Origin of the sequence: Paenibacillus sp. R14(2021) (genome assembly GCF_019431355.1) — a bacterium.
Taxonomy (GTDB): Bacteria; Bacillota; Bacilli; order Paenibacillales; family Paenibacillaceae; genus Paenibacillus_Z.
Genome location: NZ_CP080269.1, coordinates 2,972,501 through 3,030,171, shown reverse-complemented (window position 1 = coordinate 3,030,171; position 57,671 = coordinate 2,972,501). Strand labels below are relative to the sequence as shown.

The following is a 57,671-nucleotide window of genomic DNA, read 5'->3' as shown; positions in this document are numbered from 1 at the left end:
TGTGTCGTTTCGGGGCAAAGCCTTCTGGTTCGCGGTCTTCATCTCCTCGATGATGATTCCGTGGGAGGTCACGATGATTCCGAACTACCTGACCGTCAAAACATGGGGCTGGCTCGATTCCTATCAAGGTTTGACCGTCCCGTTCTTGGCCTCGGCCTTCGGCGTGTTCCTGCTGCGGCAGTTTTTCCTCCAGCTTCCGCGGGAGCTGTTCGAAGCGGCACGGATGGACGGCTGCGGACATGTGCGGCATTTCACGGTTATCGTTCTTCCGTTGTCCCGTCCTGCGCTCGCCTCACTTGCGGTCTACGCGTTCTTAAGCGCCTGGAATATGTATTTGTGGCCGCTGCTCATTACGAACAGCGATGCCATGCGTACGGTGCAGATCGGCATCAGCATGCTCCAGTTCCAAGAGGTTACCGTGTGGAATCTCGTGCTTGCGGGCGTTGCGCTCGTGATGCTTCCCTCTCTGCTCTTGCTCGTCGTAGGGCTGAAACAGCTGGTCCGCGGGCTAACCGCGGGCGCCGTCAAGGGCTGATCCGCTGCCGGCTTCGTTAGCGGCTGCCTGGTGCTCTTTTAACCTTCGTGGGCAGCGTCCTCGGACGTTCATCCAATAAAAAAACAAATAACGGGAGTGAGAAACGACAATGAAAGCAATGAAGCTTCGCGCGGGCTTGCCCCTCGCAACGGCGGGACTGATGGTGCTGCTGGCCGCATGCGGCAACAATACGGCCAATGAGGGAAACAAGGCAGGCGATAAGGGGAACGCAGCAGCGGTAACGACGGCAAACGCGAACACGGCGGCGACGGACACCAAAGCAAACGATACGGCGCAGACCGAGTCTGCGAAAGAGCCGGTTAAAGTGGTATGGTGGCATTCCATGAGCGGCGAGCTGGGCAAAGCGGTCACGCAGCTGGTATCGGATTTCAACGCGGCTCACCCCGATATTCAGGTGGAAGAAGTGTACCAAGGCGCCTACGACGACAGCTTGAATAAATTGAAAGCGTCGATGGACTCCAAGTCCGGTCCGTCGCTGATCCAGGTGTACGAGATCGGCTCCAAGTTCATGATCGACTCCAAAGCGATCACGCCGGTGCAGGATTTTATCGATGCCGACAGCTATGATGTTTCCAATCTGGAAGGAAACATTCTCGGTTACTATACGTTCGACAACAAGCTCTATTCGATGCCGTTCAATACATCCAACCCGATCCTCTATTACAACAAGGATATGTTCAAAGCGGCCGGCCTTGATCCCGAGAAGCCGCCGGCTACCTATGAGGAAGTGAAGAAGGCCGCTGAGGCGCTCACGAAGAACGGCAAATCCGGTGCTTCCTTCGCGATTTACGGTTGGTTCATGGAGCAGTTCTTCGCGAATCAAGGCGCGGAATACGACAATAACGGCAACGGCCGCACGGCGGCGGCGACGCAATCGCTCCTTAACAGCGATGCCGGCGTTAAAACCTTGACATGGTGGAAGGATCTCGTGGACAGCAAGGTCGCGCTTAATCTGGGCCGCAAAACCGACGATACGAAGAAGGCATTCCTGGCCGGCCAAATCGGCATGACGCTGGACTCGACCGCATCGCTTCGCGGCATCGTCGACGGGGCGAAAGGCAAATTCGAGGTCGGCACGGCATTCCTGCCGAAGCCGGACGGCGTGTCGGACGGCGGCGTTGTCGTCGGCGGCGCGAGCCTGTGGATCATGAACAACAAGTCGGCCGACGAGCAGAAGGCCGCTTGGGCATTCATCAAATATTTGGCCGAACCGGCGACGCAGGCGAAGTGGCACATCAACACCGGCTACTTCCCGATCACGAAGAAAGCCTACGACGAGCAGATCGTCAAGGACAACATGGCGAGCTATCCGCAGTTCAAGACCGCCGTTGACCAGCTGCATGCGACCAAGCTGAGTCCGGCGACGCAAGGGGCCGTGATGGGCGTGTTCCCGGAAGCACGCCAAATCGTGGAAGGCGCGATCGAGGAAGCCTTCAACGGACAGAAGGATACGAAGCAAGCACTCGACGATGCGGCTAAAGCGATCACGGAAAAAATCGAAACGTACAATAAGACGGTGAAATAAGTAATATAGGGCTACTCCACCCCGTATGCGTTCCTTAGCGCATACGGGATTTTGACGAGTTGAGGTGATTTGCGGCGAGGACGGGTCGCGAGACGGCATGAGTCTCCTATTTGCGAGAGCCGACAGGAGTTTATCTTGCGGTCGCGAATTGGATAGGGGTACCATTTATGAATCATCCCTGGGAGGAATCGCTCATGTGGCAGCCGGATGACTATTTGAAACAATTGTATGCGCGGACGAAACCATCCGCGGGCTTCGAAGCGCAGACGCCGGAGGAATGGCAGCTGTGGCGGGACGGGCTGCGGGAGCGTTTCGTAGAGCTGCTCGGCGGGTTTCCTGGCGGTCGAATGAAGGAGCCGCTTACGCCGGTTCGGCTGGAATCCGTCGACTGCGGCACGTATATCCGCGAGCGGATCAGCATGGAAACGTACGAGGGTCTCTTCATGCCGGTGTACGTCTTGATTCCGAAGGCGTACAAGCCGGAGCAAGGAGCAGTTATCGCCCTGCACGGGCATGGTTATGGCAGCCGGGACATCGTAGGCTTGCATCCGGACGGCACGGAGAAGAGCGGCTCGGATCGCGGCTACCAGAAGGACTTTGCCGTGGAGCTTGCTCAGCGCGGCTATCTTACCGTAGCCCCCGAGTTATTCGGCTTCGGTGACCGCAAGCTGGCCGAAGATGCCGAGCAGAGCAATTCCTGCCACCGGTTGTCTACGTTCCTGCTGGCTATGGGGCAGACGATGGCGGGCTATCGCGTCTTCGAAACGCTGCGATGCGTCGATTATTTGCTTGCGCGCGGCGACGTGGACGCGGAGCGGATTGGTGTCATGGGGATTTCGGGCGGCGGTCTTGTTGCCTCCTTTGCTGCAGCCATCGATGACCGCATCTCTGCTGCTGTCGTCAGTGGATTCACGAATACGTTTGAGGCCAGCATTTTATCCATCCCGCACTGCATCGACAATTTCGTACCGGGGCTCTCGCTGCTCGCCGAAATGCCGGACTTGCTGGGACTGATCGCGCCGAAGCCGCTGCTTATCGAAGCGGGATCGCAAGATCCTATTTTTCCGGAGAAAGCAACCATTGCGGCCTATGAAGGGATCAAGTCCGTATACGCATGCATCGGCAGCGAGTCGAGGCTGGCCTTCGACCATTTCGAGGGCGGACATGTGATTTCGGGCAAATTGGCTTATTCATGGTTTCAGGGGATGTGGATATCGAAGGAGGCTGTGTAATGAAAGCAATCAAGCTAAGACCGTTTGTGCCTTCCGGTGCGGACTACGCGCTCGCGGTGCGTTTCTTCGAGGCGCTCGGGTTTGAGAAAGGATACTCGGACAGCGCAATCAGCGTCTTCCGGATCGGAGAACAGGAGTTTTACCTGCAGAATTTCCACGATCAGGCGATGCAGGAGCAGTTCATGGTCGAGCTGGAAGTAGCGGATCTGGACGCATGGTGGACGCTCATCTCATCCATTCAGGAATCCGGCGATTTCGGAATCAGGGCGAAGGAACCGGTCGCCTATCCTTGGGGCAAACGAGAGGTGCATCTGATCGACCCGGCAGGCGTATGCTGGCATTTCTCGCAGACCGTTTCGGGATAGCGCTGTACGTGAGACACTCTGCGCGGCGTAAATCTCTGCTCGTCTCCAGGGGACCGTGACCTCTGTCCGCAATTGCCCTATAATGGAAGCATAGAAGCTTACTTTGGCGCAGAGAGGTTACGGACGAGATGGAGAATGAAGCAATACGGGAAGATCAGCTCGTGGAAGCAGCAATGATAGAGAAGGAACGCACGGACAAGAAAACGCTCATGCTCCTGTGCATCAGCGGCGGCGCGGCGCTTCTGCTTATGGTGGCCTCGGCGCTGTTCCTGCTTACGACGCCGTTCGGCGGGGGACAGCCGAAGGATGAGGAGGTCGATATGCCGCATGCATATACTTATGGCGATGCTGCAGCCTCGAACGGCATGGAGCTTCATTACTTGCTGACCCGTCCGAGCAACGTCAGTCTGGCATCGATACATACGAATGTTGCCGCAGGACCTTATTACGGCGTGAACGGCGGCTTCTTCTACGAGGAAGGGCTGCTTAGTATAGCGGAGGTCAACGGGAAGCCGGTCAATGCAGCGCCGGGCGTCTACGGGGCGGGCGACCACAATGCGAAATACACGAGGGGGACACTCGTATGGGACGGCGCGGCGGACAAGCTCAGCGTGCAGACGGTCGGGCAGGCTGATGAGCTGAAGGTAGCGGACCGCGCGCACTTCTGGGCGCAGGGCGGCATCAGCATGAGCCTTGACCGAGACGATCTCTGGCAGCAGCGGGTCACTGAAGAGCATGCGCCAAATGCCGATGACAGCCGGCTTCGCAGCGGTGCCGTCTACGATGCCGACGGCAGCCTGTATTTAATCGTCAGCACGACGAAAGGAACGCTGGCGGAGTTCCGTTCGGCGGTAAAGGAGAAGATCGGAGCGGGCAGGCTCGTGAACGGTATTTTCCTCGACGGCGACGGTTCTTCCCAGCTGCGCAGCCGGGAGGTTCGGCTGAGCGGTGACGGCCGGCCGGTCGTGCAGATGATGCGGCTGCTGGAATAAGCGGGAACACCCGTAATGCCCGGTCTTATGGAATGACAAACAAGCAGCCTTCATTCGCGAAGGCTGCTTGTTTGTCTGTCGATAACAATTGCCGATTCCTGCGCCGCGGCCGCTTACTTCTTCGGCTGCTTCAGCGCGCGCTGTTTCTTGATGCCGCTTGCCATCATCGCGATGCCGATGATGAGCAGGGCGATGCCAAGGATGTAGTTGACGAACAAGATGTCGATAATGCCGTAACCGATAAAGAAGATGCTGACGATTTGCAGCAAACGGGGACTCATAGCTTCATGCACCTCACCTTATCGCGTAGTTTATTGCAAGAATTATAGCGTAACCTGCCGAAAATAACTAGTATTCGCGGTGCACAGCAGGCGGGGGATCATGTAATTATCAGCTGGAGAATGATGCCTACAACCGGTTCATCCTGCGGAACAGCAAGGGCGTCGTGCCTGTCAGCTTCTTGAAGATGCGGTCAAAATGCCCCGTGCTCTCGAAGCCCGTCCGCTCCGCGATTAGGATAATTTTCAGATCCGTGGAGCGAAGAAGCCGCTGCGCTTCGCGGACCCGGGTCAGGTGAACATATTCGATAAGCGTAAACCCGGTGACGGTTCTGAACGAACGGCTTAAATAGTACGGACTGACGAAGAATCGTTTGGCGATATCCGGCAGCGACAGGCGCGTCTCGTAATGATCGCCGATGAACTGCATGACCTCGGCTATTTTCCGATGCAGCGGGCTGTGCGGATCCTGCGATTCCTGCTGCTCCTGCACGGGCAATCGCGCGGCGAAGAGCAGCAGCTCCGTAAGGAGTACGCGCAGGTAGGTCTCGAAGCCGGGACGCCGATGGGCGGCCTCCGCGATCATTTTGCCAAGCAGCTGCTCCATGAATACCTGTTCCTGCGAATGAAGCTTGAGCAGGCAGGTCTGGCGTTCGAACGGTTTCAGCAGCAGCGGATCATGAAGGGGGTGGCCCGTGCCGAGATAGGCGTCGCTGAAATTGATGACGATGCGTTCATGCTCCGGCGGTCCGAGATCCGACGCATTGTGGACGACCTGCTTGTTCACGAGCACGAGAGCGCCTGCGGTCAGCCGTACCGTGCGCCCATCGATAAAATGGACGCGTTCCCCCGAGACTAAATAATAGATTTCATACGTGCCATGATAATGGTTCGTGCGGCCGAAGGGCTTCGTCCGGTGGACCCGCTGAATATAGAAATCGCCTTCCTCGTCGCCATAAGTAATGGGCATGTCCGGTATGAGCTTCATGTGGTCCTCCGATCTGCTGCGAGCGGGATCACCACATTGCGGCAGCAGCGTTCTAATCCTCTTAGTGTAGCGCAAAATAAGCGAATCAAGAAGCGCTTATGGCAAGATACAGCAAGATAACCTGCAGATTTTGCGGTATGCTGATAAGGAAGAATTCGGATAAAGGAAGGTGTTCGCGCACGATGAAAGCGTTCATGGGCAAAAACTTTCTGCTTCAAAACGAGACAGCCAAGCGGCTTTACCACGACTATGCGGCAGGCATGCCGATTATTGACTATCACTGCCATCTAAGCCAGCAAGATATTTACGAGAACCGGACCTACAACAATCTTACGGAGGTATGGCTGTACGGCGACCATTACAAATGGCGGGCCATGCGCGCGAACGGCGTCGAGGAGAAATACATAACGGGCGGCGAAGGCGTCGGGGATTATGAGCGTTTCCTGGCTTTTGCCCGCACCGTGCCGATGACGCTCGGCAATCCGCTCTATCATTGGTCGCATCTGGAGCTGCGGCGGTTGTTCGGCATCGAGGAACTCATTAATGAAGCGAACGCGCCGGTTATCTGGGCCAAAGCGAATGCCAAGCTCCAGGGCGGCGGCTATGCTGTGCGGGACTTCATCCGGAATGCCGGCGTCGAAGTCGTGTGCACGACCGACGACCCCGCGGATTCGCTGGAGCATCATGCGCTGCTTGCGCAGGAACCGGATCTTGGCTTTCGCGTACTGCCGTCTTTCCGACCGGACAAGGCGCTGGAAATCAACCGTCCGACGTTCCTCGAATACCTTGGGAAGCTTGGCGAGTCGGCGCAGCTGGAGCTTAATAGCTACGATGATCTGCTGCATGCGCTTGAAGCGCGGGCGAGATTCTTCCATGCCGTCGGCGGGCGCGTATCCGATCATGCGCTCGACTACGTGCCGTGGGCGGAGACGACACGCGAGGAAGCGGCAAGCATCTTCGCGAAGGCGCTGGAGGGCGGCGGTGTGACGCTGGAGGAAGAACGCAAGTACAAGACCTATACGCTGCTCTTCCTGGGACGGCTGTATGCGGAATTGGGCTGGTCGATGCAATATCATATCAACGCGCACCGCAGCAACAATACCCGCCGGTTCGCCGAGCTCGGTCCCGATACGGGCTTCGACTCCATCGGCGACAGCCCGGTCGCCGTCCCGCTTGTTCGGCTGCTGGATCGGCTCGATCAAGACGACCAGCTGCCGCGCACGATCGTCTATTCGCTCAACCAGACCGACAACAACGTGCTCGCAGCGCTCATCGGCAGTTTCCAAGGCGGCGGCATTCCGGGCAAAATTCAGCTCGGCGCGGCTTGGTGGTTCAACGATACGAAGGACGGCATGCTGGAGCAGCTGAAGGCGCTCGGCAACATGGGCCTGCTTGGCCGTTTCATCGGTATGCTGACGGACTCCCGCAGCTTCCTCTCGTATACGCGGCATGAATATTTCCGCCGGATTTTCTGCAGCCTGCTCGGCGAGTGGGTGGAGAACGGCGAAGCGCCGGACGATGCGGAGCTGCTCCGCGAATTGGTGCAGGGCGTCAGCTACGGTAACGCGAAGGCGTATTTCAGATTTGAGGAGTAGTTCGGAGCTGCCGCTGCCATCATGTGATGGGGCGGCAGTTTTTTTGTGCGCTGCACTTGCCCAAATTATGGTATGATACCGAACGTGAAATCATCCGAAGGAGGGGATCTACTTGAAAATCGGCATCGTCGGCGACTATCATCCGGGCTATCCGTCGCAGCAAGCAACGCAGGAGGCGCTGGAGCATTCCGCGCGCAAATTGGACGCTGATCTCGATTACGCATGGCTGCCGACGACTGAGATACCGGAGCACCCGGCGTCTGCCGCGGCGGCGTACGACGGTTTCTGGATTGCTCCTGGTAGCCCGGAATCGCCGGAGGGCGTCATGCGAATGATCCGGTACGCGCGAGAGAACGGGGTACCCCTGCTCGGAACATGCGGCGGCTTTCAGCAGATGATCCTGGAGTACGCTCGGCATGAACTGCTGCTCGCGGATGCACGTCACGAAGAGCTGGATCCGGCTGCCGACGTGCCGCTGATCAGCAAGCTGGCCTGCTCCTTGGTCGGCCAGGAAGGCGAGATCGTCATGGCGCCTTCGTCGCGAATCGCGGCCATCTTTGGAATCCTTCGAACAGTAGAGCCGTTCCGATGCAATTACGGGCTTAACCCGGCCTATCAAGCGCTGATCGAAGCGTCGGATTTACGGATCGCCGGCACCGACGCACAAGGAAATCCGAGGGTCGTCGAGCTGCCCGGGCATCCGTTCTATATCGGTACGCTGTTCGTGCCGCAATTGCGCTCGACGCCGGAGCAGCCGCATGGCTTGGTGGATGCATTCGTGGCGAGTGCTGGCAGGCAGCGGGGTTTTGCGCGAGAATATGAAATTTCAGGGTAAAGGGAGAGGAAACAATTGAAGACAGCTAAGAAATGGCTGGTCGGCCTGCTGGCATTTGGAGCGGTTAATCTATTGGGGGTATCCGTTTCGGCGAAAGGAGATGCGCAGCGTTTTGTCATGGGAACTTTCTCGGTTCCCGATCTGCTCGATCCTTCTGAAGCGGCTGACAGCACCTCGATTTCCGTCATGAATGGACTTTACGAGGGTTTAGTCCGCATGAATGAATCTGGACAGGTCGTGCCGGGCATGGCGAAGTCGTGGAAGGTATCGAGCGACGGGACAACCTATACCTTCGTGCTTCGATCGAATGCGAGATGGAGCAACAAGCAGCCGGTAAAGGCATCGGATTTTGAATATGCATGGAAAAACAGCCTCGCGCCGTCAGCGAGCAAAGGTTTGGACTACGACCTCTTCGTGATCGCGAACGCAGAGGCCTATCACGCGGGCAAAGTGAAAGACGCGGCTAAGGTTGGCGTGAAGGCACTCAACGACTACACGCTGCAAGTGAAGCTGAAGGAGCCTGCCGCTTATTTCCCGCGCATGCTTACGCTGCCGATTTTCGATCCGATCTACGCGCCGACTGCGAAAGCGAACGCACACTGGGCGGAAAAGCTCGAAACGATGGTCACAAACGGTCCATTCAAGCTGAAAGCGTGGAATGGTCAAGGGATTTTACTTGCTAAAAATAACGATTATTACGATGCGGGCAGCATTCGTTTTTCGGAGGTGCAGTTTCTGCCGAGTGCAGGCCTATCGCTGGAAAGCCGTTATCTGAAGGGACAAACGGACTGGATCAACGGATCGGCGTGGAACGTATCTAATGCATCCGATATGCAGATCTTGGAGAAGGACAGCTATCACTTGCCTTCCCGTTCGACGTATTACTATCAAGTGAATATGAAGAAGAAGCCGTTTACGAACGTCAACATCCGTAAAGCGCTGGCCATGGCGATCAGCCGCAAGGATCTCGGACACGGAAAGCCTGCCACGGGATTCATCCCTTACGGATTGCCGGGTGCCAAGAAGGATTATCGCGACGAGGTAGCCGATGGTTATTTTGCCGAAGATCGCGAAGCAGCCAAGAAGTTATTGGCGAAAGGCCTTCAGGAAGAAGGATTGAAGAAGCTCCCAGAGATAACAATCATCTCGATTGCAGGGGTGCACGAGGAGATTGGACAGCGAATTATCGAGCAATGGAAGACGAATTTAGGTATTCAAGCTAAGATCGAAGTCCAGGAATGGGGAGTGCTTCTTAAGAATCGCGAGCACCTCAACTTTGATATCGCGAGAGCGGGATGGGGAGCAGACTATGCGGATCCGGCAACGTTCTTGGAATACTTCGCTTCTTGGAGCCCGAATAATGATTCCGGCTGGAAAAGTATTGCATATGATGCAATCCTCAAACAAGCGAAGAAGACCAATGACATCGCGGCTAGAACGAAGCTCTATGCGAAGGCAGAGAAGCTGTTGATGGACAATATGGTTATTATTCCGCTTTATTACTACGTGACTGATATCATTCATAAGACGAATCTGAAACACGTCTACTTGGACAACTTCGACAGCGTTTCGTTTACAAGAGGATATTTTGAATAAAAGCTTAAAGCCCGGCGGATTCCGCCGGGCTTTGCTATGTCGCTCGATATAGGTTCATGGCGGGAGGAATCGCTTATTGCCGCGCCGTAAGCCTCTTCCATTCCAACTGCATCTGGCTTTCGTCCAAATCGATGCCGATCATGACGAAATACGGCTCGCCGTCATAGCTGCTCGGCGACCATTCCAGCCGTTTGCCGGCCAGCTGGAAGAGCGCCATGCTGCCGTCCCGGCCATAGGGCATATAGCCTTTGGCCCGAAGACACACGCTGCCTCTGCTGCCGATGAAGGCTTCGAACTGCTTGCGGGAGATGCCTGCGGCATCCGCACCGGGATAGATGGCGGCCGTGCGAATGCGGGAGTAGGAGTTCGAAGAAGCGGCTGGCCTGGCGTGCGAAACGGCACTTGCGTCAGCGACGGCACGGACTGCTTCGCTGCTTCCCGCGGACTGCGAGGCGCTGCCGCGCGCTGCCGGCGAAGCCTGCACTGCCGCCGCGCGGGTGTTTGCAGCACTATGCGCAGCCGCGGGTCGTACGGCTGCTGCCGCCGGCCGGGCGCCCGAGATGACGGGCTGCCGCCGCACCGCGGAAGGCGCAATGCCGCCGAGCACGATGGCGGCATCCACCTCGCAGCGGATCGCGCTGACGAATGCGGCGGCTGCGTTACGATCGCGGACGAGTGCCTTGATTTTGTCCGCGGTGCGATTGGACACGAGATCGAACTTGTTCGCGATGATAATATCGGCGGCTTCCAGCTGCCGCCGAAGCGTGCGAATCAGCTCCCGATCCGAGGAGAAGATGCTGTTATAATCCAGCGCATGCTCCGCATCCAGCACGGTTACGATCCGGTGCAGCGCCACTTTGCCGATGATGGACGGCTCCGTCATGGCTTCCACGATTTCCTCCGGATTCGCCACGCCGGTCAGCTCCATGACGATGACATCCGGCTGCATCAGGGCAAGCCGTTCGATGCACTGCGCGAGCTCGCTTTTCTTGCTGCAGCAGAGGCAGCCTTCCGTAATGCGTTCCATCGTTTGATAGGCGGATTCGCTGCTCACCTGCGTGCCGTCGACGTCGACGGCGCCGATCTCGTTCATCAGCACGGATGCGCGGAGTCCGCTCGATTTGGCCTGCTGCAGCAGCTTCAGCAGCAGCGTGGTTTTGCCGCTGCCCAGAAAGCCGCTTAATACGATCACCGGTATTGCGCGTTGCTCCATGATTGGACACGCCCTCCTTCCAAGCTTCACATTCATGAAGAATATGCGTCTCGCTTCGGAAATAACACCACTTCCTGCGCGGCTGTTAAAATCGTAATCTTAACGGTATAATGGTTCCAACTTACGCTGGAGAGGAAGAGGCAGATGATACAAGCTGACGTGAAGGGGAACGAATCTAATCAGGAGCCAGGCGAGCAGAAGGCGGTTCCGGTCCATCTGCTGTCCGGTTTCTTGGGAAGCGGCAAAACAACACTTCTAAACCATGTTGTCGATTACTATAAAGCACAGGATCTGAAAGTCGCGATTCTGATGAACGAGCTGGGCGATGTCAATTTGGACGGTCAATTCGTGGACGGCGACGTACCGATGGCCGAAATGCTGGGCGGCTGCATCTGCTGCACGATTCGCGGCGATCTCAGCATCGAGCTGAAGGAGCTCATTGAGGAACACCGCCCGGATGTGGTGCTGATCGAATCCACAGGCGCGGCAAACCCGATGGAAATTCTCGACGCGATTACCGAAGCCGCGCTTCTCATGCGCATCGATTTGCGAACGATCGCGACCGTTGTCGACGGCCCGGAGCTGCTGGAGCGGAGCAAACGCGGCGGACGTACGTTCAAGCTGATGCAGGATCAGATCCGCTGCGCGACGGACCTTGTGGTGAACAAGGCAGACAAGCTTGCGCCGGAAGAGCTCGTCGAGGTGCAGCAGCTCGTGCGTGAACTGAATGCGTTCGCGCCGCTCACGGTGACGGTGCGCTGCATGATCGATATGTCCGCCTTCGATTTGGCGGCGGAGCTCCCGCCTCGAACGGATGCGGGAGCCGGCACGGTGGGTTTGAACGAAGGCCGCCATATTTGCGGTGCTAACTGCAGCCACGACCATGCGCATGAGGAGGATCACGCCAACCGTCATGACCACAATCATTCCGGCGGCGATGAGGTTTACAGCTCGCATGCGCATGTCATGACGCTTACGCATTATTTTGCCGGCGCGGTCAACAGTCATGCGTTCGAGGAGCTGCTGAACGGACTCCCGCAGAACGTGTATCGCGCGAAGGGCATTGTGACGTTCACCGACACGAACAGCCGTTTTCTGTTTCAGTTCGCCTACCGTGAGACGGAGTTCATTCGCATCACGCCGCAGGGAAACGTGAACGACGTGGCGGTGTTTATTGGGGAGCATTTCAACAAGCAATCGCTGCTCGCCGACTTGGCGAAGCTCGAAAATAATAATTTGGATATTGTTGGATAAATGATGCGGCGGATGGACAAGCTACCTCAGAATGGGTCGAAGTATGGCCCGCGAAGGGAGCTGATTTGAGATGAGAACACACATTTTGCGCAAACAATTGGCTGTGCTCGGAACTGCCGCGGCGCTGCTGCTGGCAGGCATGCCGGTCCATGCAATGGCAACTGCACCTTCCACGGAGCAGCAGCTGCCATCCTCGGAGCAAATGCAGGCACAGCATGAGCAGGAGCGCGACCATTGGCGCTGGAGCGGCCATGGCCACGGTCATAACCGGGAGGAACGCCAAGCCCGCAAGCTGGAGCATATGAAGGAAGCAGCGCAGTATTTCGGCATCGCATCGGAGGGCAAGTCCGCCGAACAGCTGCACAAGGAGCTGAAAGAAGCGCGCAAGGCCAACCCGGCCAAGTGGGAGAAGTTCAAGGCGGAGAAACAAGCGCAGCGCCTCGCCCGCCTGCAGGAAACGGCCAAACGGCTCGGCATCGCGACGGAAGGCAAGTCGGCCAGACAGCTGCACAAGGAAATTCAAGACGCCTGCAAGAACCGCATGATCAAGCAGCGAGAAGGCAATCCTTCTTCAGGAGCGGAATCCAAGACGTATGACGGAAAGCGATAGCGGGACCGCTTCGCCATAGCGAACAATAAAAAGCAGTTGCGGGCACCCGGCGGTTTATTCACCGATGGGTGCCTGCTGCTGCTTTTTGGGCTGTCATTGCACGGATGATGCCTGCAGCTTGCGGAATACGTTATAGCTGCGGCGCGCGCATTCCGTGATGGCAATGGGGTGGAAGCCGTGTACTTCGGCGTAGAGTTTGTTATTCAGCGGCGCAATCCATGAAGCGGGCAGCGCGCTGCCGCCGAGCATGGCGCCAAGGATGGAGCCGACGGTCGCGCCGTTGCAATCCGTATCCCAGCCGCCTAGTACGGCTGTGGTGATGCCCTTCTCGTAATCTCCGCCGGAGTAGATGAGCGCCGCAGCGCAAAGCGCGGCATTATTGTTCGTGTGCACGGGATCGTAGTGGCTGAATGCATCCCATATTTGCTTGACCATGCTTACTTGATCGTTCGTCGACGAGGCGATGATAATGGCAAGCTTGATGTCATCCGCCAAGCGGCAGTTGGCGGGAATGACGCTGAGTCCGATGTCGACGATCCTGCGGACGTCGCTCTCGACGAAGGCGGCGGCGATCATCGCCGCGCAGAACATGGCACCGTAGATGCCGTTCTTCACATGCGAGAACGAGGCGTCCTTCCATGCCAGCTCGGCGGCAAGTTCGGGATTACCTGCGGCACCGTAAGCGTATCCGTCGACGCGGATCTGCGCGCCGATCCATTCCCGATACGGATTGAGGTACGTGCGCACCCAATCCTTCGGATACTGCGACAGCTCCTCCCGCGATTGGCCGTGAAGATGCGAGGTCACCTGCGCGAAATTCAAATACGCCTGTGTTTCCGCCGTACAGACTTGTTTGTAGCTGAGTCGCCGATGCCACATTTTGCCGATATCCCAGGATTCGAAATCTGTTCCGTACTCTTCCAGCATGAGAAGTCCCAACACGGTGTAGCGTATATCGTCGTCGGTTTCCATATAAGCGATATTCTCGCGTCTGCTCGCCTTGCACCATGGAACAAGATACAGATCCGGATACGCGATGGTACTTTCGGATTCCGTAGGCGTATAGCCTTGAATCGGCCATGCATCCGCACCTTCGAACCACAGCTTCACGTTCTCCCATCCGGCTCTGCCGCCCGAGCCGTTCATGAACGGCCAAGATTCTAGCGGTTTGCCAAGCGCACAGCCAGCCGAGCGGCCAAGCCAGGCGCCGTTGAATTTATCGAGCCATTCGGCATCCGACCAAGTCCGAGGGGAGACGGCTACCGCTTGCGGACGCTGTGCCCTGATTTCATCAAGCTCCGACGGCTCGTTATACTTGAAGTGCTCCGCGATCGGAAGTGCCATCAGCTCATTATAAATCGCCGTCAGTTCCGCTTCGTCAGTCTTTGAAGCTTGTACCCGTTCCGCAAACCCGCTTACATCGCAGCCTTCTTCTCCGCGCTGCTTTACTTCTTCCTTGACCAAGTGATATAACGTATCCCATCCTGCCATTGCTGCAACATTCCTCTCCTGAAGGTAGTGACTTTATTGTATCGGACAACGGGAGAGCGATCTTCTCAGGAATGGGGAGCTGAATTCTCATTATTTGCGATAGTGGTAGCGTTAGTGTTTTTCCGGTATATCCAAGCCGAGCGTTTGGCGAAAATGAACAGGCGAAACGCCCGTCTCCTCTTTGAACACGCGGTAAAAGGTCGCGAGACTCTGAAAGCCGCATTCGAACCCGATATGCGCCACTTGTTTATCGCTTCCGGCGAGCAGCCGCCGGGCTTCCTGCACGCGGAGCAATGCGACGTAATCGGCGAATTTCCGTCCCGTCGTTTCGTGAAATACGCGGCTGGCACGGGAAACGCTGATGCCAAGCTCTTGCGCGATATCCTGCAGGCTGATCGGCTCGCGGTAGCGCTGCTCCACCAGCTGCGCGAGCGCTTTGGTTTGCAGCATGGATTGAGCCATGGACAGTTGCCGCGAAGCGGACAAGCTGTTATGGGAATGACGCAGCAGCTGGGCGCAGAGCTGTATAAGCGCGCTTTTGGCTAACGCCATATACCCAGGGGCTTGTTCGCGCAGCTCCCGTTCGATCGTCGTCATCCACGGAATAATCGCCTCCGCAAGCGGCGATCCTGCCGGGATCAGATTGCTGAAATTTGCGGAATGGTAGGAGAAGGGAAGCAGCAAGCAGGGATCCTCCATCATGAGCAGCGAACTGTCGAAATTCAAGAAGAGATAATGACTGGGATCGTCTGGATCCGACTGCGCAATGTGCAGCTCTTCGTTGTTGACGAGAAATACATCCCCTTGTTTTACGTGGTACTGCTTGCTGCCGAAATAAAACGTCCCCGTTCCCGACAGGCACAACCCCATTTCCAAACTGGAATGAGCATGGAGCGGCTGCCGGTAGGTTTTCGGCGTCCAATGAAAAGCGTTTATCGACACATCATGCTCGTAAGTAACGGTTATTTTCAAGGTTACCATGCTCCTTGCGACGAATGAATGCATGTCCGGAGAAATATTAAACTGCAATCAGAATACTACAGGACGGAGATTCCAACAATTAGAATGGCATGTTTGGATTTTGGGTCTTGGCGATGTAGATTGGGAGAAAAGCAGCTTCGGATACCGCGGAGGCGGATGAGGCTGAAGGATTCGGACCCCGTATATGCACATTGCTGCAGCGAAACAGCCTGCTCGTTCTCGAGGCAGGCTGTTTCGCTTTCACCGTCTTTATTCTCCGCAGGTTTCCCGAATAAGCGTCACGATCCGGCCCACGGGATCGCCGAGTTCGTTTTGGCGCATGCGGGCACGGATGGCGTCTCGCTCCGCATGCACCTTGCCGAGCGCGGTCAAGAATGCTTCATCCGTCAGCTCTTCCTCCTGTATAACCTCGCAGTAACCGGATTTGCGGAAGGATTCCGCGTTCAAAATCTGATCCCCGCGGCTGGCTTCCTTGGACAGCGGAATGAGCAGCATCGGCTTGCGCAGCGCCAGAAATTCGAAGATGGAGTTTGAGCCCGCACGCGAAATCACGACATCCGTGCAAGCAACGATATCTGGCAGCTCGTCGTGGATGTATTCGTACTGCCGGTAGCCTTTGACATGGCTGCAGCTCTCATCAAGCTCGCCTTTGCCGCACAGATGGACGACCTGATAGGTCCGCGTCAGCTCCGGCAGGCTGCGCCGCACCATTTCGTTGATCCGCTTCGATCCGAGACTTCCGCCCATGATCAGGAGCACCGGCTTGCCGGGAAGCAGCTTGCTCCACTGCAAACCTTTCAGCACGCTGCCTCTCAGTAACTCGCTCCGTACGATCGGCCCGACATGAAGCGCCTTGCCGCCGCTGATATGCGCAGCTGTTTCTTCGAAGGTTATGCACACTCGTTTGGCGAATGGATTCGCGATCCGGTTCGCGAGTCCAGGCGTTAGATCCGATTCATGGATGATAACGGGCACACGGTTCAGCCACGCGCCAAGCACGACGGGTACCGAGACGAATCCGCCTTTGGAGAAGACGACGTCGGGGCGGAGCCTGCGGATATGCCGATATGCCTGAAAGACGCCCTTCACCACGTGAAACGGATCTTTCATATTTTGCAGATCGACATACCGTCTCAGCTTCCCGGTTGAAATGCCATAATACGCGACATCGGCCAGCCTGCCTACGAGCTGCTTCTCGATGCCGCCGCTGGAGCCCATATAGGAAATATCCCAGCCCTGCGCCTGCAGAACGGGAATGAGCGCTAGGTTGACGGTCACATGGCCCGCCGATCCCCCGCCCGTAAACAGAATGCGCTTTGGTTTCTCGCCCTTCGGGAGGGGAGGAGATACAGTTGGCATATGCGGCTCTCCTTGTTAAAATCAGTACTGACAGCGTATCACAAAACAATTCGTTCAAGGGAGTGGGAAATCAATGCCTGCTGACGTTGACTATATTCTACATCATTATGCGGCACGGCTCGCCGCACATGACTCTTTCTTGCAGGAGGATGAAATTGCGGTCGTTCGACTCTATCAGCAGCTGCTTGCCGGCTGGAACAACAGAAATGCGGAAGAGATGGCCGCTCCTTTTGCGAAAGAGAGCGAGATGATCGGGTTCGATGGCAGCGAAGCCTCGGGAAGTGCGGAAGTCCATGCGCATTTGGCGCCGATTTTTGCCCATCACAAGACGCCGATTTATTATGCAAGCATCAAATCCGTGCAGCTGCTGACCGCTGATGCAGCCATTCTCCGTGCATATGCCGGTCTCGTCCCGGAGGGGGCCGCTGATCTGGATCCCAAGCTGAATGCCCAGCATGCGCTCACCGCCGTGAAACGGGACGGAAGCTGGTCCATCGCTTTATTTCAAAATACGCCGGCGCAGTTCCATATGGAGCCGGAGCGAAGAGAGCAGATGACCGAAGAACTGCGGAAGCTGATCCACTAGCTGCAAGCACGACTGCCTTGGCTCGAATCCATTACTGCGCCCAGGTGACGAACCCCATTGCTTGCTTCGCTTGGAGCAGCGTTCGGTTTGCGGTTTCAGCTGCTTTGACCGCACCGTCCTTCAAAATCCGAATCAACTCATCCGATTCCACGATTTCGCTGTAGCGACGCTGAATGGGCTGCAGTTTGGCCGCAATGACATCGGCGAGATCCCGCTTGAAGGCTCCGTACCCTACGCCTTTATAACGCGATTCGATCGTCTCGACGGACTCATCGGCAAAGACGGCATAGATCTCGATCAAATTGCTGACTGCAGGCTTATGAGCCCAGTCGCAGCGGACAACGCCCTCGGAATCGGTTACTGCTTTGGCTATTTTTTTGTGAATGACCTCTGGCGAATCCTGGAACAGAATATAACTGTTTGCATTTGGATTACTCTTGCTCATTTTCTTCGCGGGATCATCCAAGCTCATAATGCGGGAGCCAAGCTGCTGAATGATCGGCTCAGGGACGGTAAAGACAGGACGGAATCGTTGGTTAAACCGGGCAGCCAAGTCTCTCGTCATTTCCAGATGCTGCTTCTGATCATCGCCGACAGGAACGTGGGTAGCCTGATAGAGCAGAATATCGGCCGCCATCAGGACGGGATACGTGAACAGCGCGGAGCTGACCGTATCTTTGCCGTTTGATTTTTCTTTGAACTGGGTCATCCGGCTTAACTCCCCGAAATGCGCCTGCGTCTCCATCAACCAGCCGAGCTCGGCATGCGCGGAGACATGGGATTGGATGAAAATCGTCGCTTTCTTGGGGTCGATGCCAGCAGCGATGTAATACGCGGCAATGTCCATCGTGCGCTTGCGCAAGACATTTGGGTCCTGTGCCACGGTGACGGCATGAAGATCGGGCACGAAGAACAAGCACTCGAATTGCTGCTGCTGCAGGGCTAGAAACTGATGGAGTGCACCTCCATAGCCGCCGATATTGAGCTCGCCGCTTGGTTTGATGCCGGATAAAACGATTTTCATGACTTAAAACCTCCCTCGAATGTTGGGCAAAATAAAAACACTCCATCCCTATAAAGGGACGAAGTGTCAGAACTCCGCGGTACCACCCGAATTCGGCCGACCGGCCGCTCTCATTCATGTCAAGACCACTAACATGATTCCCCAAGATAACGGAGGGACATGCCGTCAACGCCTACTTGCCGGCGAGCGTCGGCGTTCGGATTGAAGCGAACGGAGCCATTCGCTTGAACGGGTGTGCCGGACCTCTCACCAATCGCCGGCTCGCTTGGACAACCGTTTCAAGCTACTCTTTCCATTCCTGGCTTTCACATATGGAAGTATTTAGGTAATCATTAGAATCACTATAGCCATGACTGCCGCAATTGTCAATCTACAGATGCGCGGATGATTCCGCCGCTGCCGCTGGGGCAGCAGTGTCTTCCTCCCGTTTTTGCAGCACTTCCTTCTTCAAGAACCAGCAGGCAACGAAAGCCGCGATAACGAAGACGAACGAGATGTTGAATATATGTTGGAACGATTCCGCGAACACGGTCTGCACCTTAACCAACAGCTCGTGCGGAAGGCCATCCGGAATGCCGCCGGTCGCGATATTCTTCGCCGTTCCTTCAGGCAGCTGGTCTGCCAGTCCGGATACACCCGTATTAATGTGCCGCGCCAGCAGGCTGCCGAAGATACTTAGGCCGATCGTGGCGCCGAGCGCTTGGAACAGCTGCACCGTCCCGAGCGCAGAGCCGCTGTCGGCTTTGTCGACGGATTCCTGCACGATCAGATTGTCGCTGCCGAACAGTACGCCGATGCCTAGACCGAGGATGAAGAACGTCACCACGATGTAGACGATGGTCGTGCTGATATCGATTTGCGTCAGCAGATAGAAGCCCACGATCGGCAGCAGGAAGCAGGCGATGAACAAATTGCGGTAAGGCACCTTCGTGATGAGAAAGCCGTTCACGATACTCGACGGAATCGCGCCGGCCATGAAGGCAAGCATGAGATAACCGGCTGCCGTCGGGGTCAGCCCCATGACGTTCTGGGCGAAGAACGGGAAGGTTGCGATGCCGCCCATAATGCCAAGCATCAGAATGAGTACGATGGCGGATAGGACGACGACCGACCGGTTGCGGAAGAGCCGCAGCGGAATGATCGGTTCCTCGGCGCGGCGCTCGATGTAGATGAAGAGAGCCGTCAGCAGACCGGAGAGCACAAGCAAGCCGATGATGAGCGGCGATGACCAGGACAAGCCTTGGTTGTCGATGAGCACCGGCGTCAGCAGCAGGGAAAGCAGGGCGGCGACTAGCGTGCCTGCGCCCAGCCAGTCGATCGACCGCTTCTCTTGGCCGCGGGATTCCCGCATACCGATTGAAAGCACGGACGCAGCAATGAGTCCAACGGGAATATTGATCAGGAATACCCAGTGCCAATTGACGTGGCCGACCATATAGCCGCCGACCGTCGGGCCGAGCAGCTGCGGCAGAATCATGAGCGGGCCGAATAAGCTTTGAATCTTCGCCCGCTGCTCCAGCGGGTACGTATCGCCGATGATGACGAGCGCGAGCGGCATCAACCCGCCTGCGCCGATCCCTTGTATGCCGCGCCCGACGAGCAGCATCGTCATAGAACCGGCCAATCCGCTGACAATGGAGCCGGTCATGAACAAGGCCATGCAGCTTAAGTAAACGCGCTTGCGGCCGTACAGATCGGCGAGCTTGCCGAGAATCGGCATGAACATCGTGACGGCAAGCATGTAGACGCCTGCGACCCAGCCGTAGAGCGATAGGCCGTGCAGCTCCCGGATAATCGTCGGCATGGCCGTCGATACGACGGTCTCATCGAGCTCGGCGAAGATCAGCCCCAGCATCAGGCCGATGAGCACGAGCCGTTTATTGCTTTTTTTCGTTTCGATCATGCGTAATAACCTCTCCTGTCTTTACCAGCTGACCTGATTATAAGCCATTGCCGGCGGTGCGGAATCAATCCCGGGACCGAGGGGGAGGACGTTCATTGGACCGAGCGGGCAGCCGCAGGCGGCAAACATTTGCGTAGTGCAAGGCTGGAATAGTGCGACTGAGCGGTTCTTAATCGATATTTTGCAAATACAACAGGAGTGCCTTCTGAACGTGCATTCTGTTCTCCGCCTGCTGATAGATGACGGATTTGTTCGATTCGACCAGCTCCGCGGCAATTTCGAATCCGGGATGGATGGGCATGTCATGCATGATGTACGGTGTACGGTCTCCGAGATTCATGCTGTTTACCTGGTAGGGCATCATCGTCGCCAGTCGGAATTCTTTTTCCGATTGGTAATCCGGATCATTGTAATGCTCCATGTCGATCCATGTATCTGTATACACATAATCCGAGAGCGCGGCAGCTTCAGCCAATATGTCCATGTTGGCAACGAATCCGCTCCGATAAGCCTGCGACATAAGCTCCTCGTCCCACGAAGCTTCATTCACGATCGGCGTGACGAGCAGCAGACGAACGCCTAGGGCCATGCAGCCTGCAATCAACGAATTGGCAACATTATTATGAATGCCGACATAGGTGACGGTAATGTCGTCGAAGGTTCCGGATACCTCATAGATCGTCATCAAATCGGCCAAAGCCTGGCAGGGATGGTACCGATCGCAGCAGCCATTGATGACTGGAACGGTTGCATAGGCGGCGAGCTCCAGAAGGTGGGCATGATTTTTCAGCCTCGCCATAATGAAGTCGCTGTTGCGCGAGACGTATCGGGATTCGTACTGAATAGGCGAAATACTGAAATTGCTGGATGCCCAGTCCATCGTAACGGCATACCCGCCCATTTGGTTGATGCCGGATTGGAAGGAGAGATTCGTTCTCGTCGACGTTTTTTGAAAAAGCATCAGTAATCCTTTGCGGCTGAGCGCGTGGGAGTAGTCCTCAGGGTTCAGCTTGATGTCGAGGCCTTTCTGAATAAGTGCCATCAGCTCTTGCCGGTTAAATTCCTTTAAAGATAACAGATGTTTCATATTCGACCACCTTAAAGTATGAATAATTATTAATATAAATGAATTATTATACACAGTAAAGGGGCTAAAAATGGTATCAACGCGGCGCATGCGCATCGCTCACTTCACTGGAGTTGGCGGTCACCGAATTCATAAGACTATGAAAATGCATTGTCTCTTAAAATGGATTCAACTATATTAAGAGTTGTGGTATTTTTTACTATTCTTAGTATGGATGGAATCATTTGAGGAGGAAGCATAGTTGAGGTATTTACGTCTTAAGTCCTATTTGGCATCTGCAATGGCCATGGTAATGGTTGTCTCCGGAGTCTTCGTTCCGGCTGCATCGGCAAATGCAAACGGTAATGAAGGCATGGCGGGCAATCCGATTTTGGCCGGGGAGTCGCAGGGGCTGTCTCTGTCGGATGCGCCGCGCTTGCTGCAAGGCAAGCTGTCCGGCGAGTTGGAGTCCGACTCCGATGTGGTTGATTTCTTCACGCCCAAGCAGGATGCGAAGAGCTTGACTGGCATCAAGAGCAATCTATCGATTGTGAAGAAGACGGGAGACAATGGGGGCAAACAGCATTACTTGCTGCAGCAAACCTACCAAGGGCTGCCTGTATACGGGAAATATGTAACCGCCCATCTAGGCGCGGACAAGCGTATGTACGCGATTACGAACGACTCGTCGTCGGATCTAGATGCGTTGTCACTGGAGACGCAGCCGGCAATCGCGCCGTCAGCGGCGGCAGGCCTCTTTCAGGCCGATGTTGAGCAGGCAGTCGGATATACCATTACGCTTGGCGGCCATATCGCTGCGCGTGAACTTGGACAGCCTAAGACGGAACTGCTCGTTTATCCATATGAAGGCACGTATAAGCTGGCTTACCGGGTTGAGATGGAATATATCCAGCCTACAATCGGACGTTGGACTGGTTTCGTTGATGCGCAAACCGGCGCGGTTCTCAAGAAGTTCAGCTTAATGGAGCAAGCGGGAGAAAGCGCAGCAGGCTCAGGCAAAGGCTATTATGGTACTTCTAGAGCGATTAATGTCTCGCAGGAGTCCGACGGAACGTACATGTTGATCGATAAAACAAAACCGATGTACAGCTCGGAGAACGGTTCGGAGAAGGGTACGATCGATACCTACGATATCGAAAATCCGTTCTTCCCGATTACATCGAGCTCCTCGGATTTTGCGGATCCTGAGGCTGTTGACGCGCATTATTTTGCGGGGCAGGTTTACGATTTTTATGCCAATCGTTTTGGACGCAACAGCTTGGACGGAAATGGCATGTCGATTATTTCGGTCGTGAATGGCGGAGCCATTGATAATGCCTATTGGGACGGGTACGAAATTGTTTATGGAGACGGCGCGGACTTGTTTGAATGCTTGACGTGCGCGAACGACGTAATCGCCCACGAATTTACGCATGCGGTCACCCAATATTCCGCGAATCTGGATTATGTCGGACAATCGGGAGCGCTGAACGAGTCCGTCTCTGACATCATGGCTGCCGTGTTTGACGATGAGGACTGGGCAATCGGCGAAGATACGGGCGTTGCCGGCGTACATGGCGTGCTTCGCGACATGCAGAATCCGGACCGCGGCCTAGATCCGCAGCCTTCAACCATGGCAGGCTACGTGCAGCTTCCTGAGGACGAGGATCACGATAACGGCGGCGTTCATTTGAATAGCGGCATTCCGAACCACGCGGCCTACTTGGTTGCGACCGGTATTGACGGCGTCGCGGGCTTAGAGGGCCAGGGCCGGTCACTGCTCGGCCAAATCACCTATGGAGCGCTGACTTCCTATTTGACGCCTACTTCGGGGTTTGAAGCTGCAAGAGACGCGTTCGTGCTGGCCGCTGGCGATTTAAATCTCCCTGAGGAGCAGAAGGAAGCAGTGATTGCCGCCGTCAAGGACGCATGGGCGGCCGTCGGTTTGCCATACACAAGCAATGAGAATAACATTGTGGCCTTCCATACGACGGGAATGGCGGATAATGCTATCATTAACAGTGCCTCGCATACCGTAACGTTTCAAGTGAAATACGGCACCGATCTCACGAAGTTAGCACCGAGTATTGCCGTCTCGCCGGGGGCTTCCGTCAGTCCGGACCCGACGGAAACGCAGAATTTCGAGGTGCCCGTCAAGTATACGATCACATCCGATAACGGCCTGGCGCAGGATTGGCTGGTTCAAGGCGCCGTCTTGGATCCGGAGTCGCAAAACAATATCGACGATTTCAATGCCGAATTCATGAGCGGGCCGGCGATTGTCGATCCGATCGGCCATCGGGTCACGGTCTATGCCGAGAATGATGACGATCTGACCGCAATCAGTCCGGTCGTCCGCGTATCGCAAGGGGCTTCAGTTACTCCTGCCAGCGGTACGGCTATCAATTTGTCGATACCTGTGACTTATACAGTAACGGCTGAGAACGGCAGCAAGCAGACATGGACGGTAGCAGCCGTAAAAGATTCCCTCAGTCCGAAGCTTCTGGCCGCAGGCTCGATCAGCGATAACGTCGTTATGGCCGTGTTCGATCATGCGATGGATTTTTCGACGCTTGGGAACACGGCGAACTATAAGCTCGAATCTCTGCTGCTCGGGAATGCCGACCCTCAAATCAGCAAAGTCGAAGTGGATTGCGACGATCAGAATGTTGTCTATTTGACGACCAACGCGCTTGTTTCGCAAAATGGCTACAAGCTGTCCGTTTCCAATTTGAAGAGCACGGATTTAAAAGGCGTGCGATCCGACTGGACAAGCACGTATTTCTTATCGGACGATACCGCCAAGCCGGTGCTCAGCACGGCTAGAGTGAGCGGCGATAAGCTTACCCTTACGTTTAATGAATACGTGCAAGCCTCCTATAGTTCCACGAGGGAAACCTTCTCGTTGGAAATCAACGGTAGCACCGTTCAGCCTATCGATGTTACTTCGAACGCGAGAAGACTTGTTCTGACACTGCCCGATCGTGTAGCTCCCACGGACGAGGTCAGTGTTTCCTATAAGCCTTCTGATGAGGAAACGTACTTGAATGTGACAGATTTTAACGGCAATGAGCTGGATGCATTCAAGAACGTTCCAGTCATTAACCGAACGAATTCGCTTCCGATTGCCGCAGGCAAGGATTGGGCGCATATCAACAGCGACGTGAAGCAGATGATAAAGCATCCAACTGAGCCGATTGTGTATACCATTGCCGACAAAAGCTTTACGGTTAACGCGGTGAACCTCGATACCGGCGATGTTGAGAGCATTGAGATGGATCGTCAGCCTGAGCGGCTGTACTGGGCGAACGGGAAGCTCTACGTTGCTCTCGTTGATCGGCCTCACGATTATACGTGGTGGAATGAAGATCAAACGGGTAGCATTGCGATATTGAACGGGGAGACGCTCACGAAGCTGGATCAGTTCAACGTGCCGATCGATCCGTTTGATCTGGTGGTGGATGCGGACGGAAATATCTATGTGTCCTCAGGCTCGGGACAATGGACCAATTTTACGTCCTTCTCTGGTACGACGAAGGCGGCGGTCGATACCGTGACGATCCGCGAGGCCAGTTATTTGCAGCTGGGCAGCTCAAGTCATCTTTATTCCATCAACACCGATGTTAGCCCTAGGGATATTTATGCGTACAATGTTAACGCGGCCGCTCAGTTTACCGACCCCAAGTCGACGATCGGCGGCTATGATTCTCCTTACCATGGCGACTACGCAATGTCGACATACCTCCGGATTTCTCCGGACGGCAATTATTTGTTTAACGGAGCTGGCACGATTTTCACGACTTCATCGGTTAAAGCAGACGACATGGTCTACTCAAGAAGCATCGAGCCGTTCCAAAGCATCGTTTTCTCGCAAGATTTGCAGAAGTTCTATACCTTGGACAACGGCAAGCTTAGAACCTATAATTACGCTTCGTTTCAGCTGGAGAGCGAACGTGCTGTTCCTGCGAATGCAGAAGAGATCTTCCTTGGCGACGAGGCTAATAAGCTGTTCATGGAATACGCGAATGACGACATGGGTGTAACGATCGCAGCGTTTTCGCTCAATGAACAGCCTGCTCGCAAGGCGAGTCCGCATGCCATCTCGGCGCAAGCGGCAGCAGCTAATAGCACAAGTCTCCGTGCCTGCCCGATTCCGACAAGCGGAGGCGGCGGGGGAACACCGCCTCCTGTAGGTGGAGGTGGAGGTGGAGGCGGAGGTGGCGGTATGATCACTCCTCCTGCTGCACCAGCTGCTGACCCCACGGTGACATTGGGCTCGGACGATTTCGTAATCAAGCAAGAAATAGATACGAGCGGTGAAAAAGTGGATCAGGTCACGCCAAATCCGGATAGATTGGCGCAAGCGTTCAAGGATGCGCAGCAAAACTCGGATACCTATCAGAAAGAGCATGGCGAGTCCATTACGCCGAAGGTCGTCATCCCTGTTGGAACCATCGGTAACAAGACGACGGTGGAGCTTCCGGCAAGTTTGCTGGCATCAACGAGCAAAGCCAATGGGCAGACAGCGGTTGTCATCCAATCCAACGATGTCACGTATTCCCTTCCGCTCGAAGCGTTTAGCGGCGACAATCTGAAGCAAAGCTTAGGCGCAAGCGGCCTGGATTTAGGAAATGTGCATATTTTAATTACGATGGAACGGATAGGTGCAGCGCTTAACTCGACTATTGAGCAGCAGCTTTTAGAAGAGGGCTTCGCGAAACTGTCGGCTTCCTTCAATTTTACGGTTACGCTGGACAACCAGGGCAAGTCGATTGAAATGAAAGATTTCAACGGCACCTACGTGACCCGGACATTCTCCTTAAGCGACAGCGTCGATGCTAACCATGTTACGGCGCTTGTCTATGATCCGGTGTCCAAAGGATCGACCTTCGTGCCTGCTTTCGTACGTAAAGAAGGCACAGCTGTTTTCGTTGACGTCAAGGCGCCCCATAACAGCATTTATACGATCACGAGCGCGTCCAAATCGTTCTCGGACATCAAGAACCACGCCGCAAAGAACGATATCGAAATCATGGCTTCCAAAAAAGTCGTTCTCGGCATTACGGACACGCTTTTCAAGCCGGAACAGCGAGTCACGCGGGCGGAATTCGCCGCGCTGCTGGTTCGTTCGCTCGGCATGACGATTCCGCAGAGCAGCACGCTTCGGTTCATCGACGTGGATCAGAAGGCTTGGTATGCAGGCGTCGTGGACGGCGCAGCCAAAGCCGGCTTCATTATCGGCGATGATAAGGGCAGGTTTACGCCAAACGGCATCATCACCCGCCAGGAGATGGCGGTTATGATCGCTAGAGCGGTCGATTATACCGGCAAAGCGGGCAAGACGCTTCAATCGCGGTCCATCGACTTCAATGCCGTCTCTGACTCGGCGGCAGTAGCAAGCTGGGCGGCGGACGATGTCAAGACGATGCTGAGCAGCGGCATCATGGAGACGGGCTTGCGCGGACAATTTGAACCTGCGCTTCCGGTGACACGCGCCAATGCAGTCGTTGCTCTGCACAAAATGCTCCAGCAGCTTGCATTTATCAATTAATTCTTATTAAAGGCAGTAGAAGGCCCGTTGATCTCGCGAGAGAGCACCGGGCCTTCTGCCATTTATCGAACAAGCTCCAACTTGTCTGCATAATCGGCCAAGTCCCCTCATACACATGGTACAAGTCGAGCGTAAACGGCCACGTCCCGTACGAGCCCTGTGCGAGATATCCGCACTGGCTGCTCTACAGCTCCGGATACGTTTAAAAAATTGTGATGAGGGGTTGATTTCATGCGTCGTCGATTCAGTTTCATCGCAGTAATCCTGCTTTGCCTCACGGCGGTGCTCGCAGGCTGCGGGACTAAGGACGCGGAATCGGTTGTCAAGGATTTGGACAAAACGTTAAACGGTTTGGACAGCTACCACGGCAAGGGTAAAATGACGTTGTTCACCGGCCAGCAGCCGCTCGAGTACGATGTGGATGTTTCGTACCAGAAGCCGCAGTATTACCGCATCGCCTTGACGAATGCGAAGAAAGACATTACGCAGATCGTGCTGCGCAACGACGAAGGCGTATTTGTCCTAACGCCGCGGCTGAACAAAGTCTTCCGGTTCCAGAGCGATTGGCCGGCGAACCAAGGCCAGGTCTACTTGTATCAAACGCTTGTCCAAAGCATTCTGCTGGACAACTCCCGTCAGTTTGCAGTAGATAATGACGCCTACGTCTTCGACGTCATGGCGAATTATCAGAACGGTACCTTGGCCCGTCAGAAAATTTGGCTGAACAAATCCGATTACGCACCGAATAAAGTCGAAGTCAGCGATACGAATAATGCGGTTATGGTCTCGGTGAAATTCGACTCGTTTGAATTCGGCTCCAAGCTGGAGAAGGGCGTATTCGATACCCAGAAGAATATGGGCACGCCGGCAGCAGGCGGCGATCAGCCGACGATGGCCGACCCTGACAACAATGCCGATAACACGAATGGCGCAGCGAACGAGAATGCCGACACAACATCGACGAACGACAGCACGAATAGCGGAGCGAACGAGAATGCCAACACGATAACGACGAACGACAGCACGAACAACTCGGAAAATAACGCCGATCCGTCCAACAATGCCGCAACGAACGCAGACAGCTCGAACAATGGGAACCAGTCAACCGACAATGCAAGTCCGGACGAGAATGCGACGAATGCGGACGCCGATGGCAGCAACAGCAGCAACAACGCCTCCGATAATGCTTCAAGCGACGGAGCAGAAGGCGCGGTTGCCCCTGCGGAAGGCACTTTTACGGGCATGGAGCCATCGTATTTACCGGACGGCGTCTCGGAGAAAGACCAGCAGGATATCGTTTTCGGCGGCAATCCGGGCATTATGATCCGTTATGCCGGCGACTATGAATACACGTTGATCGAGACGCAGCCGAAGGATGTAGCCGTTTCCGCAACGACAGGGAAACTCGTCGATCTCGGTTTTACCTACGGTCAACTCTTCGGCGAAGAGCTGGGGCAGCATACGCTGACATGGACGTACGAAGGCAAGGAGTTCCGGATTACGAGCGGAAACCTGCCAGAGAATGAGATGATTAAAGTCGCGCAATCCGTTCAAGGCGAGATATCCAAGTAACCGTTCCATTCTTGGATTTCCAACACTTGCCCATTACGATGACCCCAGCCTTTCATTGACAGCCCCGAGCGTTAGCGTTTAACATAAAGGTTATGGGTTAACAAGGTGAAACGGTCCGCTCCGTCTTGATCGGCGGCGCGGCTTGTTTCATTCCGGAGAAATACAAGCGCAATGATAAGGGTGAATCTTATCAGGCTTGGATTTTGAGATAAACGCCTGCCCAGCTACGCGGCAGGCGTTTACTTTTGGGAATGAAGGTGGAGCAAGGTGAGCACAGCAGCTTATTATCGCCCGACGCGGGCAGAAATTTCGTTGGATGCGCTGGCGCATAATCTACAGGCTTTCCGCAAGGCCATTCCTGGGGGCATGCTGCTTATGGCCTCGGTAAAGGCGAATGCCTACGGGCATGGTGCGGTTGAAACGGCCCGGGAAGCGGAACGCTGCGGCGTCGATTATCTGGGTGTCGCATTTTTGGATGAGGCGCTTCAGCTGAGGCAGGCCGGATTGAAGGCCAAGATTCTCGTCCTGGGCTATGTTCCGCCCGAAGGTCTTGCGATTGCCCGGGATGCCGACATCGCGATAGCTTTGTTTCGCGAGGACGTGCTTGAAGCCGCGGCTGCATTGCCGAGCGGCAAGAAGCTCACGGTGCACATCAAGATCGATACGGGAATGGGACGCCTTGGTCAGTTGGCCGGCGAGGATGCGGTGGCCTTTATCCGTCGTGCTATGGAAGAACCGAACCTCCACGTCGAGGGGCTGTTTACGCATTACGCGCGCGCGGACGAGGCTGATAAGAGCTACACGCAGTTGCAGCACGGGCGTTTCACTGCACTTGTTCAGCAGCTCAGAACGGAAGCACTGAACATTCCGATCATTCATGCAGCGAACAGCGCTGCAGGAATCGATACCCCTGAGATGGGCGGCGGCATGCTTCGCCTAGGAATCAGCATGTACGGCCTGTATCCTTCGACGGAAGTGAACCGGCAGCGTATCGCGCTGAAGCCTGTGCTTACGCTCAAGACCGAAGTCGTCATGGTCAAGCAAGTGCCGAAGGGCTGGGGAATCAGCTATGGCAGCCGGTATGTAACACAAGGCGACGAGGCGATCGGAACGCTTCCGGTCGGCTATGCGGACGGTTTCAGCCGCATGCTGACAGGCAAGGCGGAGGTGCTGCTACGCGGCCGGCGTGTGCCCGTGCTCGGAACGATTTGCATGGACCAGTGCATGATTGGGCTGGATTCGGCCGGCGGGCCTGGGCCGGTCGTTAACGGGGAAGAGGTCGTGCTCATTGGCTCGCAGGGGAACGCCGTCATCTCGGCCGAGGAAGTAGCGGATAAGCTCGGAACGCTTAATTATGAAGTGACCTGCATGATCGCTTCCCGCGTTCCGCGTGTATATACCCGAGATCAGAGGACGATTGCTGTCGTCAACCCGCTGCTGCGCACGGTGGAATAATTTTCTTTGCTGGGTTTAGCGCTGGGACAAGAGGATTTTATCGTCTGGTCTCGAATAATGTAGATTAGCGTGTTTAAATTGGTGTTAAAGTCTTTGCGGTTATACATGTATGCAGCATACTTGATATACGGTGCGCATACATATCAGGGTGTATAATACGGACCAAACAATGACATACTGTTACTGTTTTTTGAAATATAAGCCTTTTTTGACTATCTGTAGGCTTATATTTCTCCGGGATGAAACGCGTTTCGCCTTCTTATAGACGGCGATAGCCGGTTCACCTTGCTGGAAATGTTTTGGGGGTGCGAGTTCGGTGGCCAATTTGCAAAATACCAAAAGGATTATGATCAGCTTACCGGATCATTTGCTGGAGGAAGTCGACGGAATCGTCGCCAAAGAAAACTCGAACCGAAGCGAATTTATTCGTCAGGCTATGAAGCTGTATTTGATTGAGCGGAAGAAGCGCCAGATTCGAGATTCTATGCAGCGGGGCTATCTGGAGATGGCCAAGATTAACCTGGTAATGGCGTCGGAAGCTTTTCAAGCGGAGGAAGATGCCGGCGATACGCTCGGCCGACTCGTAAGCGGGGTGTAAGCTTGATCGTTAAACGCGGCGATGTGTTTTTTGCGGACCTGTCACCTGTTGTTGGCTCTGAGCAGGGTGGAGTACGGCCTGTTCTCGTCATTCAAAATGATATCGGCAACCGCTTCAGTCCAACTGTCATTGTGGCAGCCATTACCGCCCAGATTCAGAAGGCGAAGCTGCCGACGCATGTCGAAATCGATGCGGCATCCCATGGCTTCGACCGGGATTCCGTACTTTTGCTCGAACAGATTCGAACGATTGATAAGCAGCGCTTAACTGACAAAATCACTCACCTTGACGATGAAATGATGCGTAAGGTGGATGAAGCGCTTCAAATCAGTGTCGGTCTTATTGATTTTTGAAGTTATCTTACCGATAGACGTACACACCATGAGGGCCTGCAAGGCTCTTTTTTTTGTGCGCTTCCGGGGACTGCCGCAGAAGAGGCAAGCGCCATCCGTCTGCGGACGTAGCTCAAGTTCCATCTTCCGCCGCTGTCTCCTCATGGCGATGCGAGCCATAATGAGAGTAAGAGAATGAACCAGGGGAGTGAAGGAATGCATATGAAAACGACGAGTCGTCCGGATTTGCAAATCGCAGGCATCGGTCATGCAGGCGGCGGTGATTACTACAGTGTCAAGATGGAAGGTGTATGCAAGGTAAACGGGGCAATCGACTGCTTTACATTTACGACAAGCGGCATGTCGACGGTAGAAGGAGGCATTACGGCGTCGGAGCAACTGGAGGCATCCGGCAAGTTTACGTGCGAAGGATCGGTGCTGTCCCCGGCTGTGAAGCTTGAAGGTCATATCCACGTTCATGGCTCGCTTTGCACGGAGGAGCTGCAGCTTGGCGGTTATTTGAAAATGAAGGGAAGCTGCGAGACGAAGAAATGCAAGGCGAGAGGCGCATTTCTCGTGGACGGCTGGCTGACCGGTGAAAGCATCGACCTGCAATTGGAAGGGCCGGGACGGGCAGAAGGCATACGAGGCGGCGTTATAAGCATCAAGCATGTCGGCAGCGCCAAGCTGCTGCGCGTCATGAAGTCATTGCTCCCGATCTGGCAGGCACGTATGAATGCTTCACTCATCGAAGGCGACATCATTGAGCTGGAACAGACCACGGCAGCTGTCGTCCGCGGCCGAACCGTTATTATCGGTCCAGGCTGTGAGATCGGCCGCGTAGAGTACAGCGGCGATTTGATCGTTCATCCGCTGGCGCAGGTCGGCGACCGGCACCAAATTGCTGGCTAAAACGGAGGAGGGAACGGGGTGCATATGACGATGAAGCCGAATATTCATATTACCGGCAACGGCTCTACGAACGGCGGCAGCTACCATAACGTGCGTGTTATGGGCGAGGCGCAGATTTTCGGTCCGCTGGAGAGCGACTCCATCCGCAGCATGGGCAATATCGAGGTGGACGGCTCACTCAAATCCGGCAAAATCCGGCTGATCGGAGAAGCATCCGTGCGAGGCGACTTATTCGGCAATGATTTCAGCATCATGGGGCAGATGGATCTTCAAGGCAGCATGAGGAGCCGCACAATCAAAATTAGAGGACAGCTCGACGTACGCGGCGAATGCGAGGCCGACGCATTCGACTCGCGCGGCGGATTTCATATTCACGGCTTGCTGAACGCGAACGAGGTGGATATCCGTACGTGGGGACCTTGCCGTGCGAAGGAAATCGGCGGCGGACGGATAACCGTAAGGCCGACCAAATGGGGAGGGATCAAGCAGTTCTTTTCCGGCCAGGGACCAATGACGCTCACGGCAGAGCTGATCGAAGGGGAAACAATCTATCTGGAGAACACGATTGCCGATGTGGTACGTGGCACGCATGTCACGATCGGCAGCGGCTGCCGGATCGGAACGGTGGAGTATCGTAAATCGCTCAAGCGCAGCGGATACGCGCAGATTAAAAAGGAGCTCAAGTTGTAGGTTCGACAAAAATCCCAATTTTATCTAGACAGCTAAAATAATGTCTGCTATTATGAGGTCAACATTATATGAGCAGATCATTAGCGACCGCTATGCGAAGAACGCAAGCTTGGGCACCATGCCCGGCCTGCGTTCTTTTTTTTATATATCGGCGCTTCCACTGCGGAAGGGATCAGGATGAATCGTAGACGAAATATGGTCATTTCAGCGGCAGCAGCGCTTCTATCAGGTCTTCTGGTTTACGGCGTATATGTACTGCAGCTGCGCCAGGTTAAGTTTCAGGAAACGGTCAGTGTTGTTGTGCCTGTTCGGTTTGTCGCGGCGGGTGAGCGGCTTACGACGGACATGCTCGGTACGAAGCAGATTGCCAAAGCCTTGTACAGCCCGGAGATGTCGGTGCGCGGCGACGAGCTGAGCGGGATGGAAGTGGTCGTCCCTCTAGGTGCGGGAGAACCGCTGCTCGATTGGAAATTAGATAAGTTCCGGCTGCTGCCAAGCAGGAGCCAGTCGACGTTCGGCATTCCAAGGGACTATGTGCTTTCCATCTCGAATGGGATCCGGGCAGGAGACAAGGTCATGCTGTATGTGTCTGGGGAGACGGTGAATTCCGCACGGTTATTCCAGGATCCGGTTACGGTCGCTTCCGTCAAGACAGCCGGCAACGTGGAGATCGACGATACGAAGAATCCCAATTTGATGTCGCTGGCAAACGGAGACAAGGAAGGCATGTACGCCTCGAGACGGGATGCCAACAGGATGATTGATTATATCAATTTGAATTTAACGGAGGATCAGTGGCTGCAGCTGGATGCCTTGTGCAAGGGCGGGAGGAGCAAAGTCGTCATTGCATACTCTTCGGAATCGCTGAATGCAGGCGCGCCTGCAAAGGAGCAGGTGCGATGAGTCGGCTTCCAGCGCGTATGGAGGGGGCGCCGATCATTGCATTCGTCGGAACGACGCCGAATATCGGAACATCGGCTGCCGCATTTGCCGCAGCTTGCCGGATCGCAGAGGAAAGCGGCGGCACCGTCGGCTATTTATGCTTGAATTTGAAGAGTGCGAAGACGCACCGGTATCTGGGTGTTGATGAGCCCGCCGCCACGCTCGATTCGCTGCGGCCGGAGATGGCGACGCGCTCGCTTTATCCAGACAAGCTGCTTCGCTCCATGCATCGATGCCGCAAACAGCCGGGTCTGCATGTTCTGTTCGGCAACATGCTTCGGGATCAGGCGGAATTCTATACGATCGAGGAAATCGATCACGTGCTGGAAACAGCGCAGCATACGTTCGATATGGTGGTTGCCGACGTCGGGGCTTATTGGGATAATGCGGCAACCCTAAGCGCGCTGCGAAGAGCGAGTACGAGAATCGTCGTCACGACAAGTGCATTGTCCCATTTTCAAGAAGATGGACAGCGCTGGGTGAGGCAGCTTTCGCCGCTTTACGGCTTTTCGCTGGAGTCATTTCAGAGCATCATTATTCATTCGCCTTGGAGCAAGGGAGGATTTCATGTGAAGGACATTGGCAAAGAGCTCGGCGTGACGATGCTTGGTGAGCTGACGCTGACAGATTCAATGCTGACGCAGCTGGACAGCGGGACGTTGGAGGAATGGCTGACCGAGAACGATCGGGGAAAGCGAATGATGCAAGGGCCGGCGAAAGCTATAACGGAAGCGTACGGGATGAGGCGTCAGACGAAGCCGGTTGTGCAGCCTTGGCATAAGAAGCTGCTGACGCATCGGGGCGGGGTGAGCTCTTGACGAGAAAGGAGGAAATTCGCTTCTCGCCCGCTGCTTTCTCGGCTGCGTTATGGGCTGGAGAAGGAGGCGGGGAGGAAGAGGCGGTTTCGATCGCAGCTGCTCAGCAGGACTTCAAGCGGCTCGCGGAGGACGTGCGGACATACTTGGCGCAGCAGAGAGGAGAAACAGAAGAGGAACGGCGCGAGTACAACGAGAGCCTGAACCGCGCGGTACTCGGCTATACGGATGATCGCGAACGAATATTGGCCGTTATTTCCGACCGTTTGCTCCGGCAGCGCATTCTTGAATTGCACGGCTACAAACATCCGTACGGTACGCTTGCCGAAGCCTTGTTCGCAGAAGTAATTGGGATGAACGTGCTTGAGCTGGTCCTTCGAAATCGGCAAGGGCTGGAGGAAATACAAGTCGTTGGCACGGTTATTTTCGAGGTGCGGGACGGGGTCAGCCATCCTTCGACCTACGCATTCGAGTCGCTGCGCGAGGTTGAACGGATTCAGCAGAATCTCGTACTGTACAACAATGACCGTATTAACCCGCGCAAACGCTGGGCGGAAGTTATGCTTCGGGACGGCACGCGGGTGACAATGACGGGCTTCGGCTTTACGGCGAAGCCGACGCTTACCCTGCGTTTCTATACGGTTCGGCGCTTTCGGCTGGATCAGCTCGGACTGACGGAATACGGCACGATCAGCGAACGGCTGCGGCAGATGCTGCTGGCTGTCCTGCGCGCCAGATTTAATGTTGTCATTATCGGGCCGACGAACTCCGGCAAGACTCATCTGATTAAAGCACTGATCGGGGAACTGCCGGATGAAGAACGACTCATTACGATCGAGAGCCGGCATGAGCTCATGCTCCAGCAGGATTTTCCCGAGAAGAACGTCATCGAATACGAGGTGGATGAGGAGGATCAGCTGCATGGTTCCGGGCAAGCGTTTAAGCTCGCGCTCCGTCAATCGCCGCAGCGGATCATCCATGCCGAAATTCGGGACGAGGATGCCAACATCTATGTGAGGGCTTGTACGCGCGGACATGCAGGGAGCATGACGACGCTGCATGCCAATACGCTCGAGGATGTGCCGGAAGCCATTACCGATATGTGCATGCAGGACGGCCGGGGCATGAATGGCGACCGGCTTATGAAGCGGATAACGGAATATGTGACTCAGATCGGCATTGAAATGCGTTTTGCCGGCGGCCGGCGCCGATTGGTGCGTTTAGCGGAGATGGCGTGGGAACGCGGGGAGCCGGTCGTGCGGGAATGGGCGGTATTTGACGAAGCGGCTGGAGATTGGACGTATCCGCATCTGCCTTCTGCAAATGCGGCAGCCAGACTGCTTAGGGAGATGGGTGAATCCTGGCGATCGGTCTGGCCTGACCCGGATGAGAGAGGACAACAGCGGCTTGATGAAGACCGGGAGGGAAGCGCAGGTGGCGCATTATGACCAAGTTTGCCTTGCTTGCTTTCGCGGCGGCCTTGTTTTGCACCTTGTTTATCGCTTTCCGTCATTTGCTGGGCTTATGGCTGCATCGGCAGCAGGTGATCGGCCGATTGCATTATCGGCGGGAGAAGCGGATCGAGGAGCGGCTTGCCCGTTATCTGCAGCGGTTTGACCGGTCGTACAGGCATGTATCGGAGCTGCTGGAATCGTTGCAGCTCAGCTGGCGCCCGGGCTCGCTTGTCGTAACCAGCCTGCTGCTTCTACTTATCGGGACAGCGTTCGGCGGTCTGTTCTTCCAAAGCTTGAAGGGCATGCTCCTGCTGGGCGGCGTACTCGTTTCCCTGCCCTATCTGCTGCTTCGCATGATGCTGGTGCACCGCCAGATGAAGACACGAATCGATTTTCTGCCGGCGGTGGAATTGTTCTATCAATGCTGCCTTGTCAGCGGCGGCCGGCAGATCCGCGCCGCGCTGCAGCGCACGGTGGAGGAGAAGCGGCTGCTCGGTCCCATGCAGGCGGTGTTCGAGCAGCTGTACCGCAACGTATCGGTCCGTGGAGACGATGAGGCCAGCCTGCGGATATTCGCGGCGTCGCTTGGCCATGTATGGGCCGATTATTTTATCAATATCGTTCGTGCGGGGCTGGCGGAGGGCCATCCGATAGCGGGGAATTTGAAGGATTTGATCACGGATATGCGCAAAGCCCGAAGATCGAATCAACAGGAGCGCAACAAGCTGCTGGAGATTCGGATCGCGAATTTCTCTCCGCTCTTGTTTCTGCTGTTATTCGTGGGCATCAACGTCCATTACAACCCGGAGAACGCTTATCGGTATTACGTCATCGACCCTGGAGGCCGCGACATGCTGCTGAACGCAGCTGTCATGATTTTTTTATCCTTCGTCATGGGCCTATGGCTCTCTCGCAAAAAAATGTGAAAGGAGCCCTGCCGGCGTTATGGGCAACTCATTCGAAATGGCATTGATGTGGGCGGCTCTTGCCGTTCAATATGTGCTCGGTATCGTGTTTGTCGTCGCTCTGCTGAAGGCCGTCTCCTTCAAACGGCCGCGTTTTGGGCATTTGGCATTATTGAAATGGCGGACCTATACCGTTCATGAGCGGTGGCTTCGGGCGTTCGGTTTAAGCCGCAATGCGCCATCCTTCAAGGAAAGGGAACGGCTGTTAGCCGGCTGCGGATATACCGGGGATGCGACCATGTATCTCCTGCTTCGCCGGATGTTCTTCATGAGCACGCCGATCTGGTGCGCGCTGGCTTACGGGCTTTCGTTTGTGCGCTTGAACGCCGTGCCGCGCGTTGCCGCTCCGCTTGTTCTTGCGATCATGCTTCTGCTGCTCTTATGGGATCTGCCATGGCTCGAGGCGGTGCGCCGAACGCGCGCGGAGCGGATGACCAAGGAAATCTATGTGATTAGCAACCAGCTGCTCTATCTCTCGGGTTCCTCGCTCCATATCCATACGAAGCTTATGCGCTGTCTTCCTTTTACCCGTGTCATGCGGAGCGACCTGCAGCAGCTGCTCGGCGAGTGGTATCACGACGCGGAAGGCGCGCTTAGGCGTCTAAAGCTCAGACTTGGAACGGAGGAAGGGCTCAGCTTCGTAGAGACGATCGATTCGCTTCGCCTGCATGAGAGCGAGCGATATTACGAGCTGCTGCGCGAGCGGATCCAGGATTACAAGGAGAAGCTGGAGCTTGCGAAGGACAGCCGCAAGGAATCGACGTCGTACTTTCTGTTCGTACTGGCAGGTATCCCGATTTTGTACACATTCCAAATTTTCATCTATCCCTGGGTCCGGGAAGGACAGAAGCTGTTTAATTCATTGAACTAAGGGGGTGAGCGTGCATGCGTAATATTCTAATCACGGTAATGATGCTGGTCGTCGTCATTCTGTTGTTTAACGCCATCATCAACAAAGACACGACGGGCACGAAGGCGCAAATCGAGTCGCAGGGCAATTCCGCCAATACGAAAATCAGCACCATGCTTACGCCGTAAAGCCGGTAGAATGTGCTGCACTGGGGAAGGAGGCGCGTGATGCGTTCGCTGCTAATGACGCTGCTGCTCATCATCGTCGCCGTACTCGTCTACACGGACGTTACGGGCGGCGAGGAAGGGACGACTAAACAACTGGAGCGATCGGGCAGCCATATGAGCGACAGCATCCGGAGGATGAGTCCGTGAAGAGTCTCCTCGTATTCGTGCTGCTGGCCGCCATGATGTGCTGGTTCATGTTTTCACCGATTTATAAGCATGTGCTGATCGCACGTCAAGCTGTGCTCCAGCAGGAGGTGGATTATTTGCTGGAAGTCGGCGCGAACGGAGATCACGGTTATATCGATGCCGCAATGCTAAACGAAGCAAAGCTCCGAATGGCCGGCTTCGGCTTAGATCCGGCCTCGATTGGTTTCGAGGTGTCGTCGGAAGGCGGGCCGGATGCCACGAATCCGGCAGCTCCGCTTCTCCGCGGAGCGCCGTTATCGCTAACGGCTACTTACCCGGTGGAAGGGCTGCTGAATATTGACCGATTAATCGGCATCAATCCGCCGCAGGCAGACGCCCTGCTCAAAGCCACAGGGACGAAAATGAGCGAGTATGTACCTTAACCATCATTGATGTATGCCGTTCGGGAAAGGATAGAGACTGATGTACAAGCTCGTGCTCGTTATGCTGATGATGGTCGTCTGGATGCTGCTGCATGCGCTGCAAACCGATGAGGAAATGGCGATTGCGGCGTTGTTTCAAGGCAAGCATGCCGTGAATCGTGCTGCTCATGCCGCTGCGCAGCAGGTGGATGCGGCAGCGCTTGCCGACGGCCGGCTACACATTGACGAAGCTGCTGCACGTGCGGCAGCCGGTTTGTACCTGCAGCGCAATTTACAGCTCGGCGAAGACGGAGTGCCCTTGCCGGGCGCGTACTTGAAGGAGCGGGTCGAGCTTGTCGATTTTCAGATCATCAATGACGACAACACCTTTCCGTATACGTACCGGAATGACAGCGCCGACTACGAAGTAACACTGCGGCGTCCCGGCGTTGTGCTGATTGCCAGAATCGTGTATCCGCGCGTATTTGCCGTTATTGAACCGATCACATGGACCATCAAAGGAACGGCGGAGCTGACGTCTTAGTTGACGTGCCTGCCGTTCTTTTGTTGTAATGGGAGGAACAAAGCTAAGCGCAAGGAGCGGGTTCAGTGAACGACAGACAATTGGAAGCAGTGGCACGGGAAGAGATCACGGCAAGAATCGTACGGCTGCAGGAGCGGTTAGTCCACGAAGGCATCGACGCCTTCCTCGTTACGCAGCATGTGGATTTATATTATTATACGGGCTCGATGCAGGCGGGCTATGCGTTTATCCCTGCTGAGGGAGAAGCGGTATTTTATGTTCGGCGCAGCTTGGAGCGCGCGCAGTCGGAGTCGGCTGCATTGGTCGAGGCATTGGCCTCGCTGCGCGGCTTCCGAAAGCAGCTGGCGCAGCGTCATCCGGCCGTATTTGCCAAAGCAGCGGGGGCGGCGGTCATGATTGCGACGGAAATGGATGTGCTTCCGGCAGCAACTTATGCGAAGCTGCTTGAAGTGCTCGCCGGGGGTAATGGCGAGGCGCCGTGTTCGCTGATCGACGGCTCGGCGCTGCTTCGACGGGAGCGGATGATCAAATCGCCGTGGGAGGTCAGCCGAATCGAAGCAGCCGCCCAAGTGGTGGCGGAAGCGCTGGAGGCTTCCCTGCCCATCATCAAAGAAGGGCTTACCGAGCTTGAGCTGATGGCCCGTCTCGAATACGAGATGCGAATCCGCGGGCATATCGGCCTCATGCGAACGCGCAGCTACAACATGGAAATCATGACAGGCATGCTAGGCTCGGGAGCGGCTGCGGCCGTACCGAGTGCATTCGACGGCCCGGCCGGCGGCCTCGGTCTCGGTCCGGCCGCTCCGCAGAGCACGAGCCGTAAAGCCATCGTCCGCCACGAGCCGATTCTGATCGATATCGGCTGCTGCATCGACGGCTATGTGATCGACCAGACGCGTACCGCGGTCATTGGCGGTCTGCCGGATGATCTGGCGGAGGCCTATGCCCAGTCAGAGCGGATTATCCGCCATGCGGAGCAGCTGCTGCGCCCCGGCACGGCATGCGATGCCGTCTATGCCGCGTCGCTTGCGGATGCCGCCGCGGCGGGGCTCGCCGATCATTTCATGGGCTTTGGCAGCAATCAGGTCAAATTTCTCGGCCACGGCATAGGGCTCGAGGTTGATGAATGGCCGGTGCTTGCCCGCGGCTTCGGCGACGGAATGGAGCCTGGCATGGTGCTTGCCGTGGAGCCGAAATTCACGTTCCCCGGCAGGGGCGTCGTCGGCATCGAGAACAGTTACCTGATTACGGAAACCGGCTGCCGTCAGCTGACTCAGTCTCCGGAGGGACTTATCGTCCTCTGAGATTCCTCTGAGCGACTTCTAGGTTCACCATGCTATACATTGCCGTCTGTCCCGTCCCCGCGACGCCGCAGACGGCTTTTTCAAATTGCGCCGGCTTTGACTCTAACAACCGAATATCCGCAAAGGTTTAACTGTGGTTAATCTCATCGTGCCAAGCGATAGGAATTGATTTGGCCTATGCTACAATGGGTTTGAGTTCGTGATCTTATTCGTTTTGCAAGCCTTACCATTTTAGCTATAAGAGGTGCTGTCCATGAAAATGACGTTCAGGTGGTTTGGTCAGAACGATCCTGTCACATTGCAAAATATCCGCCAAATCCCTGGCATTTACGGTATCGTAACCGCGCTGTATGATGTGCCGGTCGGCGAGGCATGGCCGGCATCGTCCATTGCGGCGCTGAAGGAAACGATCGAAGCAGCGGGGCTTCAGCTGGCTGTAATCGAAAGCGTTCCCGTGCATGAGGACATCAAGCTTGGCCGGCCGAATCGCGATCGTCTCATTGAAAATTACAGTCAAACCATCCGCAGGCTTGGCGAAGCCGGCGTACCGGTCATCTGCTACAACTTCATGCCGGTTTTCGATTGGACGCGCTCCAATCTGGCGCATGTACTGCCGGACGGCTCGACGACGCTGACGTTCGAGGACGAGACCATCTCTCGCATGGACCCGGTCAAGGGCGATCTGTCTCTGCCGGGCTGGGATTCGAGCTATACGAAGGAAGAGATAGGGCAGCTTATCGAGGCTTATGCGGAGGTATCGGAAGAGACGCTGTTCAGCAATCTTGCTTATTTCCTCGAGCGGGTAATTCCGGTTGCGGAGGAAGCCGGCGTCGTCATGGCTATTCACCCGGATGATCCGCCGTGGCCGATTTTTGGACTGCCGCGCATCGTTAGCAGCATGGCGCAGCTTCGCCGTCTAACGGAGCATGTCGACAGCCCTTCGAACGGCATAACGTTCTGCTCCGGCTCGCTCGGCGCGAACGCGGACAACGATTTGATCGCAATCATTCAACATTTTGGCGCGCAGGGCAAGCTGCATTTTGCGCATACGCGGAACATTCTGCGGACGGGACCGCGTTCCTTCCAAGAATCGTCGCATCTCTCGTCGGATGGTTCCATCGACATGACGCGCGTGCTCGAAGCGCTCTATAACACAGGATTCGCGGGTCCGCTTCGTCCGGATCACGGACGGATGATTTGGGGCGAGCAGGGGCGTCCCGGCTATGGACTGTTCGACAGAGCGCTTGGCGCGACGTATTTGAACGGCATTTGGGAAGCGATTTCGAAAACAAGGAGCTGAGCCCGACCCATGTTGAAGCTGTCGATATTTACGGTTGCCGCGCCGGACCTTACGCCCGAGGAGCTTTGCGAGGCTGCTGCGGGCGCGGGTATTGCCGGACTGGAATGGCGCTGCAAGGACACGCCTGCCGAGGTGCGGTCCGAGAAGCCATCCTTCTGGGGCAACAACCGCTCCACGATTTCGCCGAATGCGGACGACGCCGAGATCGCCGCATTCCGCGAAGCGGCTTCCAAGCACGGCCGCCAAAGTATTGCCATTACGCCATATCTGGCCTGCGGCGACATCGAAGAAACCGAGAAAATCATGCGCTTGGCCAAACGATTCGACGCCTCCATGGTTCGCGTAGGGGTACCGGGCTACGACCGCACTCGCAGCTACAACGAGCTGTTCGAGCAGGCCACCGCTTATTTGCGTGAAATTGAATCGCTAGCACTGCATTACGGTATCAAGGCGCTGGTGGAGACGCATCACGTCACGATCACCCCGAGCGCATCGCTGGCGCACCGGCTCGTGAAGCCGTTCAATCCCGATGCTGTCGGCGTACTTTACGATCCCGGCAACATGGTGCACGAGGGATTCGAGAATTACCGGATGGGCATGGAACTGCTCGGCCCTTATTTGGCCCATGTGCATGTGAAGAACGCGGGCTGGCAGTCCGCGGCGCCGGGCGAAACGCCGGATCACTTGCAGCCCGTGGCATGGAGCAGCGGCTGGGCGCCGATTGCAAACGGAATGGTGCCATGGAAGCAGGTGCTTCGTGATTTGCGCGCGGTGGGTTATGACGGCTGGTTCGGCGTTGAAGATTTCAGCGGCACGTTCGACACGCGAACGATGCTTCAGACGTATGCGAATCAAATGAAAATGTGGATGGAGGAATAAACATGACACAGGTGAGATACGGCATTATCGGCATCGGCAATATGGGTTCGGGACATGCTTCGATTCTAACGTCGGGAATCATCAAGGGCGCTGTTCTGACGGCGGTATGCGATGGATTCGCGAGCAAGCGCGATTGGGCGCGCGAGCAGTACGGCAGCGCGGTCGCGGTGTTCGAGAATGCGTCCGCGATGATTGATTCCGGTCTCGTCGATGCGGTCATTGTTGCTACGCCGCATTACGACCACCCGTCGGAGGCGATTCACGCGCTCGGCAAAGGCATGCATGTGCTGATTGAGAAACCGGCCGGCGTTTACGCCAAGCAGGTACGCGCGATGAACGATGCGGCTGCGGCCAGCGGCCGAAAGTTCGGCATCGTCTACAATCAGCGCATGAACCCGCTCTACCAGAAGCTGCGCGATCTGATTTCAACGGGCGAGCTTGGCGAAATCCGCCGGATCAACTGGATCATCACGAACTGGTATCGGACGCAGGCTTACTATGATTCCGGCACATGGCGGGCGACTTGGGGCGGCGAAGGCGGCGGCGTTCTGATCAACCAGTGTCCGCATAACCTTGATTTGTGGCAGTGGACGACCGGCATGATGCCGACTCGCATCCGCGCCTTCTGCCAATTCGGCAAGCACCGCGACATCGAAGTCGAGAACGACGTGACGGCATACGCGGAATACGCGAACGGCGCGACGGCGGTATTCATCACGTCAACCTCGGATGCGCCGGGCACGAACCGGCTCGAAGTGACGGGCAGCCGAGGCAAAATCGTCATCGAAGACGAGCGTATGACGCTGTACCGTCTCCGCGAGGATGAAGCGGCCTTTAATGCACGCAATAAAGAGCCTTTCGCCGGACCGGAATGCTGGAAAATCGATATTCCAAGCCCAGGCAAGAGCCCCGAGCATGCTGGAATTCTGCAGAACTTCACGGACGCCGTCCTGCATGATGCGCCGCTTGTGGCCCCGGGCGAAGAGGGGATCCGCGGCTTGACGCTCTCCAATGCGATGCACCTGTCCACATGGCTGGACAACTGGGTGGAGCTGCCGCTTGACGAGGCGCTGCATGAGGCGGAGCTGAACAAGCGGATCGCGTCGTCGAAATTCAAACGGGAGCAGCCCGCAGAGGAGCTGAGTCAGAAATAATGGTCAACCTCAACCGAAACGACGGCATGAACTACGCACCTGTATCCATCGTCAAGCCGGTTCCAGTCTGCGGCCCGGGCGAATTCGTATTCGCGGCGATGGCGCTCGACCACGGTCATATTTACGGCATGACGAACGGACTGCTGGAAGCGGGAGCGACGCTCAAATGGGTATACGATCCCGATCCAGCGAAAGTCCAGCAATTTATCAAGACGTATCCGCAAGCCCAAGCCGCCTCATCACCGGAAGTTGTTCTGGAGGATGCCGAAGTGAAGCTTGTCGCAGCGGCGGCGATTCCGTCCGACCGCGGCCCGCTCGGCGTTCGGGTCATGAAGCATGGCAAAGATTACTTCACGGACAAGACACCGTTTACGTCACTCGAACAGCTGGAGGAAGCGCGAGCGGTAACAGCTTCGACAGGCCGCAAATATATGGTCTATTACAGCGAGCGGCTCCATGTGGAGAGCGCGATCTACGCGGGACGACTGATACAGGAAGGTGCGATCGGCCGCGTCGTGCAGGTAATCGGCACCGGCCCTCACCGGCTGAACAAGCCATCCCGTCCGGATTGGTTCTTCCGCAAGGCCCAGTACGGCGGCATTCTGACGGATATCGGCAGCCATCAGATCGAGCAGTTTCTTTTCTTTGCGGGCTGCAAAGATGCCACTGTCGCTAGCAGCAAGGTCGCGAACTACAACAATCCGGACGTGCCGGAGCTTGAGGATTTCGGGGATGCGACGCTGGTAGGCGATAATGGCGCGACGAATTATTTTCGCGTGGACTGGCTGACGCCGAACGGTCTTGGCACCTGGGGCGACGGGCGGACGATCATTCTCGGCACAGACGGCTTTATCGAGCTGCGCAAGTACATCGATATCGCCCGCGATCGCAGCGGCGATCACGTCTACCTCGTCAATCACGAGGGCGAGCATCATCTGTCCGTGGGCGGCCAAGTGGGCTTCCCGTATTTTGGCGAGCTGATCCTGGACTGCTTGAACCGGACGGAATACGCGATGACGCAGGCACATGCCTTCAAGGCAGCCGAGCTGTGCATCGCCGCGCAAAATATCGCCGTCAGGCTGTAATCCCTATGGGCCGGAAGGGAGGCGGCATGGTACAATCATTTCATCAGGACGCGCCGGATGAGGCGTGTCAGTTGGAGGGGTTGGAAGTGCCGCTTACGATGCAATGGCAGCAGCCGATCGAGCTCATGTACCGCAACGACTTGCCGATGGCGGGGGCACAGTTTCATTCGCATGCCTTCTATGAAATGTATTATTTTCAAGAGGGCGAGTGCAATTATTTGATCGGCGACAAGCTCATGTCGCTCGAGCCGGGCGATCTGCTCCTCATGCACGGCATGACGCTGCATTGTCCCAATCCGTCGCCGGAAATACCTTATATCCGGACGATCATCCATCTGGATCCCGCCTACGTGCATCGAGTACTGCAAGCGGATACGGCGTCGATGCTGCTGAAGCCCTTCGAGGATTTGCGCAATATCCGCTTGTCCTTGAGCAAGGCGGATCAATCGGAGCTGGAAGGCTTGCTTGCCGAGATGAACCGGTTGTACACGAGGACGAATGAAGCGGGGGTTCGGACGGCGTATGACCGGTTTGTTATCCGGGTCATCGAGCTGCTGCATCTCATTCGTGATTGGTGCAGCGAGCCCGTGAATGAACGGGAGCATCGATCGCTCAGGGAGCAGCACGTGCAGAGCGTCATTTCCTACCTGGAAGACCATTATGTCGAGGAAATTACGCTGGACGATATCGCCGGCGCGCTGCACCTCACGAAGCCGTATTTGTCCAACTTGTTCAAAGACGTAACGGGTACGACCGTTTTTAAATATTTATATAACCGGCGCATTAACCAGGCCAAAATGATGTTTCGGCTGGAGCCCAAGCAATCGGTCTCCGACGTATGCCGCGCGGTTGGGTTTCATCAGCTGCCGCATTTTAGCCGTTTGTTCAAAACAACGGTCGGCGTCAGTCCGGAATCGTACCGGAAACGTATGCTGCAGCTGGCGGCCGACAGTGGAAGCCTGATTTAGCCCGCCGTTTTGGAGGCGAGAACCATTTCAACGAACAGCCCATTATTCGATTTAACGGGCCGCACCGCCGTTATCATCGGCGCGGCCAGCACCTTGGGCAGCGTCATGATCGAGGCGCTCTTGGACCATGGTGCTGATGCAGCCCTTGTCGTTCGCAGCACCGATAAAGCAGAGCCGAAGCTGGCGAAATTACTAGCCTCCGGCCGTGCAGCGCTGTTCCATGCGGATGCGACGTCCAAAGAGGATTTGAAACGGGTGATGAGCGAGATCAACGCGTGGTCGCCGAACGGCCGCACCGATATATTGCTGCATACGGCAGGCACGAATAGTGCAACGCCCTTCTTCGAGATTACGGAGGAGGAATGGGACGCCATCATGGACGTTAATGCCAAGAGTGTCATGCTGGCGTGCCAGGTGTTCGGCCAAGCAATGATCGAAGCCGGCCATGGGGGCAGCATCATCACCATCAGTTCCGTTTCCTCCGGACCGCCGCTGTCCCGCGTGTTCACCTACTCGGCATCAAAATACGCGGTCAACAGCATGACGCAGTTTCTGGCTAGAGAATTCGCGCCGCATGGCATACGCGTTAACGGCATTATCCCAGGTTTCTTCCCGGCGGAGCAGAACCGCGCGATTCTATCACAGGAGCGGATCGACAGCATTTTGGGTCATACTCCGATGAAGCGCTTCGGCGATCCGAAGGAACTGCAGGGCGCCGTCGTGTGGCTGGCGTCGGAAGCGGCTTCCGGCTTCGTGACGGGCTCGCTGATTCGCGTCGACGGCGGCTTCGGCGCCATGACGATTTAAGCGGCATTACCATACGGTTCGTTCCCGTCGCGGGAGCGGCCGTATTTTTTTTATAGGGAAGTGAACAAAAGGACGCCCTTCGCCGTCATACTTTCGATAACAAGGCAGCGCACCAATCCAACCGAAGGGAGCGGAAGCATGAGCGGCGCAGAATCGCAATTCGAAGAAGAACGCCTCGTTGCGCTAGCCGTCCGCGGCGATGACGAAGCGCTTGCCAGCTTGCTCCGCGGCGGCTATGCGATGCTGTATCGCTATATGCTCAAGATCACGATGAACAAGGCGATAGCCGAGGATCTCGTGCAGGAAACGATGCTGAAGGCGATTGAGCGTATTGGCGACTTCCAGCGCAGGAGCAAGTTCTCCACCTGGCTGATCTCGATAGCGACAAGGCTGTATCTCGATGAGATGCGCAAGGAGCAGCGGGCACAGAAATGGCAGACGGCGGAGCAGGCGCTGCAGGGCATCCGGTTCCAAGCCGCCATGCAGCAGCAGGAATGGCCGCTGGCGCTGGATGCGCTCGGCGGGCTGTCCTATGAAATTCGTGTCCCGATCCTGCTGAAATATTATTATGGGTACGCCTATGAAGAAATTGCCGCTTGGATGGATATTCCGGTCGGGACGGTAAAATCCAGGCTGCACAATGGACTGGCAAGGCTGAGGAAGGAGTTGAAGGACGAATGAAGAAACAGCGCAGGCAAGGCACGATGAACGCTGCTGAGGAAGCAGCGGCAAACAGCGCAAAACGGGATGAGGAGTTGGAGCTGGAACGGACTTTCGGGGACTTGCTTTGGGGTCATGTCGAGAAATGGGATCACGCGATCGAGCCGCAGGTGCCGTCTGTAGAAGCTTTATCGCAGCTGGTGCGCGAGCGTAAGGGGCAGCTTCGCAGCCGCATGCAGTCGGAGCGGCTCGTTTTTGGGCTGATCAGTCTGGTCCTGCTTAGCGGACTGCTGCTCGTTTGGCAGTGCAGCATTTTGCTGTTTGCCGTCCTGCAGAGCGTCGTGTTTGCTGCGGCAGCCGGTTTTCTCGTCTTGGCTTCCACGTTGGGCAGGAAGGAGAGGCTGCGAAGATGATAGGGTGGAAAATCGTACTCGTTATCGCCGTTGCCGCTGTCCTTCTCTGCCAGTCCAATTGGCTGTTCGCTGATGCCAAGAAGCACAGCCGGTACCCGTGGTTTTGGGGCTTGTGGGGGCTGATTCAGTTTCCGTTGCCGCTGCTCTGCTATTTGCTCATTGTTCGCAGGCCATGGTCTCAGAAGGCTGAGCCGCCTGGGGACTAGTTGCTTGTGAAAGGGAGAATCATGAATAGATCATCTTGTAACCTCACAGTTTATCGCGCGGAGCGGATGAGAGGTCCCAATTGACTGTGGATTCTCGCCATCATCATCGTGCAGCCTCGCAGTCTTACTGCCGGCAGTCAGATCCCTTGGCCGGCCGCATTACTAACGCTCTGCTCAATGGCCGCCGCGGTCGAAAACGCAGCGCGCTCCCTTCGCAAACGACCCGCGCTTGAAGCGCTGTGAGCCGGTTGACTCTATTGGACTTCCATGCTGATTTTTAGTAGGATAGAGTTATAGAGTACGGCTAATGGGTGACAGGGGTGGATGATCGATGTACAAACTAGGGCAGCGAATCGTTATTCTTTCGGATGTATTTGAACAAAGCCTCCCGGTCGGGGAGTATGGTTATATAATCGCTTATGATAGAAATGCGGACAATGCGTTTGATTACGTCATTCGTGTTCCGAAAGCGAACCGGAACTTTTACGTTCCCGCGGGAGATATTGAGCTGGAAGCCGTGTTAATTCAGATGGAGGTAGATCGTCTGGAGCGGGAAGCGCTGATTGACTTTGCGCTGGCTACCCATAACGCGGAGCTGTTCCACCGGATTATGAATGGGGATCAGGGTGAAGAGGAAGAAGAGAGCGGCAGCGGCGAGCCGCAGACGCGGGAAGACTTCATGCGTCAGGTACGACTGAAAGCATGGATCTGACCGGGGCATCAAGCCAGTCGGCAAGAAGGAGCTGTTCCGTCATCTTCGGATGAACGGAACAGCTCCTTCTTGCAATCGGGTTTGTTGGGAGCTGTGTCAGCGGCGTTCATCTGTTTGCCGCTTCATTCAGGAGCAGCCAGCTCCGCGCACCGCACCCTTGCATGAACATTCAGCGCGCGACGAAGTACGACAATAGGCTGATGAACACGCAAGGATTACGTCCCAACGCTGCTAGACGTGGGAGGTGCCCCTTCTGCTGGGTTTGCCGATGAGGCAGGCGTTCGTTACGCGCCGTTGGTCTCTCCGGTTACCAGAGCATCGGTGCTTCCGTTGTCCGCACTTGTGCCGCCGATTACTTCTCTCGGTCCATGAGGTTTCATGAATCTTTTGCCGTTTACAGTATTCTCCGCAATATTGTCCGCATCCGCGATGACTTTATCCGCTTGCTTCTGCGTCATTTTGCCTGCTTTGACTGCAGCGTTCACGCCGTCAACGATCTGCTTCTTCTGTGCATCGATCAGCTTCTGAACGTCAACGCCTTTTTCCTTCGCGACATCAGCCAGTGATTTGCCGGCAGCAAGCTCCTTCTGCAAATCCGATTCGCTTAAACCGAGTAATGCAGCGGAAGCGTTGAGATCCATTTTGACGAATCCCATCCGGCCTTTTCCTTCGAAACCGCCGCCGAAGCCTTTACCTTGCTCGGGTTTCAGCTGACCGTCGACTGCTTTGTCCAGGTTGTCGGTGAATTCCTTCTTCTCCTCTGCCTGGCGCTTTTCGAATGCCGCGATCATGGCCTGCTTCAGCGCGTCTCTCGATACGCCCTGCTCTTCAGCTACCTGTGCAAGCGTCTTGCCGGCGGCTAGCTTCTCTTGCAAGGTTTTCTTGTCGAGCTTCAGCAGGTCCAATATTTCCTGACTGACGAATCCGCCGCGGAAGCCAGCATGAACATGTCCAGCCTTCTCCTTGTCCGCCAATGCTTTTCCTTTATGGAAGCTGAGCTTGCCGTCCTTAGAGGAAGTGGAAGCAGAATCAGAAGCGGATCCGGTAGGGGCCGCCGTGCTGTTGCTCGCTGTTGCCGCATAGGTGCTGAGCGGGATCATGACCGCAAGCGCGGCTGTAATCGTCAAAGCTCTCATCGTTTTGTTTACTTTCATTTTGGTTCCTCCTTGTTTCTTCTTGGTATTGCTGGCTGCACGTCCCAGTATGGACAGCCAACCTTAAAAAAAGCTGAAAGAAGCGTGAGCCTTCCCTTAGCCCAGTATGAAATTTTTCTTCATATAGCAGCACCTTCCTTTTCAAGTATCTGAACACCTTTACGTTGAGTTTAAAACCAGCCTTGCGTTATAATGGGTAGAATGTGTTCAGATTTGGATGGAAAGGACGGGACAAGAGACGATGAGCATCACGATCAAAGATGTTGAGCATGTGGCCAACCTGGCCCGGCTGGAGCTCTCCGAGCAGGAGAAAGAGCAGTTTGCCGGACAGCTGAATGCCATTTTGAAATATGCGGAGAAGCTGAACGAGCTTGAAACCGACGATGTGGAGCCGACGAGCCATGTGCTTCCGGTTCATAATGTGATGCGGGAAGATGTCATTCGGGAATCCGTGTCCAATGAAACCGCGCTGCGTAACGCGCCTGATGATGAAGACGGCCAGTTCAAAGTGCCGGCTGTTTTGGAATAAATCGATCGTTTTGGATATGAAGGGAGGAACGGCTGTTGGCACTCTTTGATCTACGCCTGCAGGATGTACATAACCAACTGAGAAAGAAAGAGCTTTCGGTCGGCGATTTGGTGGATGCTTCGTATTCGCGCATTGCCGCAACCGATGCATCGATTCAAGCGTTCTTGACCTTGGACGAAGAAGGCGCCCGCGCTGCGGCTGCCGAGCTCGACAAGGTGCTGGTAGAAGGCGGCGAACAAGGGCTTTTATTCGGTTTGCCTGCCGGCGTGAAGGACAATATCGTTACAGAAGGTCTGCTTACCACATGCGCAAGCCAGTTTTTGCGCAACTATGATCCGATTTACGATGCGACGGTAGTGAAGAAGCTGAAGGCCGCGCAATCGGTGACGATCGGTAAGCTCAACATGGACGAGTTCGCCATGGGCGGCTCCAACGAAAATTCCAGCTTCTACCCTACGCGTAATCCGTGGAACACGGACTACGTACCGGGTGGTTCAAGCGGCGGCTCCGCTGCATCTGTAGCGGCGGGACAAGTGTATTTCGCGCTCGGCTCCGACACTGGCGGTTCGATCCGTCAGCCTGCGGCATACTGCGGCATCGTTGGCTTGAAGCCTACCTATGGTCTAGTGTCTCGTTTTGGACTAGTAGCATTCGCATCGTCGCTCGACCAGATCGGTCCGCTCACGAAGAATGTTGAGGACTCCGCCTACGTGCTTCAGTCGATCGCCGGCTATGACGCGAACGATTCGACGTCGGCAAACGTCGACATCCTTGACTACGTCAGCGCATTGAACGGCGACGTGAAAGGACTGCGCATCGGCGTGCCGAAGGAATATCTCGGACAAGGCATCGATCCGAAAGTGAAAGAAGCGGTGCTGGCCGCGCTCAAGCAATTCGAGAGCCTCGGCGCGACGTGGGAGGAAGTCTCCCTGCCGCATACCGAGTACGCGGTTGCGACCTACTACCTGCTCGCTTCCTCGGAAGCTTCCTCGAACTTGGCCCGTTTCGACGGCGTCCGTTACGGCGTGCGTGCCGACAATCCGGACAACCTGATCGATTTGTACCGCAAATCGCGGAGCCAGGGCTTCGGCCAGGAAGTAAAACGCCGCATCATGCTTGGAACCTACGCGCTGAGCTCCGGCTATTATGATGCTTACTACTTGAAAGCTCAGAAAGTGCGCACGCTGATCAAGCAGGATTTTGACAACGTGTTCCAGAATTTCGATCTGATCATCGGGCCGACCGCGCCGACGCCTGCCTTTAAGATCGGCGAGCAGGTCGGAGACCCGCTTACGATGTATTTGAACGATATTTGCACGATTCCGGTCAGCCTTGCGGGAGTGCCTGCGATCAGCGTGCCTTGCGGCTTCGCGGACGGACTGCCGATCGGCCTGCAAATCATCGGCAAAGCGTTCGACGAGCGCACGGTGCTGCGCGCCGCGCATGCTTTCGAGCAGCACACTGAGCATCATAAACAGCGTCCGCAGCTGTAAGCGGACGGCTAGGAAGCAGGAGGGCAAAGTCATGTTTGAATCGAACAAATACGAAACGGTCGTCGGGCTGGAAGTGCACGTCGAGCTCCACACGAAGAGCAAAATCTTCTGCGGCTGCTCGACCTCCTTCGGCGCCCCGCCGAACACGCATACATGTCCGATCTGCCTCGGACACCCCGGCGTGCTGCCGGTATTGAACCGCCAGGCGCTGGAATATGCCATGAAGGCAGCGATGGCGTTGAATTGCCAAATCGCAGACATTAGCAAGTTCGACCGCAAAAACTATTTCTATCCCGATTCGCCGAAGGCATATCAAATCTCGCAATTCGATAAGCCGATCGGCGAGCATGGCTGGATCGATATCGAAGTGAACGGACAGACCAAACGGATCGGCATCACGCGCCTCCACTTGGAAGAAGATGCGGGTAAACTGACGCACATCGACGGAGGCTTCGGTTCACTCGTCGATTTTAACCGTGTCGGCACGCCGCTTGTTGAGATCGTATCGGAGCCGGACATTCGCACGCCTGAAGAAGCCAAGGCCTACTTGGAGAAGCTCAAGGCAATTATGCTCTATTGCGACGTTTCCGACGTGAAGATGGAAGAGGGCTCGCTGCGCTGCGACGCCAACATCAGTATCCGTCCTTACGGTCAGGAGCAGTTCGGCACGCGTGCGGAGCTGAAGAACATGAACTCCTTCCGCGGCGTACAACGCGGCTTGGAGTATGAAGAGATGCGTCAAGCCGACGTACTCGACAGCGGCGGGAAGGTCGTACAGGAAACACGCCGCTGGGACGAGTCCCAAGGCAAGACGTTTACGATGCGCAGCAAGGAAGAGGCGCACGACTACCGGTATTTCCCGGACCCGGACCTCGTTCAGATTCATATCGACGACGAGTGGAAGGCGCGTGTTCGCGCCTCGATTCCGGAGCTGCCAGACGCCCGCAAAGCGCGTTACTCCGAAGACTTCGGACTGCCGTCCTACGACGCGGAAGTCATAACGTCTTCCAAGAAGCTCGCTGATTTCTTCGAGGAGAGCCTGAACTACACGAAAGATGCCAAAGCGGTGTCCAACTGGATCATGGGCGATCTGCTCGGCTATTTGAACGCAGGCGGCTTGGAACTTGACGATATCAAGCTGACAGGCCAAGGCCTCGGCGAAATGATCGGATTGATGGAGAAAGGCACCATCAGCAGCAAGATCGCCAAAACCGTCTTCAAAGAAATGCTGGAGAGCGGCAAGTCGCCGCAGCAAATCGTTGAGGAGCAGGGCCTTGTCCAAATCAGCGACGAAGGCGCCATCGCTGAAGTCGTCGACCGGATCGTAAGCGGTAATCCGCAGTCGGTGGAGGATTTCAAAGCCGGCAAGGAAAAGGCAATTGGCTTCCTCGTCGGTCAAGTCATGAAGGAAACGAAGGGGAAAGCGAACCCGGCGCTTGTCAATAAGCTGCTAGTCGCACGCCTGAATCAATAACGATTCTCTATTCTAGAGGCATGTCCGATCTTGCGGACATGTCTCTTTGCCGTATTCGGAATATGGTACAATAGTGGCAAAGAATTTTTCCATCAGGAGGGTGACTATGGGCGAACAGTCACGTCGGAAGTCCGCTTTAGCGCCTCTGCTTGCTTTTCTGATTCCTGGCGGCGGGCATTTGGCTTTAGGCAGGACGGTCACGGGTCTGCTTCTGCTGCTGGGTACGCTGACCGATATCGCGGGTATCATTCGCTTCGCGGACGAGGGCGGCGGCGAATTTGCGCTGCTTATCATTTTACTGGGCCTGGGTGTGCCTTATTTTTGGTTTTACAGCGTGTTCAGCACGCTGCAGCTGTCGGCTAAGCTTCGTCATGAGGCTGCGGAACGGGAAGCGGAGCTGCTGGGCGATACGCGGACGAATAGAGAGGTTGAACGGCACGGAGGAATTAGCTTTGCTTTAATTGCGCAGGGAATTGCCGTCATAGGGATAAGCTTCATACTCCTTGTGCTCGTTCAATCGACTATAGATGTGTCGCTGCCGATTGAGACGACCGGAACCTATTTGCCTGGGGTTCTGCTCATTTGCCTTGCGGTAGTCATTGTTTTAAGGGGGAAGCAGGCGATGTTTAAATTGGGAAGATTCACGGCGGCTGCCGTACTGGTCACTGTCGGCAGTTTGCTGCTGTGGGATCAGCTGCGCAGCCGGAATGACATCGAGCTGCTCGGACAATGGTGGCCTGCGGCATTTGTGCTGCTGGGCATCGAGATTATGATTGCCAGCCTGGTGTATCGCAAAGGAGTGAAGCGGCCATCGTTTGACATCGGTGGTGCATTCATCGCGGTTATCGTCACCGTGACAGCCTTTGCTGTAACGCAGTATGCATCCATGCCGTTTCGCTGGCTGGATGAGTTTAAAGTCAATTTGACGGGCACAAGCGGATTTGGAGAAGAGAAGGGCTTCCAATACAAGAAGGAAACCATCCATGAGCCGCTGCTTCCGAGCACATCGGTTATCGCGATCAATAACGTGAACGGCAGTGTACTAGTCAAGGAGGGGGATGTCGGCGACATTGTCATTGAAACCGTTATGTGGGTCGATGCCGCCGATCAGCAGGAGGCAGACAATACGGCAGAGAAGTCGGAAGTTGTCATCAGCGGAGACGACCACATCAAAATCGAGGCGAAAGGCCATCCGTACGGGACTAACGGTGATCGTAAGCCGCGTATGAATATGGTAATCACACTGCCTGCGGACTCCGCCTTCGGCAAGCAGGCGCAGTCGACCCCTCCGCCGAACGATCCGAACAGCGGCAAGTCAGCGAATAATGCCAACGGTGGTACTTCGTCAACCGAATCAGGGGTCGATGCGATGAATTCTCCTGCCCCTCCTGTAGACCAAGAGGCTGTTCCACCCGGCGATTCATCGACCAATTCCGGACAATCTGCAACTTCAGATAATGCCAATGCGTCTACTACAGGGAAGACTCCCCAAGTGGAGCTTTACATCGGGACCGTGAACGGCTCAGTCGTTACATCAGATCTTACCGTCAGTGGAGGTTTGACCATCAAGGTGACTTCGGGCGAAATTTCGGTTAAACGAATCGCAGGGCCCGTAGATGCCGAAACGAAGAACGGCAGCATCACCGCTGCTGCGCTGGACGGCAGCATCAAGCTGAACACTTATAACGGCGACATTGCGGCTGCAGACATTACGGGCAGTATAGACGGCTCTACATTAAGCGGGAGCATAGATTTACGGCATATATCCGGCGATATCGATACAGATACGAAGAATGGTCAGATCGGTGTTAGAGAAGCGTCAGGCGCTATCAAAGCGGACACATTGAACGGTGATATCAATATCGCAAGCGCAGCTGTCGGCGGCGACTGGGATATAGACAGCTCAATCGGGGAGATTCATCTGATGATTCCTGAAACGGGCAGCTATTCCGTGAGCGGATCCGTTACATTTGGTGATGTATCTACGGACTTGCCCTTAACAATCAGCAAGAAAACGATACGCGGGAGCGTCGGAGAGTCGACGTACCGAATCAATATCGATGCCAACAGCAGCATTGTGGTAAATCGTTACACCCCTTAAAATGATTACCGCCTTCATTGACAAATAGAAAAGTATCCACGTACAATGGTTCTAAACTATGCAGAAAGGACGTGTTGGGCATGGGGGCGACCGTTGAGCAAGCTTTAGAACAATTAAAAAGTACCGGCGTTCGTATGACCCCGCAGCGTCATGCCATATTAAGTTTTCTCATGCATTCCAAATCGCATCCAACTGCGGACGAAATTTATAAATCGCTCTCGTCTTCTTTTCCGAGCATGAGCGTAGCGACGATATATAATAACCTGCGGCTTTTCGTTGATGCAGGGCTGATCAAGGAACTCACCTACGGCGACGATTCGAGTCGATTTGATGCCGATCTTTCGGAGCATTATCACGCGATTTGCCGTTCTTGCGGAACGATTGTGGACTTTGATCATCCGCCGTTGACCGGGGTGGAAGAAGCCGCTTCCAGAGTGACGGGGTTTCGAGTGGAAGGTCATCGCATGGAGATTTACGGGCAATGCGCAACATGTGCATCGCGGCATAACTGACCGGGTCTGTTTTGACAAAATGAAATGAACGCGCAAGGGATGAGCAAGCTCTCCGCCTGCGCGTTTTTTATTTCCAGCAGGGCAGCCGTTTTTTCCGGAATGGAAACAGCGTGTCCAATCGCAGAGAGGAGCATTTGACAGGTGGAAACTGTTCGGTTTCGGCCAAGACGCCAAAGTGGCGGATGGTTGAAATGGCTGGTCATCACGAGCGGCTTATTCGCAATGGTCATCGGTATGTGGTTCGGCTGGCAGCGGCTGGCCCCAAACAACACGGTGGTAGAGCCGGATTACGGAGCCGCGCATCCGTTGCTCTATCACGGCGAGGTTATGAAGAACGGGGCGCTCGTTGAAGGCGGCGAGGTTCGGATACCGATCACGGTCATTCAGGAACAGCTTGGGCTCAAGGAAGAAGTTTATTACGAGAGCAAGACGGGCTCCATCGTAATGACAACGGCGAATAAGGTGCTTCGCATGCAGACGAATACGCTGACGGCGACATTGAATAAACAACCCTATCAGCTGCGGATTGCTGCAGAGGTTATTAATAAAGTGGCCTATATGCCGATCAAACCGCTGCAGGAGATGTATGGACTTCAAGTAGAGTATAACGAGAAAACAGACATTGTTACGGTCATGACGGCGGGAGAGGCTGTGCAGCTCGGCGCCAATCCCAAAACCAAAGGCATGCTGACGATTCGTCGGAGCCCAACCATCAAAGCACCGATTTACGAGCGGGTGCCTGGGGAGACTGAGGTTCGGATCTGGGGCGAGCAGGAAGGCTGGTATCTTGTCCAAAGTCCAGACGGCATCGTGGGCTATGCTTCCAAATCCAATCTTGCTTTAACGCAGATGGAGCAGATCAAGAAGCAGCAGGAAGAACCGGTATATCCAGCATGGAAGGCCGTGGGCACCAAAATCAATCTAACCTGGGAAGCCGTCTACGGAAGGTCGCCCAATACAGCGGCAATCGGGGACATGCCCGGCGTAAACGTCGTCTCGCCGACATGGTTCCAACTGCTGGACGGCAAGGGGAGTATTAAGAGTACAGCTGATATGGCCTACGTCAATTGGGCACACAATCGTCATATGCAGGTATGGGGAGTGTTCAGTAACAGCTTTGAGCCCGATCGAACCACTGCTGCGCTTGCGAGTACGGATGCACGCTTGAAAATGATCCAACAGCTGGCGGCCTACGCGCAAATGTACAAGCTGCAGGGCATTAACCTCGACTTCGAAAATGTGTATACGGCTGACAAAGCTAATCTTGTACAGTTTGTCCGCGAACTGACGCCGTATATGCACGAAATGGGCGTGGTCGTATCGATTGACGTCACGCCAAAATCTAACAGTGAAATGTGGTCTTTGTTTTTAGACCGGGCGGCGCTTGGCAAAGTCGTGGATTATATGATGATTATGGCTTATGACGAGCATTGGGCATCAAGTCAGGATTCGGGTTCCGTAGCATCGCTGCCTTGGACGGAACAATCCATTCTTCGTATTCTGGAGGAAGACAACGTTCCGCCAAGCAAAGTCGTGCTGGGGATGCCGCTCTATACGAGGCTCTGGACAGAGAAGAAGGACGAGAGCGGTAAACTCAAAGTGAGCTCGAAGGCGCTTGGCATGGAAGCCGTACAGAAGATTTTGAAAGATCATAAGCTCACGCCTAAATTGGATACCGATGCCGGTCAGCGCTACGTAGAGTACCAGCAGGATGGAGCGCTGCAGCGAATATGGATTGAGGATTCGCTTTCGATGAAGGAACGTGTTGCGCTTGTGAAGAAGTACAAATTGGCCGGAGCAGCTACGTGGCAGAGGCAATTTCAGTCCGATGATATTTGGGCCATCATTCATCAGTCTTTAATTCAGCTTCCGTAATTGCGGAAATAAAAACGCCCTGCGCGGGGTAAGAACCGTGTGCAGGGCATTTTATTGTTGGGAATCACGATCACGATTGAGGTTGGCTGACTTCGTCGATCGATACGGTGTCATCGAGATCGGTAGCCTGTTGAGGATCCA

At 55.4% G+C, this 57,671-nt stretch carries 55 protein-coding genes and 1 other annotated feature (2 of these 56 running past the window's edge); of the genes, 44 read left to right on the top strand and 11 right to left on the bottom strand.

Going from position 1 to position 57,671, the window contains the following annotated elements:
- From KXU80_RS14150 to KXU80_RS14130, 5 genes are all read left to right on the top strand, one after another.
- Positions 1–535, top strand: partial view of a carbohydrate ABC transporter permease gene (locus KXU80_RS14150; RefSeq protein WP_258171012.1) — the 3' portion only. 293 nt of this gene lie to the left of the window's left edge; only the last 535 of its 828 coding nucleotides appear in the window; its start codon lies beyond the left edge, outside the window; it ends in the stop codon at positions 533–535.
- Positions 536–644: 109 nt separating this feature from the next.
- The gene (locus tag KXU80_RS14145; protein ID WP_219833917.1) at positions 645–2,081 is read left to right on the top strand and encodes an ABC transporter substrate-binding protein; all 1,437 of its coding nucleotides are present in this window, start codon (positions 645–647) and stop codon (positions 2,079–2,081) included.
- A gap of 167 nt (positions 2,082–2,248) precedes the next feature.
- Positions 2,249–3,313 (top strand): dienelactone hydrolase family protein, encoded by a 1,065-nt coding sequence (locus KXU80_RS14140; RefSeq protein WP_258171011.1) that lies wholly within the window; start codon positions 2,249–2,251, stop codon positions 3,311–3,313.
- Complete coding sequence (locus KXU80_RS14135) at positions 3,313–3,678, top strand: VOC family protein (RefSeq protein WP_219833916.1); 366 nt, start codon at positions 3,313–3,315, stop codon at positions 3,676–3,678. The genes KXU80_RS14140 and KXU80_RS14135 overlap by 1 nt, the downstream gene beginning before the upstream one ends.
- 128 nt (positions 3,679–3,806) lie before the next feature.
- Positions 3,807–4,670, top strand: a complete 864-nt coding sequence (locus KXU80_RS14130; protein WP_258171010.1) for a phosphodiester glycosidase family protein — start codon at positions 3,807–3,809, stop codon at positions 4,668–4,670.
- A gap of 113 nt (positions 4,671–4,783) precedes the next feature.
- Here KXU80_RS14130 and KXU80_RS14125 read toward each other — a convergent pair whose 3' ends face one another.
- Positions 4,784–4,951 carry a hypothetical protein gene (locus KXU80_RS14125; protein WP_219833915.1) on the bottom strand — a complete coding sequence of 56 codons (168 nt, stop codon included), beginning with the start codon at positions 4,949–4,951 and terminating at the stop codon, positions 4,784–4,786.
- A 127-nt stretch (positions 4,952–5,078) separates the two neighbouring features.
- Positions 5,079–5,936 carry an AraC family transcriptional regulator gene (locus KXU80_RS14120; RefSeq protein WP_219833914.1) on the bottom strand — a complete coding sequence of 286 codons (858 nt, stop codon included), beginning with the start codon at positions 5,934–5,936 and terminating at the stop codon, positions 5,079–5,081.
- 182 nt (positions 5,937–6,118) lie between these two features.
- Here KXU80_RS14120 and uxaC point away from each other — a divergent pair, with 182 nt between their 5' ends.
- From uxaC to KXU80_RS14105, 3 genes are all read left to right on the top strand, one after another.
- Positions 6,119–7,531 carry a glucuronate isomerase gene (gene uxaC, locus KXU80_RS14115; RefSeq protein ID WP_219833913.1) on the top strand — a complete coding sequence of 471 codons (1,413 nt, stop codon included), beginning with the start codon at positions 6,119–6,121 and terminating at the stop codon, positions 7,529–7,531.
- Positions 7,532–7,643: 112 nt separating this feature from the next.
- Positions 7,644–8,366, top strand: a complete 723-nt coding sequence (locus KXU80_RS14110; protein WP_219833912.1) for a CTP synthase C-terminal region-related (seleno)protein — start codon at positions 7,644–7,646, stop codon at positions 8,364–8,366.
- Between the two features lie 15 nt (positions 8,367–8,381).
- Complete coding sequence (locus KXU80_RS14105; RefSeq protein ID WP_219833911.1) at positions 8,382–9,962, top strand: peptide ABC transporter substrate-binding protein; 1,581 nt, start codon at positions 8,382–8,384, stop codon at positions 9,960–9,962.
- A 73-nt stretch (positions 9,963–10,035) separates the two neighbouring features.
- Here KXU80_RS14105 and KXU80_RS14100 read toward each other — a convergent pair whose 3' ends face one another.
- Complete coding sequence (locus KXU80_RS14100) at positions 10,036–11,175, bottom strand: CobW family GTP-binding protein (RefSeq protein ID WP_219833910.1); 1,140 nt, start codon at positions 11,173–11,175, stop codon at positions 10,036–10,038.
- Positions 11,176–11,319: 144 nt separating this feature from the next.
- Here KXU80_RS14100 and KXU80_RS14095 point away from each other — a divergent pair, with 144 nt between their 5' ends.
- Positions 11,320–12,429 carry a CobW family GTP-binding protein gene (locus KXU80_RS14095; RefSeq protein WP_219833909.1) on the top strand — a complete coding sequence of 370 codons (1,110 nt, stop codon included), beginning with the start codon at positions 11,320–11,322 and terminating at the stop codon, positions 12,427–12,429.
- 70 nt (positions 12,430–12,499) lie between these two features.
- Positions 12,500–13,039, top strand: a complete 540-nt coding sequence (locus tag KXU80_RS14090) for a hypothetical protein (RefSeq protein ID WP_219833908.1) — start codon at positions 12,500–12,502, stop codon at positions 13,037–13,039.
- A 93-nt stretch (positions 13,040–13,132) separates the two neighbouring features.
- On the opposite strand, the gene KXU80_RS14085 is transcribed toward KXU80_RS14090, so the two are convergent.
- The 3 genes from KXU80_RS14085 to KXU80_RS14075 form a co-directional block, all read right to left on the bottom strand.
- Positions 13,133–14,530 carry an ADP-ribosylglycohydrolase family protein gene (locus tag KXU80_RS14085; RefSeq protein ID WP_219833907.1) on the bottom strand — a complete coding sequence of 466 codons (1,398 nt, stop codon included), beginning with the start codon at positions 14,528–14,530 and terminating at the stop codon, positions 13,133–13,135.
- A 111-nt stretch (positions 14,531–14,641) separates the two neighbouring features.
- The gene (locus KXU80_RS14080) at positions 14,642–15,511 is read right to left on the bottom strand and encodes an AraC family transcriptional regulator (protein ID WP_258171009.1); all 870 of its coding nucleotides are present in this window, start codon (positions 15,509–15,511) and stop codon (positions 14,642–14,644) included.
- A gap of 249 nt (positions 15,512–15,760) precedes the next feature.
- Positions 15,761–16,870 (bottom strand): undecaprenyldiphospho-muramoylpentapeptide beta-N-acetylglucosaminyltransferase, encoded by a 1,110-nt coding sequence (locus KXU80_RS14075; protein ID WP_219833905.1) that lies wholly within the window; start codon positions 16,868–16,870, stop codon positions 15,761–15,763.
- Positions 16,871–16,943: 73 nt separating this feature from the next.
- Here KXU80_RS14075 and KXU80_RS14070 point away from each other — a divergent pair, with 73 nt between their 5' ends.
- Positions 16,944–17,456, top strand: coding sequence for an SgcJ/EcaC family oxidoreductase (locus tag KXU80_RS14070; RefSeq protein WP_219833904.1), 513 nt, complete (start codon positions 16,944–16,946; stop codon positions 17,454–17,456).
- 31 nt (positions 17,457–17,487) lie between these two features.
- Here the strand turns inward: KXU80_RS14070 and trpS are convergent, their stop codons facing one another.
- From trpS to KXU80_RS14055, 3 genes are all read right to left on the bottom strand, one after another.
- Positions 17,488–18,480 (bottom strand): tryptophan--tRNA ligase, encoded by a 993-nt coding sequence (gene trpS / locus KXU80_RS14065; protein WP_219833903.1) that lies wholly within the window; start codon positions 18,478–18,480, stop codon positions 17,488–17,490.
- A 51-nt stretch (positions 18,481–18,531) separates the two neighbouring features.
- Positions 18,532–18,789, bottom strand: a binding site (T-box leader).
- A gap of 61 nt (positions 18,790–18,850) precedes the next feature.
- On the bottom strand, positions 18,851–20,383 hold the full coding sequence (locus KXU80_RS14060) for an MDR family MFS transporter (protein ID WP_219833901.1): 1,533 nt from the start codon (positions 20,381–20,383) through the stop codon (positions 18,851–18,853).
- Between the two features lie 169 nt (positions 20,384–20,552).
- Positions 20,553–21,470, bottom strand: coding sequence for a Rossmann-fold NAD(P)-binding domain-containing protein (locus KXU80_RS14055; protein WP_219833900.1), 918 nt, complete (start codon positions 21,468–21,470; stop codon positions 20,553–20,555).
- 241 nt (positions 21,471–21,711) lie between these two features.
- Here KXU80_RS14055 and KXU80_RS14050 point away from each other — a divergent pair, with 241 nt between their 5' ends.
- From KXU80_RS14050 to KXU80_RS13920, 27 genes are all read left to right on the top strand, one after another.
- Positions 21,712–27,000 (top strand): M4 family metallopeptidase, encoded by a 5,289-nt coding sequence (locus tag KXU80_RS14050; RefSeq protein WP_219833899.1) that lies wholly within the window; start codon positions 21,712–21,714, stop codon positions 26,998–27,000.
- 231 nt (positions 27,001–27,231) lie between these two features.
- The gene (locus tag KXU80_RS14045) at positions 27,232–28,572 is read left to right on the top strand and encodes an outer membrane lipoprotein-sorting protein (RefSeq protein WP_219833898.1); all 1,341 of its coding nucleotides are present in this window, start codon (positions 27,232–27,234) and stop codon (positions 28,570–28,572) included.
- 267 nt (positions 28,573–28,839) lie between these two features.
- Positions 28,840–30,027 (top strand): alanine racemase, encoded by a 1,188-nt coding sequence (gene alr, locus KXU80_RS14040; RefSeq protein WP_219833897.1) that lies wholly within the window; start codon positions 28,840–28,842, stop codon positions 30,025–30,027.
- A gap of 316 nt (positions 30,028–30,343) precedes the next feature.
- The gene (locus tag KXU80_RS14035; RefSeq protein ID WP_090644307.1) at positions 30,344–30,625 is read left to right on the top strand and encodes a CopG family ribbon-helix-helix protein; all 282 of its coding nucleotides are present in this window, start codon (positions 30,344–30,346) and stop codon (positions 30,623–30,625) included.
- Between the two features lie 2 nt (positions 30,626–30,627).
- The gene (locus tag KXU80_RS14030; RefSeq protein WP_090644310.1) at positions 30,628–30,978 is read left to right on the top strand and encodes a type II toxin-antitoxin system PemK/MazF family toxin; all 351 of its coding nucleotides are present in this window, start codon (positions 30,628–30,630) and stop codon (positions 30,976–30,978) included.
- A gap of 195 nt (positions 30,979–31,173) precedes the next feature.
- Positions 31,174–31,869, top strand: coding sequence for a hypothetical protein (locus tag KXU80_RS14025; RefSeq protein WP_219833896.1), 696 nt, complete (start codon positions 31,174–31,176; stop codon positions 31,867–31,869).
- An 18-nt stretch (positions 31,870–31,887) separates the two neighbouring features.
- The gene (locus KXU80_RS14020; protein WP_219833895.1) at positions 31,888–32,559 is read left to right on the top strand and encodes a hypothetical protein; all 672 of its coding nucleotides are present in this window, start codon (positions 31,888–31,890) and stop codon (positions 32,557–32,559) included.
- Between the two features lie 177 nt (positions 32,560–32,736).
- On the top strand, positions 32,737–33,462 hold the full coding sequence (locus KXU80_RS14015) for an SAF domain-containing protein (protein ID WP_219833894.1): 726 nt from the start codon (positions 32,737–32,739) through the stop codon (positions 33,460–33,462).
- Positions 33,459–34,319: a CpaE/TadZ family protein gene (locus tag KXU80_RS14010; RefSeq protein ID WP_258171008.1), complete on the top strand. Its 861-nt coding sequence runs from the start codon at positions 33,459–33,461 to the stop codon at positions 34,317–34,319. Before KXU80_RS14015 ends, KXU80_RS14010 begins: the two co-directional genes overlap by 4 nt.
- Complete coding sequence (locus tag KXU80_RS14005; RefSeq protein ID WP_219833893.1) at positions 34,316–35,764, top strand: ATPase, T2SS/T4P/T4SS family; 1,449 nt, start codon at positions 34,316–34,318, stop codon at positions 35,762–35,764. Before KXU80_RS14010 ends, KXU80_RS14005 begins: the two co-directional genes overlap by 4 nt.
- Complete coding sequence (locus KXU80_RS14000) at positions 35,761–36,696, top strand: type II secretion system F family protein (RefSeq protein ID WP_219833892.1); 936 nt, start codon at positions 35,761–35,763, stop codon at positions 36,694–36,696. The genes KXU80_RS14005 and KXU80_RS14000 overlap by 4 nt, the downstream gene beginning before the upstream one ends.
- A 19-nt stretch (positions 36,697–36,715) precedes the next feature.
- Entirely contained in the window at positions 36,716–37,606 is an 891-nt protein-coding gene (locus KXU80_RS13995) for a hypothetical protein (protein WP_219833891.1), read from the top strand.
- Positions 37,607–37,620: 14 nt separating this feature from the next.
- Positions 37,621–37,773, top strand: a complete 153-nt coding sequence (locus KXU80_RS13990; RefSeq protein ID WP_219838780.1) for a hypothetical protein — start codon at positions 37,621–37,623, stop codon at positions 37,771–37,773.
- Positions 37,774–37,812: 39 nt separating this feature from the next.
- Positions 37,813–37,959 (top strand): hypothetical protein, encoded by a 147-nt coding sequence (locus tag KXU80_RS13985; protein ID WP_219838779.1) that lies wholly within the window; start codon positions 37,813–37,815, stop codon positions 37,957–37,959.
- Positions 37,956–38,381 carry a hypothetical protein gene (locus tag KXU80_RS13980; RefSeq protein ID WP_219838778.1) on the top strand — a complete coding sequence of 142 codons (426 nt, stop codon included), beginning with the start codon at positions 37,956–37,958 and terminating at the stop codon, positions 38,379–38,381. The genes KXU80_RS13985 and KXU80_RS13980 overlap by 4 nt, the downstream gene beginning before the upstream one ends.
- A gap of 40 nt (positions 38,382–38,421) precedes the next feature.
- Complete coding sequence (locus tag KXU80_RS13975) at positions 38,422–38,904, top strand: hypothetical protein (RefSeq protein WP_219838777.1); 483 nt, start codon at positions 38,422–38,424, stop codon at positions 38,902–38,904.
- A 65-nt stretch (positions 38,905–38,969) separates the two neighbouring features.
- Positions 38,970–40,208: a M24 family metallopeptidase gene (locus tag KXU80_RS13970; protein ID WP_258171391.1), complete on the top strand. Its 1,239-nt coding sequence runs from the start codon at positions 38,970–38,972 to the stop codon at positions 40,206–40,208.
- 253 nt (positions 40,209–40,461) lie between these two features.
- Positions 40,462–41,508: a mannonate dehydratase gene (gene uxuA / locus KXU80_RS13965; RefSeq protein ID WP_219838776.1), complete on the top strand. Its 1,047-nt coding sequence runs from the start codon at positions 40,462–40,464 to the stop codon at positions 41,506–41,508.
- A 12-nt stretch (positions 41,509–41,520) separates the two neighbouring features.
- Positions 41,521–42,387: a sugar phosphate isomerase/epimerase family protein gene (locus KXU80_RS13960; protein WP_219839040.1), complete on the top strand. Its 867-nt coding sequence runs from the start codon at positions 41,521–41,523 to the stop codon at positions 42,385–42,387.
- Between the two features lie 2 nt (positions 42,388–42,389).
- Entirely contained in the window at positions 42,390–43,541 is a 1,152-nt protein-coding gene (locus tag KXU80_RS13955; RefSeq protein ID WP_219838775.1) for a Gfo/Idh/MocA family protein, read from the top strand.
- Positions 43,541–44,626 carry a Gfo/Idh/MocA family protein gene (locus KXU80_RS13950; RefSeq protein ID WP_219838774.1) on the top strand — a complete coding sequence of 362 codons (1,086 nt, stop codon included), beginning with the start codon at positions 43,541–43,543 and terminating at the stop codon, positions 44,624–44,626. Before KXU80_RS13955 ends, KXU80_RS13950 begins: the two co-directional genes overlap by 1 nt.
- A 26-nt stretch (positions 44,627–44,652) precedes the next feature.
- Positions 44,653–45,594 (top strand): helix-turn-helix transcriptional regulator, encoded by a 942-nt coding sequence (locus KXU80_RS13945; RefSeq protein WP_258171390.1) that lies wholly within the window; start codon positions 44,653–44,655, stop codon positions 45,592–45,594.
- Between the two features lie 9 nt (positions 45,595–45,603).
- Entirely contained in the window at positions 45,604–46,401 is a 798-nt protein-coding gene (locus tag KXU80_RS13940; protein WP_258171389.1) for an SDR family oxidoreductase, read from the top strand.
- A gap of 138 nt (positions 46,402–46,539) precedes the next feature.
- Positions 46,540–47,082 (top strand): RNA polymerase sigma factor SigY, encoded by a 543-nt coding sequence (sigY, locus tag KXU80_RS13935; RefSeq protein ID WP_219838773.1) that lies wholly within the window; start codon positions 46,540–46,542, stop codon positions 47,080–47,082.
- Positions 47,079–47,474, top strand: a complete 396-nt coding sequence (locus KXU80_RS13930; RefSeq protein ID WP_219838772.1) for a DUF5345 family protein — start codon at positions 47,079–47,081, stop codon at positions 47,472–47,474. Before sigY ends, KXU80_RS13930 begins: the two co-directional genes overlap by 4 nt.
- On the top strand, positions 47,471–47,680 hold the full coding sequence (locus tag KXU80_RS13925; RefSeq protein ID WP_219838771.1) for a hypothetical protein: 210 nt from the start codon (positions 47,471–47,473) through the stop codon (positions 47,678–47,680). Before KXU80_RS13930 ends, KXU80_RS13925 begins: the two co-directional genes overlap by 4 nt.
- Positions 47,681–48,011: 331 nt before the next feature.
- Entirely contained in the window at positions 48,012–48,392 is a 381-nt protein-coding gene (locus tag KXU80_RS13920) for an ATPase (RefSeq protein WP_219838770.1), read from the top strand.
- A 284-nt stretch (positions 48,393–48,676) separates the two neighbouring features.
- On the opposite strand, the gene KXU80_RS13915 is transcribed toward KXU80_RS13920, so the two are convergent.
- Entirely contained in the window at positions 48,677–49,546 is an 870-nt protein-coding gene (locus KXU80_RS13915; RefSeq protein ID WP_219838769.1) for a hypothetical protein, read from the bottom strand.
- A 241-nt stretch (positions 49,547–49,787) separates the two neighbouring features.
- On the opposite strand from KXU80_RS13915, the gene gatC reads away from it, so the two are divergent.
- The 6 genes from gatC to KXU80_RS13885 all read left to right on the top strand — a co-directional run bounded on the left by gatC (position 49,788) and on the right by KXU80_RS13885 (position 57,530).
- Complete coding sequence (gene gatC, locus KXU80_RS13910; RefSeq protein WP_219839037.1) at positions 49,788–50,075, top strand: Asp-tRNA(Asn)/Glu-tRNA(Gln) amidotransferase subunit GatC; 288 nt, start codon at positions 49,788–49,790, stop codon at positions 50,073–50,075.
- 35 nt (positions 50,076–50,110) lie between these two features.
- Complete coding sequence (gatA, locus tag KXU80_RS13905; RefSeq protein ID WP_219838768.1) at positions 50,111–51,568, top strand: Asp-tRNA(Asn)/Glu-tRNA(Gln) amidotransferase subunit GatA; 1,458 nt, start codon at positions 50,111–50,113, stop codon at positions 51,566–51,568.
- 31 nt (positions 51,569–51,599) lie between these two features.
- Complete coding sequence (gene gatB, locus KXU80_RS13900) at positions 51,600–53,042, top strand: Asp-tRNA(Asn)/Glu-tRNA(Gln) amidotransferase subunit GatB (protein ID WP_219838767.1); 1,443 nt, start codon at positions 51,600–51,602, stop codon at positions 53,040–53,042.
- Between the two features lie 106 nt (positions 53,043–53,148).
- Entirely contained in the window at positions 53,149–55,143 is a 1,995-nt protein-coding gene (locus KXU80_RS13895) for a DUF4097 family beta strand repeat-containing protein (RefSeq protein ID WP_219838766.1), read from the top strand.
- Positions 55,144–55,223: 80 nt separating this feature from the next.
- Complete coding sequence (locus KXU80_RS13890; protein ID WP_219839036.1) at positions 55,224–55,655, top strand: Fur family transcriptional regulator; 432 nt, start codon at positions 55,224–55,226, stop codon at positions 55,653–55,655.
- A 141-nt stretch (positions 55,656–55,796) separates the two neighbouring features.
- Positions 55,797–57,530, top strand: coding sequence for a glycosyl hydrolase family 18 protein (locus KXU80_RS13885; RefSeq protein ID WP_219838765.1), 1,734 nt, complete (start codon positions 55,797–55,799; stop codon positions 57,528–57,530).
- A gap of 70 nt (positions 57,531–57,600) precedes the next feature.
- Here KXU80_RS13885 and KXU80_RS13880 read toward each other — a convergent pair whose 3' ends face one another.
- Positions 57,601–57,671 carry the end of a YgzB family protein gene (locus KXU80_RS13880; RefSeq protein WP_219838764.1) on the bottom strand. The gene runs 304 nt beyond the window's last position, so 71 of the gene's 375 nt are visible here — the last part of the coding sequence; its start codon lies off the right edge, out of view; its stop codon occupies positions 57,601–57,603.

Coding starts and splice junctions, on each gene's coding strand:
- KXU80_RS14145 (WP_219833917.1), top strand. CDS start 645: ATGAAAGCAATGAAGCTTCGCGCGGGCTTGCCCCTCGCAACGGCGGGA.
- KXU80_RS14140 (WP_258171011.1), top strand. CDS start 2,249: ATGAATCATCCCTGGGAGGAATCGCTCATGTGGCAGCCGGATGACTAT.
- KXU80_RS14135 (WP_219833916.1), top strand. CDS start 3,313: ATGAAAGCAATCAAGCTAAGACCGTTTGTGCCTTCCGGTGCGGACTAC.
- KXU80_RS14130 (WP_258171010.1), top strand. CDS start 3,807: ATGGAGAATGAAGCAATACGGGAAGATCAGCTCGTGGAAGCAGCAATG.
- KXU80_RS14125 (WP_219833915.1), bottom strand. CDS start 4,951: ATGAGTCCCCGTTTGCTGCAAATCGTCAGCATCTTCTTTATCGGTTAC.
- KXU80_RS14120 (WP_219833914.1), bottom strand. CDS start 5,936: ATGAAGCTCATACCGGACATGCCCATTACTTATGGCGACGAGGAAGGC.
- uxaC (WP_219833913.1), top strand. CDS start 6,119: ATGAAAGCGTTCATGGGCAAAAACTTTCTGCTTCAAAACGAGACAGCC.
- KXU80_RS14100 (WP_219833910.1), bottom strand. CDS start 11,175: ATGGAGCAACGCGCAATACCGGTGATCGTATTAAGCGGCTTTCTGGGC.
- KXU80_RS14095 (WP_219833909.1), top strand. CDS start 11,320: ATGATACAAGCTGACGTGAAGGGGAACGAATCTAATCAGGAGCCAGGC.
- KXU80_RS14090 (WP_219833908.1), top strand. CDS start 12,500: ATGAGAACACACATTTTGCGCAAACAATTGGCTGTGCTCGGAACTGCC.
- KXU80_RS14085 (WP_219833907.1), bottom strand. CDS start 14,530: ATGGCAGGATGGGATACGTTATATCACTTGGTCAAGGAAGAAGTAAAG.
- KXU80_RS14080 (WP_258171009.1), bottom strand. CDS start 15,511: ATGGTAACCTTGAAAATAACCGTTACTTACGAGCATGATGTGTCGATA.
- KXU80_RS14075 (WP_219833905.1), bottom strand. CDS start 16,870: ATGCCAACTGTATCTCCTCCCCTCCCGAAGGGCGAGAAACCAAAGCGC.
- KXU80_RS14070 (WP_219833904.1), top strand. CDS start 16,944: ATGCCTGCTGACGTTGACTATATTCTACATCATTATGCGGCACGGCTC.
- trpS (WP_219833903.1), bottom strand. CDS start 18,480: ATGAAAATCGTTTTATCCGGCATCAAACCAAGCGGCGAGCTCAATATC.
- KXU80_RS14060 (WP_219833901.1), bottom strand. CDS start 20,383: ATGATCGAAACGAAAAAAAGCAATAAACGGCTCGTGCTCATCGGCCTG.
- KXU80_RS14055 (WP_219833900.1), bottom strand. CDS start 21,470: ATGAAACATCTGTTATCTTTAAAGGAATTTAACCGGCAAGAGCTGATG.
- KXU80_RS14045 (WP_219833898.1), top strand. CDS start 27,232: ATGCGTCGTCGATTCAGTTTCATCGCAGTAATCCTGCTTTGCCTCACG.
- KXU80_RS14025 (WP_219833896.1), top strand. CDS start 31,174: ATGCATATGAAAACGACGAGTCGTCCGGATTTGCAAATCGCAGGCATC.
- KXU80_RS14015 (WP_219833894.1), top strand. CDS start 32,737: ATGAATCGTAGACGAAATATGGTCATTTCAGCGGCAGCAGCGCTTCTA.
- KXU80_RS14010 (WP_258171008.1), top strand. CDS start 33,459: ATGAGTCGGCTTCCAGCGCGTATGGAGGGGGCGCCGATCATTGCATTC.
- KXU80_RS14000 (WP_219833892.1), top strand. CDS start 35,761: ATGACCAAGTTTGCCTTGCTTGCTTTCGCGGCGGCCTTGTTTTGCACC.
- KXU80_RS13995 (WP_219833891.1), top strand. CDS start 36,716: ATGGGCAACTCATTCGAAATGGCATTGATGTGGGCGGCTCTTGCCGTT.
- KXU80_RS13990 (WP_219838780.1), top strand. CDS start 37,621: ATGCGTAATATTCTAATCACGGTAATGATGCTGGTCGTCGTCATTCTG.
- KXU80_RS13985 (WP_219838779.1), top strand. CDS start 37,813: ATGCGTTCGCTGCTAATGACGCTGCTGCTCATCATCGTCGCCGTACTC.
- KXU80_RS13975 (WP_219838777.1), top strand. CDS start 38,422: ATGTACAAGCTCGTGCTCGTTATGCTGATGATGGTCGTCTGGATGCTG.
- uxuA (WP_219838776.1), top strand. CDS start 40,462: ATGAAAATGACGTTCAGGTGGTTTGGTCAGAACGATCCTGTCACATTG.
- KXU80_RS13955 (WP_219838775.1), top strand. CDS start 42,390: ATGACACAGGTGAGATACGGCATTATCGGCATCGGCAATATGGGTTCG.
- KXU80_RS13950 (WP_219838774.1), top strand. CDS start 43,541: ATGGTCAACCTCAACCGAAACGACGGCATGAACTACGCACCTGTATCC.
- KXU80_RS13945 (WP_258171390.1), top strand. CDS start 44,653: ATGGTACAATCATTTCATCAGGACGCGCCGGATGAGGCGTGTCAGTTG.
- sigY (WP_219838773.1), top strand. CDS start 46,540: ATGAGCGGCGCAGAATCGCAATTCGAAGAAGAACGCCTCGTTGCGCTA.
- KXU80_RS13930 (WP_219838772.1), top strand. CDS start 47,079: ATGAAGAAACAGCGCAGGCAAGGCACGATGAACGCTGCTGAGGAAGCA.
- KXU80_RS13925 (WP_219838771.1), top strand. CDS start 47,471: ATGATAGGGTGGAAAATCGTACTCGTTATCGCCGTTGCCGCTGTCCTT.
- KXU80_RS13920 (WP_219838770.1), top strand. CDS start 48,012: ATGTACAAACTAGGGCAGCGAATCGTTATTCTTTCGGATGTATTTGAA.
- KXU80_RS13915 (WP_219838769.1), bottom strand. CDS start 49,546: ATGAAAGTAAACAAAACGATGAGAGCTTTGACGATTACAGCCGCGCTT.
- gatC (WP_219839037.1), top strand. CDS start 49,788: ATGAGCATCACGATCAAAGATGTTGAGCATGTGGCCAACCTGGCCCGG.
- gatB (WP_219838767.1), top strand. CDS start 51,600: ATGTTTGAATCGAACAAATACGAAACGGTCGTCGGGCTGGAAGTGCAC.
- KXU80_RS13895 (WP_219838766.1), top strand. CDS start 53,149: ATGGGCGAACAGTCACGTCGGAAGTCCGCTTTAGCGCCTCTGCTTGCT.
- KXU80_RS13890 (WP_219839036.1), top strand. CDS start 55,224: ATGGGGGCGACCGTTGAGCAAGCTTTAGAACAATTAAAAAGTACCGGC.